Origin of the sequence: Gilliamella sp. wkB7 (assembly GCF_001693435.1) — a bacterium.
GTDB lineage: Bacteria > Pseudomonadota > Gammaproteobacteria > Enterobacterales > Orbaceae > Gilliamella > Gilliamella apicola_N.
In genome coordinates this window covers 2,133,843-2,191,513 of record NZ_CM004509.1, presented here as the reverse complement: position 1 = coordinate 2,191,513, position 57,671 = coordinate 2,133,843, and the positions used below count along the sequence as shown (strand labels likewise).

General features: G+C 33.8%; 45 protein-coding genes, 1 tRNA gene, 1 other RNA gene and 1 pseudogene (1 of these 48 only partly in view). 27 read left to right on the top strand and 21 right to left on the bottom strand.

The genetic code is table 11. From position 1 onward, the window contains the following. Positions 1-127 precede the first annotated feature (127 nt). The gene (mprF, locus tag A9G17_RS09660; RefSeq protein WP_218059722.1) at positions 128-2,728 is read left to right on the top strand and encodes a bifunctional lysylphosphatidylglycerol flippase/synthetase MprF; all 2,601 of its coding nucleotides are present in this window, start codon (positions 128-130) and stop codon (positions 2,726-2,728) included. 4 nt (positions 2,729-2,732) lie between these two features. Beyond that, a complete protein-coding gene (locus A9G17_RS09655; protein ID WP_065738517.1) occupies positions 2,733-4,013 on the top strand; it encodes a virulence factor family protein in 1,281 nt (426 codons plus the stop codon). 58 nt (positions 4,014-4,071) lie between these two features. On the opposite strand, the gene A9G17_RS09650 is transcribed toward A9G17_RS09655, so the two are convergent. Both A9G17_RS09650 and A9G17_RS09645 read right to left on the bottom strand, forming a co-directional pair. Continuing rightward, positions 4,072-4,926: a DMT family transporter gene (locus A9G17_RS09650; protein WP_218059721.1), complete on the bottom strand. Its 855-nt coding sequence runs from the start codon at positions 4,924-4,926 to the stop codon at positions 4,072-4,074. 672 nt (positions 4,927-5,598) lie between these two features. Further along, positions 5,599-6,591, bottom strand: a complete 993-nt coding sequence (locus A9G17_RS09645; protein ID WP_065738515.1) for a LacI family DNA-binding transcriptional regulator — start codon at positions 6,589-6,591, stop codon at positions 5,599-5,601. Between the two features lie 284 nt (positions 6,592-6,875). Between A9G17_RS09645 and A9G17_RS09640 the strand changes: the two genes are divergently transcribed. The 10 genes from A9G17_RS09640 to A9G17_RS13090 all read left to right on the top strand — a co-directional run bounded on the left by A9G17_RS09640 (position 6,876) and on the right by A9G17_RS13090 (position 17,081). Next, entirely contained in the window at positions 6,876-8,279 is a 1,404-nt protein-coding gene (locus A9G17_RS09640; RefSeq protein WP_065738514.1) for a glycoside hydrolase family protein, read from the top strand. A gap of 143 nt (positions 8,280-8,422) precedes the next feature. Further along, positions 8,423-9,814, top strand: a complete 1,392-nt coding sequence (locus tag A9G17_RS09635) for an MFS transporter (RefSeq protein ID WP_081301730.1) — start codon at positions 8,423-8,425, stop codon at positions 9,812-9,814. A 293-nt stretch (positions 9,815-10,107) separates the two neighbouring features. Continuing rightward, positions 10,108-10,473, top strand: a transfer-messenger RNA (tmRNA) gene (gene ssrA, locus A9G17_RS09630). 183 nt (positions 10,474-10,656) lie between these two features. Then, complete coding sequence (locus A9G17_RS09625; protein WP_065738513.1) at positions 10,657-11,907, top strand: integrase domain-containing protein; 1,251 nt, start codon at positions 10,657-10,659, stop codon at positions 11,905-11,907. 925 nt (positions 11,908-12,832) lie between these two features. Then, positions 12,833-14,077, top strand: a complete 1,245-nt coding sequence (locus A9G17_RS09620) for a PAAR domain-containing protein (RefSeq protein WP_065738512.1) — start codon at positions 12,833-12,835, stop codon at positions 14,075-14,077. A gap of 15 nt (positions 14,078-14,092) precedes the next feature. Continuing rightward, positions 14,093-14,401, top strand: coding sequence for a hypothetical protein (locus A9G17_RS09615; RefSeq protein WP_065738511.1), 309 nt, complete (start codon positions 14,093-14,095; stop codon positions 14,399-14,401). Positions 14,402-14,840: 439 nt separating this feature from the next. After that, positions 14,841-15,701 (top strand): DUF6387 family protein, encoded by an 861-nt coding sequence (locus A9G17_RS09610; protein ID WP_065738510.1) that lies wholly within the window; start codon positions 14,841-14,843, stop codon positions 15,699-15,701. Between the two features lie 127 nt (positions 15,702-15,828). Next, on the top strand, positions 15,829-16,029 hold the full coding sequence (locus A9G17_RS09605) for a helix-turn-helix transcriptional regulator (protein ID WP_065738509.1): 201 nt from the start codon (positions 15,829-15,831) through the stop codon (positions 16,027-16,029). 216 nt (positions 16,030-16,245) lie between these two features. Further along, on the top strand, positions 16,246-16,899 hold the full coding sequence (locus A9G17_RS09600) for a Rha family transcriptional regulator (protein ID WP_025316359.1): 654 nt from the start codon (positions 16,246-16,248) through the stop codon (positions 16,897-16,899). An 11-nt stretch (positions 16,900-16,910) separates the two neighbouring features. Beyond that, positions 16,911-17,081 (top strand): hypothetical protein, encoded by a 171-nt coding sequence (locus tag A9G17_RS13090; RefSeq protein WP_176714266.1) that lies wholly within the window; start codon positions 16,911-16,913, stop codon positions 17,079-17,081. Positions 17,082-17,331: 250 nt separating this feature from the next. Here A9G17_RS13090 and A9G17_RS09595 read toward each other — a convergent pair whose 3' ends face one another. Further along, the gene (locus tag A9G17_RS09595; protein ID WP_065738508.1) at positions 17,332-17,499 is read right to left on the bottom strand and encodes a YlcI/YnfO family protein; all 168 of its coding nucleotides are present in this window, start codon (positions 17,497-17,499) and stop codon (positions 17,332-17,334) included. 139 nt (positions 17,500-17,638) lie between these two features. Here A9G17_RS09595 and A9G17_RS09590 point away from each other — a divergent pair, with 139 nt between their 5' ends. From A9G17_RS09590 to A9G17_RS09580, 3 genes are read left to right on the top strand one after another with little or no spacing between them, the layout of a single operon-like run. After that, the gene (locus tag A9G17_RS09590) at positions 17,639-17,989 is read left to right on the top strand and encodes a hypothetical protein (protein WP_065738507.1); all 351 of its coding nucleotides are present in this window, start codon (positions 17,639-17,641) and stop codon (positions 17,987-17,989) included. After that, entirely contained in the window at positions 17,982-18,356 is a 375-nt protein-coding gene (locus A9G17_RS09585) for a hypothetical protein (protein ID WP_065738506.1), read from the top strand. The genes A9G17_RS09590 and A9G17_RS09585 overlap by 8 nt, the downstream gene beginning before the upstream one ends. Positions 18,357-18,366: 10 nt before the next feature. Beyond that, the gene (locus A9G17_RS09580; RefSeq protein ID WP_065738505.1) at positions 18,367-20,712 is read left to right on the top strand and encodes a primase-helicase zinc-binding domain-containing protein; all 2,346 of its coding nucleotides are present in this window, start codon (positions 18,367-18,369) and stop codon (positions 20,710-20,712) included. A 107-nt stretch (positions 20,713-20,819) separates the two neighbouring features. Here A9G17_RS09580 and A9G17_RS09575 read toward each other — a convergent pair whose 3' ends face one another. Next, positions 20,820-21,179: an MmcQ/YjbR family DNA-binding protein gene (locus A9G17_RS09575; RefSeq protein ID WP_037489287.1), complete on the bottom strand. Its 360-nt coding sequence runs from the start codon at positions 21,177-21,179 to the stop codon at positions 20,820-20,822. A gap of 692 nt (positions 21,180-21,871) precedes the next feature. On the opposite strand from A9G17_RS09575, the pseudogene A9G17_RS13490 reads away from it, so the two are divergent. Further along, a pseudogene (locus A9G17_RS13490) lies at positions 21,872-22,961 on the top strand (tyrosine-type recombinase/integrase). 113 nt (positions 22,962-23,074) lie between these two features. On the opposite strand, the gene A9G17_RS13255 reads toward A9G17_RS13490, so the two are convergent. Further along, on the bottom strand, positions 23,075-23,206 hold the full coding sequence (locus A9G17_RS13255; RefSeq protein ID WP_256114198.1) for a hypothetical protein: 132 nt from the start codon (positions 23,204-23,206) through the stop codon (positions 23,075-23,077). A 445-nt stretch (positions 23,207-23,651) separates the two neighbouring features. On the opposite strand from A9G17_RS13255, the gene A9G17_RS09560 reads away from it, so the two are divergent. From A9G17_RS09560 to qatD, 4 genes are read left to right on the top strand one after another with little or no spacing between them, the layout of a single operon-like run. Then, a complete protein-coding gene (locus A9G17_RS09560; protein ID WP_065738503.1) occupies positions 23,652-25,436 on the top strand; it encodes a KAP family P-loop NTPase fold protein in 1,785 nt (594 codons plus the stop codon). Next, positions 25,437-26,183 carry a hypothetical protein gene (locus tag A9G17_RS09555; protein ID WP_065738502.1) on the top strand — a complete coding sequence of 249 codons (747 nt, stop codon included), beginning with the start codon at positions 25,437-25,439 and terminating at the stop codon, positions 26,181-26,183. It begins immediately after the preceding gene. Then, positions 26,165-27,520 (top strand): Qat anti-phage system QueC-like protein QatC, encoded by a 1,356-nt coding sequence (gene qatC, locus A9G17_RS09550; protein ID WP_065738501.1) that lies wholly within the window; start codon positions 26,165-26,167, stop codon positions 27,518-27,520. The genes A9G17_RS09555 and qatC overlap by 19 nt, the downstream gene beginning before the upstream one ends. Further along, positions 27,510-28,238 carry a Qat anti-phage system TatD family nuclease QatD gene (qatD, locus tag A9G17_RS09545; protein ID WP_218059718.1) on the top strand — a complete coding sequence of 243 codons (729 nt, stop codon included), beginning with the start codon at positions 27,510-27,512 and terminating at the stop codon, positions 28,236-28,238. Before qatC ends, qatD begins: the two co-directional genes overlap by 11 nt. A gap of 351 nt (positions 28,239-28,589) precedes the next feature. On the opposite strand, the gene A9G17_RS09540 is transcribed toward qatD, so the two are convergent. Then, the gene (locus tag A9G17_RS09540) at positions 28,590-29,273 is read right to left on the bottom strand and encodes a hypothetical protein (RefSeq protein ID WP_065738500.1); all 684 of its coding nucleotides are present in this window, start codon (positions 29,271-29,273) and stop codon (positions 28,590-28,592) included. A 1,210-nt stretch (positions 29,274-30,483) separates the two neighbouring features. Here A9G17_RS09540 and A9G17_RS09535 point away from each other — a divergent pair. Then, entirely contained in the window at positions 30,484-34,002 is a 3,519-nt protein-coding gene (locus A9G17_RS09535) for an AAA domain-containing protein (protein ID WP_065738499.1), read from the top strand. 1,259 nt (positions 34,003-35,261) lie between these two features. Here A9G17_RS09535 and A9G17_RS09530 read toward each other — a convergent pair. The 3 genes from A9G17_RS09530 to A9G17_RS09520 form a co-directional block, all read right to left on the bottom strand. After that, a complete protein-coding gene (locus A9G17_RS09530; RefSeq protein WP_065738498.1) occupies positions 35,262-35,996 on the bottom strand; it encodes a carbonic anhydrase in 735 nt (244 codons plus the stop codon). 400 nt (positions 35,997-36,396) lie between these two features. Continuing rightward, positions 36,397-37,125 carry an outer membrane protein gene (locus A9G17_RS09525; RefSeq protein WP_065738497.1) on the bottom strand — a complete coding sequence of 243 codons (729 nt, stop codon included), beginning with the start codon at positions 37,123-37,125 and terminating at the stop codon, positions 36,397-36,399. A 273-nt stretch (positions 37,126-37,398) separates the two neighbouring features. Next, positions 37,399-37,474: transfer RNA gene (locus A9G17_RS09520), tRNA-Asn, on the bottom strand. Positions 37,475-37,619: 145 nt separating this feature from the next. On the opposite strand from A9G17_RS09520, the gene A9G17_RS09515 reads away from it, so the two are divergent. Further along, complete coding sequence (locus A9G17_RS09515) at positions 37,620-38,195, top strand: LOG family protein (protein ID WP_065738496.1); 576 nt, start codon at positions 37,620-37,622, stop codon at positions 38,193-38,195. A gap of 55 nt (positions 38,196-38,250) precedes the next feature. Here A9G17_RS09515 and fruA read toward each other — a convergent pair whose 3' ends face one another. The 11 genes from fruA to glnA form a co-directional block, all read right to left on the bottom strand. After that, positions 38,251-39,948: a PTS fructose transporter subunit IIBC gene (gene fruA, locus A9G17_RS09510; protein WP_065738495.1), complete on the bottom strand. Its 1,698-nt coding sequence runs from the start codon at positions 39,946-39,948 to the stop codon at positions 38,251-38,253. Between the two features lie 8 nt (positions 39,949-39,956). Then, complete coding sequence (fruK, locus tag A9G17_RS09505) at positions 39,957-40,892, bottom strand: 1-phosphofructokinase (RefSeq protein WP_065738494.1); 936 nt, start codon at positions 40,890-40,892, stop codon at positions 39,957-39,959. Beyond that, positions 40,892-42,091: a fused PTS fructose transporter subunit IIA/HPr protein gene (fruB, locus tag A9G17_RS09500; protein WP_065738493.1), complete on the bottom strand. Its 1,200-nt coding sequence runs from the start codon at positions 42,089-42,091 to the stop codon at positions 40,892-40,894. Before fruB ends, fruK begins: the two co-directional genes overlap by 1 nt. A gap of 207 nt (positions 42,092-42,298) precedes the next feature. Further along, complete coding sequence (gene cra, locus A9G17_RS09495; protein ID WP_065738492.1) at positions 42,299-43,330, bottom strand: catabolite repressor/activator; 1,032 nt, start codon at positions 43,328-43,330, stop codon at positions 42,299-42,301. A 122-nt stretch (positions 43,331-43,452) separates the two neighbouring features. Beyond that, complete coding sequence (locus A9G17_RS09490) at positions 43,453-44,208, bottom strand: iron ABC transporter ATP-binding protein (protein ID WP_065738491.1); 756 nt, start codon at positions 44,206-44,208, stop codon at positions 43,453-43,455. Beyond that, a complete protein-coding gene (locus A9G17_RS09485) occupies positions 44,205-45,176 on the bottom strand; it encodes an iron chelate uptake ABC transporter family permease subunit (RefSeq protein ID WP_065738490.1) in 972 nt (323 codons plus the stop codon). The genes A9G17_RS09490 and A9G17_RS09485 overlap by 4 nt, the downstream gene beginning before the upstream one ends. Then, positions 45,166-46,125 carry an ABC transporter permease gene (locus A9G17_RS09480; RefSeq protein ID WP_065738489.1) on the bottom strand — a complete coding sequence of 320 codons (960 nt, stop codon included), beginning with the start codon at positions 46,123-46,125 and terminating at the stop codon, positions 45,166-45,168. Before A9G17_RS09480 ends, A9G17_RS09485 begins: the two co-directional genes overlap by 11 nt. 7 nt (positions 46,126-46,132) lie before the next feature. Further along, complete coding sequence (locus A9G17_RS09475) at positions 46,133-47,089, bottom strand: siderophore ABC transporter substrate-binding protein (RefSeq protein ID WP_141677581.1); 957 nt, start codon at positions 47,087-47,089, stop codon at positions 46,133-46,135. A 212-nt stretch (positions 47,090-47,301) separates the two neighbouring features. Continuing rightward, a complete protein-coding gene (gene glnG, locus A9G17_RS09470) occupies positions 47,302-48,741 on the bottom strand; it encodes a nitrogen regulation protein NR(I) (RefSeq protein ID WP_065738488.1) in 1,440 nt (479 codons plus the stop codon). 11 nt (positions 48,742-48,752) lie between these two features. Further along, positions 48,753-49,802 carry a nitrogen regulation protein NR(II) gene (gene glnL, locus A9G17_RS09465; RefSeq protein ID WP_065738487.1) on the bottom strand — a complete coding sequence of 350 codons (1,050 nt, stop codon included), beginning with the start codon at positions 49,800-49,802 and terminating at the stop codon, positions 48,753-48,755. Positions 49,803-49,868: 66 nt separating this feature from the next. Then, positions 49,869-51,278, bottom strand: a complete 1,410-nt coding sequence (gene glnA / locus A9G17_RS09460; RefSeq protein WP_065738486.1) for a glutamate--ammonia ligase — start codon at positions 51,276-51,278, stop codon at positions 49,869-49,871. 573 nt (positions 51,279-51,851) lie between these two features. On the opposite strand from glnA, the gene A9G17_RS09455 reads away from it, so the two are divergent. From A9G17_RS09455 to gpsA, 3 genes are read left to right on the top strand one after another with little or no spacing between them, the layout of a single operon-like run. Next, entirely contained in the window at positions 51,852-52,292 is a 441-nt protein-coding gene (locus tag A9G17_RS09455) for a rhodanese-like domain-containing protein (RefSeq protein WP_065738485.1), read from the top strand. Positions 52,293-52,317: 25 nt separating this feature from the next. After that, on the top strand, positions 52,318-52,791 hold the full coding sequence (gene secB, locus A9G17_RS09450) for a protein-export chaperone SecB (protein WP_065738484.1): 474 nt from the start codon (positions 52,318-52,320) through the stop codon (positions 52,789-52,791). A gap of 37 nt (positions 52,792-52,828) precedes the next feature. Next, positions 52,829-53,842 carry an NAD(P)H-dependent glycerol-3-phosphate dehydrogenase gene (gpsA, locus tag A9G17_RS09445; protein WP_065738483.1) on the top strand — a complete coding sequence of 338 codons (1,014 nt, stop codon included), beginning with the start codon at positions 52,829-52,831 and terminating at the stop codon, positions 53,840-53,842. Between the two features lie 61 nt (positions 53,843-53,903). Here gpsA and A9G17_RS09440 read toward each other — a convergent pair whose 3' ends face one another. Further along, on the bottom strand, positions 53,904-54,878 hold the full coding sequence (locus tag A9G17_RS09440) for an ornithine cyclodeaminase family protein (protein ID WP_065738482.1): 975 nt from the start codon (positions 54,876-54,878) through the stop codon (positions 53,904-53,906). 197 nt (positions 54,879-55,075) lie between these two features. On the opposite strand from A9G17_RS09440, the gene aas reads away from it, so the two are divergent. Both aas and lplT read left to right on the top strand, forming a co-directional pair. Beyond that, complete coding sequence (gene aas, locus A9G17_RS09435; protein ID WP_065738481.1) at positions 55,076-57,217, top strand: bifunctional acyl-ACP--phospholipid O-acyltransferase/long-chain-fatty-acid--ACP ligase; 2,142 nt, start codon at positions 55,076-55,078, stop codon at positions 57,215-57,217. Positions 57,218-57,231: 14 nt separating this feature from the next. Further along, positions 57,232-57,671 carry the beginning of a lysophospholipid transporter LplT gene (gene lplT, locus A9G17_RS09430; protein WP_065738480.1) on the top strand. The gene runs 748 nt beyond the window's last position, so the window shows 440 of its 1,188 coding nt (coding positions 1-440); the start codon lies at positions 57,232-57,234; its stop codon lies off the right edge, out of view.

The following is a 57,671-nucleotide window of genomic DNA, read 5'->3' as shown; positions in this document are numbered from 1 at the left end:
AAAAAAATTCTAATGATTAATATTTTTTTTAAATTTCCTTTAGTTTCTCACGATTGTTTTCATTAGTTTGCAACGGTAGAATGCGCCAATCTGAAATCCTATTGAAGCACGTATTGGAGTTGCTCACGTGAAAATATTAGCGCGTAAAGTTCTACCTTGGCAATTGATAGAATACTTCACTCGCTATCGTCAATTTATAACGTTACTGTTTGGATTATCCATCTTCTTTGTTGCACTTATTTTATGCTGGCATCTACTTAAAGATATTAATCTATGCGATTTAAAAAATGCGGCTGACACACTTTCAATTAAAGCTATTTTATTTTCTTGTTTATCTGCTATAGGCAGTTATTTGATGCTTATTGGCTGCGAATGGTCTGCAACACGATATGCAGGTGTAAAATTAAAGCCATCGGTTATAACGCTTGGTGGTATTTGTGCTTCAGCCATTGGCAATGCGATCGGTTTATCAGCATTATCTGGTGGTGCAATTCGCTGCCGATTATATTTCAAACAAGGATTAACGACTATCGACATAGCCAGAATGTCGATATTTGTTACGTTATCATTAGGACTTACCCTACCCCTACTGGCCACGCTAGCAGCCTTAATCAATACTAAAAATACTATGCTGGCATTGCATTTATCAAAAAACTGGATATGGTTAATTTCGAGTGGCATAATTTGTCTTTATGTCGTCATGCTAATCTTTTTATATTGCAATCGATTAGAAACAAAACCGAATAAAGACACTCAATTATTCCAACTATTTCACTGGTCGATACGTTTACCTAATTTACGCCTTGCATTTTACCAATTTGTAATTACTTTAATTGATACTGTTTTAGCTGGAGCCATTCTTTACTTTTTATTACCAGTACAACCCCATTTTATTACCTTTATTATGATCTATATTTTGGCTTTAGTTGCTGGAGTGCTAAGTCATATTCCTGGGGGTGTAGGGGTATTTGAAGCAGTAATGTTGGCTGCATTTTCATCTGAAATTGGAGCTGCGTCGTTAACTGTTGCGTTAATTATTTATCGTATTATTTATATTTTAATACCACTTTTTATAGCGAGTTTTCTACTTTTAATAAATGAAAGCAAGCATCTTTTTACTATGCCTGAAGTTAAAGAAACAGAAACCGGTATTGCAGCTATTATTATGGCTGCTGCTGTATTTTTTGCGGGTGTAGTAATGATGTTTTCAAGTGTTCTTCCCGGATTTAATCACTACTTAGTCAGTACATTTATTCCCAATAAAATAATTAATACTGCTCATCTAGTCGCGAGTTTAATCGGTGTTTTATGTTTACTTTTAGCAGTGGGTCTACGCCGAAGACTTTATTCAGCTTGGGGTGCTTCGGTCATTTTATTGTTTTTAGGTAGCATCTGCTCACTTTTAAGGGGGTTACATTGGATAGAAGCTGGTACTTTATTAACGATTGCAATGTTATTAATCTATTTTAGACACGCTTTTTATCGCAAAAGTCGATTAAATGTATTACCTTTTCCGATTAAATCCTTTGCTGTCTGTTTTTGCTTAATTGCGGTTCTTGTATGGTTAATATTATTTATTTATCAAGATGTACCTTACAACCATTCATTATGGTGGCAATTTGAATTAGATACCCGAGTGCCGCGTGCATTAAGAGCAACCTTGGGTAGTTTTATTTTATTAATTTGTATTATGCTCTATTGGCTATTTCATCCTGCTTTGCCAATTTTAAATAGTCCAAAACGCGAAGAGTTAATCAAAGCTCATCAAATTATTTTAGATTCAGCTCAGCCAGAAGGTGGACTGGCCATGACTGGCGATAAATCACTGTTATTCAATGAATCACACACTGCTTTCATCATGTATGCTAAACGTGGCAGAAGCATGGTAGCACTGTATGATCCGATTGGCGATAATACTAAACGTGCTGATTTAATATGGGCTTTTCGAGATTTATGTGATGCCCATCATCTTCGCCCAGTTTTTTATCAAGTTAAAGCCACCAATTTACCTTTTTATATGGATATTGGTTTACGAACCATAAAATTAGGCGAAGAGGCTTTAGTTGATTTAGAAGAGTTTAATCTTTCATCTAAAGGATATAAAGATCTTCGTTATACATGGAACAGATGCCAACGCGACGGACTTAGTCTTGAATTTTATGCGCCAGGTTCTGCACCACTTGATGAGTTAAAAGTTATATCTGATGCATGGCTAAAAAACAAACACTCCAAAGAAAAACAATTTTCATTGGGATCTTTTTCAAAACCATATTTAGATAATTTCACTATTGCTACTATCAAATTTGAAGGTCGCATTATTGCTTTTGTCAATTTACTTGAAACAAATCAACATTACTCAGCTAGCATCGATCTAATGAGGTTTGCTCAAAATATTCCTAAACTAACCATGGAATTTTTAATGATTGGCTTAATACTGCATTATAAAGAAAAAGGATTTAAATACTTTAGTTTAGGTATGGTACCTCTATCAGGCATGCAAAGAAGACGTGGAGCCCCATTAATTCAAAGGCTAGGTGCGTTAGTATTTAGGCGCGGTGGTCGGTTTTATAATTTTCAAGGATTACGTCGTTTTAAAGACAAATTTGCAACTCATTGGGAACCGCGTTATATGGCTGTTCCTTCAGGACTTGATCCATTTGTTGCTTTAATTGATACCACTATGCTGATTTCGGGTGGATTAACTGGCTTAAAAAAGAAAAAGATCTGATCTTATGAAAAATTTCATACGCTATTTTTTGGTATTAATTGTCATATTACTGATTATCTTGCTTGTGTTTATTGGCGGGTATTATATAAAAAATAGTAGCAGTGCAACTGTAAAAACCATCACCATAAATAATGATTTTTCAGTAATATTAGCTAACCCCAAAAATTCAGCAGAAGCAGCTGCGATTATTGTTGCTACGCAAAAAGATTTTTTTACTGAACAACAATTATTAGATTTATCTGAAAAGATGGGTACTAAATTGGTTCAATTTGAATTAAAACCTCAGGCAAGTTGTGATGAACAACAAAATCGTTTTAATCAAGCAACCAAAATATTAAATGAGCATAAATTTGTAGTTGCAGGTTTGGAAGAAGGTGCAGCTTTTGCTTACCGTTGGCTCTCTAAACAACAAGATGATAGCGCTAAAGCATTATCAATAGAGTTCACTTTAAATCATAAAGATTGTGAGGCACCTTTACCAGATCAAGCTACACATGGAACATGGCGAGTTATTTGGAACAATCCCCCTGATGAACAAGTTGCGATTTTTCCTCGCCAACAAAAACTGATTAAAGTAACAACTGAAATTGGTGAATATCAAGCATCACCAACCGAGCTTTTAAGTTCACATTTATCATCCATTTTATTTGATGAGCATAAACCATTACCCGTCATTGAGTTACCCGCGAAAAACAAACAACAACATCCTAATAGCGTAACTTTTTATTATTCGGGTGATGGTGGATGGCGAGATTTAGATAAAGTTTCAGCTGAATATATGGCCTCACATGGTTACTCGGTGGTTGGTGTCGATGCATTAAAACTGTTTTGGCAACATCGCTCGGTTGAACGTAGTGCTAAAGATTTAACTTATTTAATGCAACAGTATCGTGAAAAGTGGGGAACAACTAAGTTTATATTAGCTGGCTATTCGTTCGGTGGTGATATTTTACCTGCACTATACAATCGTTTATCTAAAGAAGATCAAAATAGTATTCAAGCATTAATCATGATAGCTTTTTCCAAAGACGCTAATTTTGAAATAGAAGTCAGCGGGTGGCTTGGGCAATCTGGTGATGAAATGAAAACCGCACCTGAGGTTGCGCAGATCCCAGAAAAGAAATTATTCTGTATTTATGGAGAAGAAGAAAAAGAGGATACTGGCTGCCTACAGTCAGAGATGAAAGGTGAGGCTTTTAAATTACCAGGTGGGCATCATTTTGATGAAAATTATGAGCACTTAGGGCAAATTATTATGCAAGCTATCGATAAACGTATGCAATAAATGTAGCGCTTTGGGTAATATTTTTTAAATCAAAGCATTAATAAAACATGCTAGAATATTAATGTTTTTTAAGTTTAATTTTACCTTCGGACAACAGCACGCCACCAAGTGTAAATAATGTACCAATTGCCGCAATCCATGTAAAAGGTTCATCTAAAATTAACACTGCATTAATAATTGTCAAAATTGGTACCAAATAAATATAGATGCTAATTTTAACTGCACCAACTAATTTCACTGCATAATTCCAAGAAGCAAAACAGATTGCAGATGCGCCCACACCTAAAAATAAGATATTTAATAGGTTGACTGGTTGATTAAACCTTGAAAAATCCCATTCAAAATCAAATAAATAAAGTGCTGGCAACATAAACATTAGACCATAAAAAAAGAATCTTCGTGTCAATAAAATAATATTGTATCCATAGTTACTACTTCTTTTCGTTAAAATTGAATAACATGCCCAAAATAGACATGCAAACACCGCCAGTAAATCGCCTAGGGGATTAACCGATAAAACAAATTTTCCATTTAAGGTAATTAACACAATACCAATCATCGAAAATAGACAACCGATATAAAAGCTTTTAGCTGGTTTTTCAGTTTTGAGGAAAAATATCGCCAATATCGCGGTAAACACTGGTGCTAATGTGGTAATCACCCCAACATTTGACGCGGTGGTATATGTTAATGCAATATTTTCACAGAGAAAATAACACGTTACTCCACAAAAACCAGCACCAAGGAACATCAGTTCTTGTTTAATTCCCTGCCAAGCAAAAAAGCGAGGAGATAATAACCAAAGTGTGGCATAACCTAAGGTAAATCGAAAAAAGAGAATTTCAATGGGTTTAAATTCTGTTAGTAAAACTTTGGTTACAACATAAGTTATTCCCCAAACAAACACTGTCATCAGCGCTATCAGGTGCCCTTTTGTCCTTGATGAAAATAACATGAAAATTCTCTCTGTTTACTTATTATTTGTATGTCATTCATTACCCTGCTACTTCTTTGCCAATTTAGACATAGAAACTAAACAAAAGAGAAAAGCCTTGATAACAGTAAAAATGACTCTATTTTATTAGAAAGTTAAAAATCATTGAATCTTAACTTACTGTTGATCATTGTTCAATAAGTTTTGATATATCATTGACTTTCATGAATGATATGACGATATAAAACGATGCGAATGTAGAAAAGTGAGTTACAAGTAAAATCGTAGATAAAAAAAATCCACTCGAATATTCGAGTGGAGGGCAAAAAATGAAAAAACGTAATCTGTTAATATAGACAAACTAAATCATAAAAAGTTCAATTTAAATTGAAATATTTTTGATATTTTTATAAAAAAAGATTTAATGCATTGATTAATAATAATTTAATTTTTTAATTTTTTAATTTTTTTTGAAATTTAAGCATTTATTATTCTATTTAGTATTTTTAAATTATTTTTAACTCATTACCAAATACTAAAAAACTCATACTATTACACAGTATTCTCAAAATCACTTTTCTGAACTTGATTATGATTAATTTAATTTTGAGTCTTTAATGACAAAATAGCATTTTTCTTTTAATAAAACTTTTATAACAGGTTATTTTCATTCTGGCCTTGATACAAAGTTATTGGTAAGTTAGTTATACTGTGATATGGTTCGCCATTAATCATGGCGAGCAATACAGAAACCGCATTTTGTGCAATTTGCGCAATCGGTTGACGAATCGTAGTCAAAAATGGCATATGTTGCAAAGTTAATTCAGCACCATCAAATCCAACAACTTTTAATTGATTAGATAAAGACAATTTGCAGTCTCTAGCAGCATTAATAGTGGCAATTGCTGATGAATCGTCAGCTAAAACTCCATCAATGAGTTGGGTCTGTAAACGCTCCTTAATCAATTGATACTTTTCCCGATAACTAATTGAAAAATCCATATCAAGAGTAATTGGTTTAATTCCTGCGAGTTTAATACTATCTTTATAAGCTTGATAACGTTTATTAGCATCCATATCAACATGTTTGTCATTTGTAATAGAACCAATATAAAGAATATCTTTACAACCTTGATTGATTAGATATTGACTGGCCAGATAACCACCAGCATAGTTATCACATGAAATAACCGGTATTGTTTCATTAATTTTGCGATCAATGGAAACAATATTCAGATCAGGTATTAGGTAATCAGCTAAATTTTCATTCATAGAGTTTACAATTACCCCTTCAACCTGATGGCGTCTTAACATAGTTAAAAAATTCTTTTCCTCTTCTTGGTTATGATGGCTATTGCAAATTAATATTTTGTAACCTTTTCGAGATAATATTCTTTCTAAATAACTGATTAATTCCATTTGAAAGGGGTTGGTTAAACTTGGAAAAATTAAACCAATCAAATTACTTTTATTATTCGATAATGAACGTGCTAATTCATTAGGGTAGTAACCCAACGTTTCCATAGCATCTTGAACTCGCTGTCGAGTTGTTGCACTGATGTACCCACGATTGTTTAATACTCTTGATACAGTGGTTGCGGAAACCCCTGCCAACTTAGCAACATCATCTCTGCTTAATTTCATAATCATCCTTTAATTAAAATTTATATTATATCCAATAATTATAATGCTTTTTGCTATGGCGTAAATCATTGTAATTGAATTGATTTAAACCTTGGCCTTCCTCTTTTTTAGTGATATCCATCACAAAACTACTTTCTAATAAGTGATGTCTCTCACAAAATTATCATTTTAGCTGTGGTCTCGGTTGACATATGAACGCGGTTGACATGAAATGAAATAAAAAATTATCAAAGTAAATGACAATGTAATGTCATTTGTCCATGTTAAAAAAGAAGGAGTAAAAAATGCAAAAATTACATTATCAACCAAAAGGGTTCTGGGTTGGCGATATAATGCCATTTGGTAAAGATGGTACTTTTTATCTTTACGATCAACGTGATAATCGAAATCCATGCCCATTTGGAGAACCATTCGGTTGGTCGCTTGCGACTACAACTGATTTTGTTAATTACCAAAATCTTGGTGATTCAATAAAAAAAGGTGGGGAACAAGATGTCGATCAGTTTATTTATGCTGGTTGTGTGTTTGAGGCAGAAGGTAAGGGACATGCTTTTTATACTGGTTACAACCGTAATTGGGAAAAAGAAGGAAAAACATCACAAGTCTTATTACATGCTTGGAGTGATGATTTTAAAACATGGCATAAATCCTCTGAACTTATAACATTAACACCTCAAGCAGGTTATGATATCAGTGATTGGCGAGATCCTTGGGTTATTTGGAACGATGAAAAACAAGAGTATCTATTAATTTTAGGTGCAAGATTACAAGGTCCTAAAACTGAACAATCAGGTCGAGTTGTTGCTTTCACTTCGAAAGATTTAAAAAATTGGCAATTCCAAGGTGATTTTTGGGTGGCAGGTAAATATACCATGATTGAAATGCCAGACTTATTTAAAATCGGTAATTGGTGGTATTTGGTTTATACCGAATACAGTGATCAAAGTAAAACACGCTACGTAATGAGCCAATCTTTAGAAGGACCATGGATTACACCTGCTGACGATGCTTTTGATGGTCGAGCATACTATGCAGCAAGAACTGCATTTGATGGTAAACGTCGTATTCTTTTTGGTTGGGTACCAACAAAAGAAGATAACGATGATTTAAAAAATTTCCAATGGGCAGGTACTTTTGTTCCTCATGAAGTTTATCAAAAACCCGATCATACTTTAGGAGTGAAAGTCGTTGATAGTTTATGGAACTGTTTTACTCATCCTAAAAAACTTGATGATTTTTCGATTAATTCACCTTTCGCACGTCAAGAACAATTATTAATTGAAAATACAGGCAAAACATTCCGTTTTTCAACTACAGTGAAATTCAGTAAAGGTACTCGTGATTTTTCAATACGTTTAATGAAAGATAAACAAACTGGGGAATCATATGACTTTATTTTTTCACTTGTCGATAACCGATTAACTTTTGATAAGACCCCTTGTTACCCTTGGTATCGTGTGATGAATAAAGGTTTAGAGCGCCCTATTCATCTTGAGGCTGATCGAGAATATAACGTACAGATCATTGCTGATGATACGCTATTTACTTTGTACATTGATGGTACTGCACTTAATGTCCGAGGTTATGATCAATTAGGAAGTGGATTAGCAATTGCTGTAAGTGATGGAACATTAAGTTGTAAAAATAATACTTTTTCAAATGAAGGATGTTTTCCAGAAAAATGGTAATAGCGCTTATTAGACCGTTTAACTAACAAGTTAGATGATCATCATTATCAAGGCTTTCGTCATTGAATAGGCTAAAAGCCTTGGTTTAGATAGGCGACTATCACCAGTAATCTGAACTTGGAAACTTCTCTGGAGATATCATAATGAACACAACAGTAACGGATAATAATGGTCAAATGTCTGACCATGACATCTCATTTAAAGAAAAACTTGCCTATGGATTAGGAGATTTTGCAACAGGGTTCTCGGGAGTTACCGTTGGAACTTTCGCACTTTACTACTATACCGATATTGTGGGGGTTTCGGCGACTTTATTAGGTGCAGTGCTACTATTTTCACGCGTTTTTGATGCTGTGATTAATGTGGTTATGGGCTATATTGTTGATAGAACTAAAAGTAAACATGGTAAAGCTCGAGCATGGATTTTATGGTCAACCATTCCATTCGGTCTATCATTGATAATGGTATTTAGTGCACCAGAAAATTGGAGTGAATTTGCATTATTAATTTTTGCCGCCATTACGCTCAACATACATTGGATTATTTATACTTCGAGTAATATACCCTATGGTACGCTTGCAGCATTAATGACTCAAAATTCTTACCAACGTAGTCGCTTGAATACATATCGTATGCTTTGCTATTTTGCTAGCATGCTAATTATTCCTTATATTACCTTACCTTTGGTCAATTTTTTTGGAGGAGGTGAACGCGGTTGGCAGTTTACTATGATAATTTATGCTGCAATTTTAATTATTACTTTCTTCTATACTTTTTTTAATACTAAAGAACGTATTAAACCAATTAACCAATTTAATTACAATGCACCATCTATTGGTGTTTCATTAAAAACTCTTCTTGCTAATAAATATTGGGTAACTATGTTTTTTACCATGCTAGTGAGTTTTAGTATCCTAGGACTTATCAATGGAGTTGGTGTTTACTATGCAAAATATCTATTAGCCGATAGTCAACTTATCGGTTTAATCAATATGGCTTTTGCTTTACCGTTAGTTGTTGTATTGATGTGTTCAGCTTATATTCTAAAAATCATGAGCCGATTAACATTTATCATTGTCGGTATGGCCACAATTATCTTAGGAAGCACCATCATGGCCGTTGCCCCTCAAGATACGAATGTTGCAATAATAGGAACAATATTACGTGGTGCTGGTTTTGCGCCAATTATGGGAAATGCATATTCCATGTTAGCCAACACAATAGATTATGGTGAATGGAAATTTGGTATTAGAAATGATGGATTAGTCTATAGTGGCGGAAGTTTCAGTGCCATATTAGGAAGTGGTATCGCTTCCGGAGGCATTGGTTGGGTATTAGGTATGGCGGGTTACATTGCTACCGATGATGTTGCAAATCAACCAGAAAGCGTACTAACGACCTTACAAATATTATTTATTTATTCACCTTTAATATTAAGTGCTATCACTATTATATTATTACGCTTTTATACTTTAGAAAAAATTTATCCTGACATTATCAAAGAACTAGCGCAAAGAACGCATAACGTCTATTAATCTACCGAAACGAGGGATGGATATCGTCATTATTATTCCCTCGCTACCACTAAATAACAACTTATATGGATCACTGATTCAGTACAAACTAAAGTTTTAATATTACTACATGTTGGATCAGTAGGTGTTAAATACTGTTATAAAATCGCAAAAGGGAACAATTGATAATCTTACTACATTGAAAGACGAAAAAAACAATAAAAACAGGATTAATCACAAGGCAGGTTAACTTGTATTACATCTTGAATTCACATATAATGCCCTGATATTGTATTAAGTTACATATCACAATTGGGGCTGATTCTGGATTCGACGGGATTTGCGAAACCCAAGGTGCATGCCGAGGTGCGGTAGGCCTCGTAAATAAACCGCAAAAAAATAGTCGCAAACGACGAAAACTACGCACTAGCAGCTTAATAACCTGCATAGAGCCTTCTCTCCCTAGCCTCCGCTCGTAGGACGGGGATCAAGAGGAGTCAAACCCAAAACGAGATCGTGTGGAAGCCTTGCTTGGGGCGGAAGCATTAAATTTAATCAAGCTAGTTTATCAGTGGCGTGTTTGTCCGCAGCGGGTAAGCGAAACTCAAAGACAAACTACGCATGTAGTACCAAGGATGTAGAGATTTCGGACGCGGGTTCAACTCCCGCCAGCTCCACCAATTCACTATTCAGTAACATTCTTTTAAATCCTTTAAAACACATCAAAAGCAATAAACACAAGGCTTAAAGCCTATTTTATTATTCATTAAGCACCAGTAAGATACATTTACAACCAGAATTTTTAGGTATATGCTTAAGTATACGAATGCAATATACCTAAAACCCGTATACCTAAAATCATTATGGCAAGAAAGACTCTACCATTAACCGACACACAAATAAAAGCAGCCAAACCAAGAGATAAGGATTATTCTTTATTTGATGGTGGCGGTATGTATCTTTTAATCAAAGCGAATAACTCTAAGATTTGGCGTTTTAAGTATACGCGCCCGTATACCAAAAAAGGGGCATTACTTAGCTTTGGTAGTTATCCCGAAGTTTCACTACAACAAGCGCGAAAACAACGAGACGAAGCTCGCGAATTAATTAAACAAGGCATAGATCCTCAAGAACATAAAGCAGAATTAGAACGGCGCAAGCAAGATGAAATAACCAGTACATTTAAAAAGGTAGCTACTGACTGGTTCAAAGTTAAGAGCAGTAAAGGACTAACTGAAGTTACATTAAAAGGTACTTGGAACTCATTAGAGTTACATATTTTTCCTTACATCGGGAATAGTTCCATCTTCAAATTAAAGGCAAAGGACTTCATAAAAGTTATGGAGCCATTAAGAGCAAATGGCAAATTAGAAACGATTAAAAGGCTTTGCCAACGTATTAATGAAATCATGTTTTATGCTGTCAATATAGGCTTAATTGAGGCTAACCCAGCCATCAAGATAAAAGATGCATTTGAAAGCCCAACAAAAGGACAGATGCCAACAATCAAAGCACAAGAACTGCCCGAATTTATGCAGGCTCTTGCTATGGCTAGAATTGAATTACAGACGCGTTGCTTAATTGAATGGCAACTATTAACAATGACCCGACCTAATGAAGCTGTAGGGGTGAAATGGCAGGAAATTGACCTTAATAATTGCTTATGGGTTATTCCTGCTGAAAAAATGAAGATGAGAAGAGAGCACACTATAACTCTTAATAAGCAAGCTATGGCGCTTCTATCAATCATGAAACCTATTAGCGGTCACAGGGAACACATTTTCCCAAGTCTAAAACCTCCCTTTTCCACTCCCATGAATAGCCAAACAGCGAATATGGCAATAAAGCGCATGGGATATAAAAATAAATTAGTAGCGCATGGATTGAGAGCTTTAGCGAGTACAATATTGAACGAGCAAGGCTTTGACCCTAATGTTATTGAGGCAGCCCTTGCTCATGTTGATAGTAATAGCGTTAGACGGGCTTATAACAGAGCCACTTATTTGGAACAACGAAGGATAATGTTAGACTGGTGGGGCGACTTTGTCGAGCAAGCCAGTAAAGGAAATGTCTCATTGTCAGGTAACCGCAATTTAAAGCTAGTTAATCATTAACCCTATCTAATTGTCGTAACCCATATTTGGGTTACGCTCTCACCGTTGATAAAATCCGTCACTCAAATTTGATTTACTTAACAAATCAACATGTTAGCTGTAACCCTATTTGAGTTATTCACTTCAATAACTTCATATTAAGCCTCCTCATATCTGAGGGCGCTTTTTCAAATGTTACCCTTTACCTATACATAATCTTAAACTTTTAAAATAAATCACATAACTATACATACTATACATAAATACAAAAAACTTGATATATATTAATATATTATATTATGTATACTTATTTTTTAAGTGTTCATAAGTATTCATTACTATACATACATATATGCTTTTTCGATCACATATATAACAATATGATTTATATTAATATTATAAATAACCTTAATGTTTAACTTGTTAATAATAAATATGTTATTATTTTGCTTGATCATAATAAAATATTTAATCTAACTATAATGATTTATACCATGTTCAAGGTTAATTGTTACTGAAAGGGGAACATTAAAAAACTAAAAAAATCGGGTTAGCGCTGGAATGAATGGGTACGGGTGATTTTTAGGATGCTTCGTTATGAACTTTTGACCCTCCCTCCCAGCTATAAGGATTGTCACTGTGTGAAAAGAAACCAATATTTATAAGCTGTAAAGATTTTATTGATATCACTATGGGTACAAAAAGCACCAAAAAGCCCTGTTGTAAAGATATTTTTAAAATTCTTCTTTTGGCTAGGTTATAGTTTCTTGAGTCCATAAAAACAGCGCTCAATTTTGAGCTTTGTTATTTTGTTGGCAAAAATACAATAGATATCTTAGCTGTAATTGCTTACATTCATTTACACAAAAAATCAGACTAACACAGCTATATTGTATAAACTACATACATATTCACAATGGATATAACGACAATGTGAGGACGTAGCATGAGCAAGCAAATAGCTGTTTTAGGAGATATGACTAATTATGGCGGTAGGATTATTACAGCTTCAGGGCAAGGTTATTGCGGTATGGATGGCGTTGCTCTATTAGGTGATTTGGCTTCCTGTCCTAAATGCAATAGCACAGGCAGAATTATAGAGGGAGCAGACAACTTTATTATCGATGGTAAACCCGTTGCCTATGATGGCTGTATTGTTGCGTGTAAATGCTCGCCTGTTGGAGGACATCGAATCTTAGCGTTAAACAGTACTATGTATGTTGGGGTTGGTGGTGGTTCTGTTCAATCGAATTCGTTTGCAGGTAATCAAAAACAATTGAGTTCCGCAAATGATGACGAAAACAATTTAATTAGAATTGATGCACGCCGTCTCTTACAATGCGCAGATGAGTTATGTGAAAAGCACTTATATCATGATGATATTAAACAGGCGTTCAAGCAGGACGTTGAAGCGTTTGCTAATGATATAGTTGAACAAGTAGACAGTGGCGCTATGTCGTATGAGCAAGGCGCGGAAAAAATCAAGAAAGAAGAAAAAAGCCTGAAAGAACAAGCACTTAAGTGGCTAAAATATGGGCTGTCTATTTTTGGTGGAGCGGGATTAACTGAGGCAGGAGTCGCCCTTTGTTATACGGGATTGGGATGCATTATCGGCGCACCAATGATAGCTCATGGATTAAACGGCATTTATGAGGGTAGTGCAGGCGTTGTTAATAGTGTAATGAATGAAATTGATGGTGGGGATCGTAGTGAAGAAGTAGATGGTCCACTAAGAGAATTATATAAATCTGGCGCTGAGGCACTGGGATTTGATGCATCAGTAGGTAGCATAGCCTATGATATAGCTGATTTGAGTGGATCATTGTATAGTAAATTAAAATTAGTGCCAAAAATAACAGAAATTGGAACGCCAATAAAAAAATTATGGTACTACGGACGTCAGGATTTAGTTAGATATTATACAACAATGAAAAAAGCAGCTTTGGGCGCTGAGATAGTCTCTGATACAATTTCATTGGGGACAATTATTACTAATGTTGTAAATACTTTCATTTATGATAAAGAGAATGATCAGCCAGCGTTAGTGGTTCCTGAACCAGAGAAAGTCACAAATGTAGGTGAATTAGCGGATAGCTGTCAAATAGTTATAGTTATCACATTTGCTGATGAAGAGCCACCGCACTATTATTTGTGCACGCGCCCTAATGGGGAACAATATAAAATTGAATAATATAAGGGATTATCGATGCTAATTATTTTTTATTATTTTTTATCTATAGCAACTTTATTAGCGTGTTATTATTTTCGTCGCGCTCGTTTTACAAAACAGGATTATAAATATAACAAACCGTTAAGATGGAAGCGACGAATTCTGATAATTTGGACATACTTGTTTGCAGCAATTCACGGTAGCATTTGTTTTAGGGAAAATCTTTTCACTAATATAGATAATTATTATATTAGGGCATCAGCAGGATTTTTTATGGTTGTATATATATTTGCAGTGCTGTGGGCAGAAGAAATTACCCACCCTTTCGATAAAAAGAAAAAATAGTATAACGTTCTATACATTTAAAGGTCGAAAACAGAACTATTTAAAAATATTTAATCGGGAACTGCAAAAATTATGTAGTTTCGTTAAATTAAAACAGTTATCTTCATAATAAAGACAGCTTACAAATCCCTTTCATAGGGTTGAATTTAAAAAGCCCATCAAAGGGCTTACAACTATCATGCTACCGTACGAGCCTGAAATTTTGATGTAGCGCGACGGCTCAAATATTTATTATTATCTTTTATTAAATCTCTCATTCACCTACCCTTAAAATATTCTTTTGCCCTCTAATTTTATCATAGTTATTTTTATGTATATAGATACAGTGTTATAATGCATCTAACTGTATGTTAGAGTATTATTTGCGTCTAGGCTGATCCCCGAACATTCGCAACCCTAGCGAACTGGCGCAAATATCTATTAGGGGCGTGAGGGGTGTATGGTTAAAATATGCAAAAAGACAGGTTTATTTAAAGCAGAATCTAATGATTTAAAATGGTTTAAATTAGAACATTATGATTTTATTTCTTCGATAACAATAGAACAGTTATTAAGAGAATTTGAAACTCGTCTATTTTGTTATGATCTATATGATAATGAAGAATACGCCGAATCAACCATTTACTCTGTATTATATAGTGATCCATATATACATAGAAATGATAATGATAGTTCTTTGGATGATAACAATTCTTATACACCTCTCTCTAAAGTAATGCCTTATCCTGATGATTGCAGTCTAGTCCCATTAAACTTACATGGCTTAGTAAAATTAGTTCAACTTTTTTTTGATGAGAAAATTTTAACCTTGAATAATAATAAATTCCATTATGGTAAGCATGAAACTTTTACCCAGATATCTAAACTAACACAAGGTGACGACATTTCTGTTTTTCCTTTAATTATTGGATGTAATATAAAAACGTATTCTGATGAAGAAATATTAAAAAGTATGGAAAAATTTTTACCAATATGGCGAAAGTCATTACAAATAAAAGAACCCGAAATACCAAAAGTCAATATTGGCATTCAATCACTGAAAAAAATCATATCTTACCGAGCATTACCGATAATAGATATTCTTTTATGGTGTAGACTTAACTCATATACTATCAGTGACACTTTGTTATCATTTTTAGTTTTTAAAGATGAATTCAAAGATAGTTATGTAATTAAAGACACTATAAAACCATTCGCAGAGAATCTCTTTACGGTTGAATATTTACGATTATATAAATTATTTGTTGAAAAAAACGAGCATTTAAAAAATATTACAACATCTGTTCTACTAGATATATAATTATTAGTAGAGAATTTTGTATCTTGTAAAATTCTCAGAAAAACAAAATAACTGTTTTTCCATACAGTATCTCTTGTCTTTTTGATACAGTTACCCCGTTTTAATCACTTTTATAACGAGGTAACAAATGACAAATACAATCCTATCTAAAAAAGAAGTTAAAAATTTACTTCACTTCAAATCTGACACTAGTCTTTATACGCTAGAACTGAAAGACAAAACCTTCCCACAAAAGATAAGAATTGGCTTGCGTCGCGTTGGGTATCGTGCTGATGAAATTTACTCTTGGCTAGAATCTCGCAGAGTAGAACGCCGTGATGTGGCTTAATGGTGATAAAGCAAAACCCTTTATATCGCGAAATGATAAAGGGCTAACACTGGAATAATGACGCTTCCAATGATAGCCAATATCGCGTTAAGTGTCTAGCTAAAACACCAAATTAACTAATTGATTTTAAAGCAAATCTCAAAATTGAGCCACGTTATCTTATTACCTAAATTTAAATTAAAGGGTAATTTTCTGACACGTTAAGAGAGAAGGAATATGACAGATTTAATTATTAAAAATAACGATATTGAATTGACGCAATCCAAAGAACCAAGAATTGACAGCCGTTTAGTAGCTAAAGAAATGGGAATTACTCATAAAAGTTTAATGAATTTGATCCGTTCGAATAAGAATGATTTAAAAGAATTTGGCTCACTGCCTTTTCAAAAGGCATCGAGAAAAAGAGGCGTTGGAGCTGTGACAATTACTTATGCGCTACTCAATGAGAATCAATTCGATTTAATTAGTCGAATTGCAAGAGGTAAAAATCATAAACAAATTATTGATTTTAAAGTGCGAGTAACCAAAGCCTTCGCTAATAGCCGAGAACGCGAAAAAGTAAAACGCGAATACTTACCTTTCTATCATCAGAGCCGTTACGCTTTATCAATGATGCAAGGTGTCAAAAAGTACCATTATATTAATCTCGCCAAAGCTGAAAACAGATTTACAGGGTTATACTCAGGAGAGAGGCAAATAGCTAATGAACAGCAATTAGGGGCGCTAATCATCTTACAACAAATCGAATCAGCGGTATTTAATGAGATAGACTCACCCACAGAAGCGATAAGGGAAGTTAAACGAAGAATAAGCGCGTTGTCTGATTTAATTACCTCTAATAAAACGATTAATAATTTAAGGACACGTTAGAGGGTTTGATCATGACTAATTTTATAAATCTAGCACCAGTAAAAGAAACAACAATTAAAGGTGATGTTTTTTTAATCTTTGATTCATTAGAATTCAGGAATCAAAGTGCAAATAATGAACAAATTACCGAATGGACGACTAATCAAGCTATCACAAAGCTACTAATCGGCAAAGAGGCTTAAAAATGACTACAAGCTTATATAACAATTTAGCTATACATCTGTATACCCAGCCCTTAAATAATCGCCCTGTGAATCTCTGCGATGTAATTTTTCGACACGTTAGAGAAGATTTTATTGATATCACTACACGCGCGCATATGTGTCGGGAAACTCATTACATAGGGTTGAATTTAAAATGTTGGTTTTGTCAGTCCATAAAAAGAAAAACAAGAAAACAAATACCACTTTTTGGTGGTATTAAAATAGTAAATTATTCCACTAATCTCATTTTACAAGCAATTTTAACCCAGCCAGAAAAAGATTCATTATCTTTCTTTGCTTGTTGGTTAATTTGCTCTAATAGATCATCTTCAAAACGAATATGCTTCATAGTGCTGTTTGAACGGTCGAAATCTTTTTTTTCTTTTTTCTCTTGCATTGGTAATTACCAGTGTGATAGATTAGATTATAGTGGTAGTTACCATTATATACGTAATTATCTTAAAAAAGCAATCCCTCAAAGTACTGATCCTACTTTGAGGGATCTAACCACAATAACATTAATCGAGGTAATGATTATGGCTAGTAGTAATGATACCGTATGTTCTAAAAATGGACAATATGACCTACCTAACCTTTTATCTGTCTTGAATTTATATCGGGCTGATATCCAACCACAAAACTTATTACACGCAAAAGCACACTTAGAGGAACTCAGACAATCAATTCTATGGGGAATCGGTGCTATTGGTAATTTGTTATTTTGGGCTTCTGAATGTGAAGAATATGAGGAACAACAATTTAAAGACGATACACGCGACATTGGTTACTTGTTAGCACAATTAAAAAACGTTGCTTGCTTTGCTTCCAATCAAATTAATTTACTTGACGATAAACTTAATCATAAGGAAGTTAACAATAATGAATAATAACCAAAAAATAACCGCAATTCACCATATCATCGTTGATTCAGTTATGGCAATAGTAGCAAGTTTGTTTTTAATTGAGCAGATTAACAAAAATGATAGTCAAGTATTTATTCATGAGGGTACTAAAATTGATATTAATAAAGATTTAATTGTACTAGGGTTAAAAATCAACCTTAAGCAATACCTGATTGAGAATTTCGGCGAAAGCGAGGGATTAAATCGCACTTATGGCGCGTTAAAAGACATGTACACAGAAAACGCAGATAAACCTATTTCATTAACTCCGTTCGGGCAAAAATTGCTTTCAACATTGTTTATTGGTTTAGTCGAAGATATCAAAGCTGAATCTAACGCGACAATTCACTAAGGTGGCGGTAATGAAAATAAACGAAATTACAGCCGAAGCGGTGGGTAAATGGCAATCAATCTTTAGTTCATTAGGCATTGAGGTGGGTAATGGAAAGCATTGTCCTTGCCCTGTCTGCGGTGGTAAAGATAGATTTAGGTTTGATAATAAAAATGGGCGCGGTACTTATATCTGCAATCAATGCGGTAGCGGTGACGGCTTAGAACTTATCAAAAACTATTATCATTGTGATTCTAAAAAAGCTAGTAGTAAGGTAGCTGAATGCTTAAATTTAAATAATCATAAAGCCACAAGCTCGGATTTGAAATCCGACCTACAGAGTAAGACCATATTTAAAAAGGTTGAATATTTACTATCTAAAGCAATATTAGGGCAGTCGGATTACCTCACTGAAAAAGGGTTAACGTTCGATTTAACCTTGCTAGATGATGGGCGTATCTTTGTACCTTTGATTAATATCAACAGTGAATATACAGGCGGTCAATTTATCGAGCCAAACGGAAATAAGCGCTTAATGAGAGGCTCAAATAAGAAAGGTGCTTTTATATGGGTTAGCCCAAATTTGGGCAAGCCTGACGAGGTAAAAAAAGAATTACTCACAGCTACCGAGATTATTATTTGCGAGGGATTAGCCACAGGTATATCGATAGCGGAATTCCGCCATCGGTCAATGGTGATATCTGCTATTGATGCAGGCAACCTTATTCATGTGGCTAACGCTATTCGTGAGGTTAATACTACCGTAAATATTATTATTGCGGGTGATAATGATATAGGTAATCATAAAAACACAGGTAAAGAAAAAGCGATAGAAGCGGCTAAAGCGGTAAATGGTTATTACACAATCCCTGACACTGATTATAAATGTGATTGGGATGATTATAGACAACAATTCGGACTTCAGAAAACTTCAGCTTTATTCGATAAAAACTTATCAAAAATTAACGTTCAAACCTTAACAAATACGAACAACCAAAACTTGAAAAAACTTGAAACCCAAAACATGAATTTATCGCAAATGGCATCAAATCAGCGCGCCGAACTGCTTAATCAATATTATGATAATAACCTTGCTATTAATCTTACTACCGATGAAATTTATTACTATCAAGCTAATGCATGGCAACCCATTAGCGATAAAGTTTTGATGCGAACATTAGCCGATTTATTTAATCAATCAGGTGAGCCATTTAACCCTATGCGCATAAGTTCTGCGGTTGAAACCCTCAGACTATCTTTACCTGCAATGGGAAGCTCTCAAAAGGATTTAATTTGTTTTAAAAATGGTGTTTATGAGCTGAAGACACAAACTTTCAGACCACACAATAAGCAAGATTGGTTATTGGTAAGTAATGATATTGATTATTACCCTGCCAAAGAAAATGAATCTTTCGAAACTCACGCACCGAACTTTGCTAAATGGCTAAAAAGAGCATCAGGCAATCAAGATAAGGCTAAAAATATCTTAGCTGCGCTATATATGATATTGGCTAATCGTCATGACTGGCAATTATTCTTAGAGGTTACAGGCGCAGGCGGTAGCGGTAAAAGTGTTTTTGCTGAAATTTCGACGATGTTATCAGGTAAAAACAATACTGTAATAGGCACTATGGACGCATTAGAAAAGGCAAGGGACAGAGCCTTAATCGTGGGTTACTCATTAGTCATATTACCAGACCAACCGCGATATATGGGCAGTGGTGCAGGATTAAAAGCGATTACTGGCGGTGATGAAGTCGCAATTGACCCTAAACACAAGCAGCCCTATTCCTGTAAGATTCCAGCAGTAGTGTTAGTAATCAACAACGAAGCCATGCGATTTAATGAGCGCAACGGGGGCATATCAAGGCGAAGAGTAATATTTCACTTTGGCGAGGTTATACCTGAAACAGAGCGAGATTTAAACTTGGTTAGCAAAATAGAGCAAGAGCTGCCCTCAATTGTGAGGTTGCTACTTAATGAGTTCACTAACCCTAATGATGCTAAAGAACGATTACATAAACAGCAACAATCAGAAGAAGCAAAGGCTATTAAAAGAGAATCTGACCATTTAGTCGATTTCTGTAGCTATTTTGACGCGTTAGACTGCCCTAATGGTATGTCAGTAGGTAATCTAGGAATTGTTCCATTCAATCCAAGAAAGTATGTTTACCATGCTTATATCGAATACATTCGTAACACAGGGCTAAATAATCCCTTATCCTTAACTCAGTTCGGCACATCTTTAAGTTACGCATTAAACGAGAACGGCAAGCAATACATGAAGAAGCGCTATACAGCAGGAATTAAAACCAACTTAGAGCTTAATTCAAACGCCGATAAAGACTGGTTACCTAAAGCAGAAGATCCTACCTAAAGCTAATTGTTTTTTAATGTTTAAACCGCCTTGATTGGCGGTTTTTTTGTATTATACAAAATAGATACTTAAGGAAATAAACAAATATATTAAAGCTAAGGCTAAAATTACTTTGAAGTTAAGTGATAACTTTCGGTAAGTAAATCGAATATTTCTTTATCTGATAAATGTCCAGAAAGAATAATGCTGATCCAATGCTCTTTATTCATATGATATGCTGGCAAAATACCTTCTTTTTTCCTTAAAGAACCTATATGTTCAGGTCTTGCTTTAATATCCAGAACATCAATCTCTTTATCATCTTTTAGACCAAGTTTTGAGCCAGATACATTCATAACAATAGCATACCATTTATCGCCATCCTGATGATGGCGCAATACTGCATAGTTAGGTAAATTTTCCCAAAGATAGTTAGGTTCTGAATGAAAATGTTTTTTGGCATAGTTAAATAATGTTTCTCTATTCATTATAATCTCCTAAAGATGTTGGATATAGAAAATACAAATTAACTGCATGTGGGTTTACTTACATAAGTATAACATTATAGTTGACTTGGAATAATCAAAATCATAAAAAATAAACAGTCCATTATTTAGCTAATCTAGTAATAAATTTTTACATCACTGAATTATGTATAGTAAAAATGTAGAGTTATGTAGGGTTAAAATGTAGTTATACATAGCGCGAACCCTTATACAATAAGGCTTACAAGAAATCATGTATAGTATGCATAGATTTTTATAAAATTTTATTTTAATGGGGGTGAGTTAATTTCTTTAACAATCAAATTTGGGTACCGCCTCTTCAGACAGATTTTTACATCCGCGAAAAATCAACTTTAAATCAAAAATAAGTGAGTACTAAAAATACACAATTTGAGGGGCACTTTTCTTTTTAGGTATACGTTTAGGTATACAATTCAGTTTATTGAAATAAAACACCCTGTATTGACAAGTGTTTTTATGGCTCAGTTAAGATTCCGCCAGCCCATTAAGGCATGTAATTCATTGAAAAATAAATAATTGCCGGCTTTTTGTTTCCAACCCTATCCAAACTAATCCGAGGGAGTCCAACTCAAATTGGTACATTTTTAGGTACACAATTCTATTTTACACTATTCCGTGTACCAATTTTCTTATGACCTATAGGAAGTGTACTAATGGGAAGAGTAACCAAGCCCCTAAGCAATACCGAGATCCAAAAGAAACGCGACATTGGTAAAGAAATCACCCTGCATGATGGTGACGGATTATTTCTCTTGATCAAACTGTAGGGTAAAAAATTATGGCATTTTCGCTATCAACGTCCAAATACCAAATTACACACCAATATCAGCCTTGACATTTATCCTTATCTGAGTTTAGACGATGCCAGAAATTACGTGACGAATACCTGTCCTTATTAGTCAAAGGGATCAATCCACAAGCCAAAGTCGCGCAGCAAGAAGAGCAAGCTAAAATTGCCGAAGAGAGCCGTTTTATCAATGTCGCCAAAAAATGGTTTGAGTTTAAGCAAAAGAGCATTACCGCCTATTATGCAAAAGATATCTGGCGCGCGCTCGAAACCATTCGGCGATTAAGCCAGCGTATTAATGAGATTATGATCTATCCATCAATACTGATTTGCTAGAAGAGAATCCTGCCTCTACCATTAGTCTGGCGTTTGAAAAGCTGAAAAAGTAAAACTTACCCACGGTAAGGCCAGAAATATTGCTGCAACTGATGCGCGTGATATCAGCATGTCTAACTTACAAGTCACCACACGCGCTTTACAGCTTTGGCAACTGCTCACCTTAGTCAGATCGTCGGAAGCGGCAGGAACAAAATGGGTTGAAATCGATTTTGAAAACAAACTATGGCACATCCCTGCCGAACGCATGAAAGTCAAAAAAGCCCACACCGTACCGATATCCAATGAAGCGTTAGGTTTATTAGCACAATTAAAATCACTCAGTAGCGGTAGCCAATATGTGTTCCCTAGCCGTATCAATCGCGACGAACCTCTCAATCCGCAAACCGCCAATGCCGCGTTAAAGCGTATCAGTTATGGCGGTCAACTGATGGCGCATGGCTTGCTCGATCGCAAGTACCGCCATGAACGAAGCAGAATTTAATCCCAATGTGATTGAAACCGCCCTAGCGCATAACGACAAAAACGAATTCAAGTGTGCCTATAATCGTTCTACTTACCTTGAACAGCGCAAGGAATTAATGGCTTGGTGGAAAAAACGAGTTTATGAAAAAGCGTGATAAGATGGTAGTCATGCTACTCAAGCTGAACAGCTAAGCACGATAACTATTTAGTTGCACAGTGGCAAGCCCAAGATTGATCGATTAACACCATTAAAAACCGCATGGCACACCTACGTTGGTGGGCGGAAAAAGTCGGAAAAATAGCGTGATCCCCAAAGATAATATTCAACTTGGCATCGAGCATCGGCAATATGTAACGCAAGAAAATAAAGTGACACACCTTGACGGGCAGACTCTGACACAAATTAGCGATCCTTATGTGCAAATGAGTTTACGCTTACAACAAACATTCGGCTTACGGCACGCTTATGCACAGATAAGATATGAAGCGCTAACTGGCTGACAGTCACCGAAAGCAGTGGGGTAAGCAGTAAAGAACTCACACCAGAGCAGCAAATCAAAGATCAATGGGCTCGGCAAGTAATCGGGAACTTGGGCATGAGCGGATTGAGGTGGTTAGGATTTATTTGGCGGTGTGAACAAAAGATAAGCTACCATTTCTAATAAAATGTGACATAGGTATACTTTTACGCAAAAGTAGGTAAAATTATATTTACAAAAAATTTAATAAAATTTATCTTATTTAAATAAAATTGATTATATTTCATTAGGCCAATCATATCCCATTAAATTGGATTTAATTGAAGTCTAGTAGCATATAAATCTGATTATTATAAGGAATAAGTTATGTGGTCAGATATCGAGTCAAATGATGATTACTTAAATTTCGGTGAAGTTTCAAGTATTGTAACCAACATATTAAATTCACCATCAATGCTTCCTGTCTCTATTGGTATTTTTGGTAATTGGGGTGCTGGTAAGTCAACCTTATTAAGGTTAATTGAAAAAGAAGTAACAGTCAATAATACTGACAAGAAAAAACTAGTGATTAATTTTGATGCATGGTTGTATCAAGGATATGACGATGCAAGGGCTGCATTACTAGAAACGATAGCTACTAAATTACACGAAGCTGCAAAAGGTAATGAAAGGTTAATAGATAAAACATTAAATCTTTTAAAGAGAGTCGATGCAGTTAGAAGTTTAGGCTTGCTTGTTGAGGGTGGATTACTTGCTGCAGGAATCCCTACTTTTGGATTGGTATCCAAATCTTTAAATGTAGTCAATAATGTATTTGATGGAATACAGAATGAGAATGAATATAAAGCGATGACTGAGGTTGGTACCGACCTCGTAAAAACAGGAAAGTCATTACTCAAACCAGAAAAGAAGCACACTCCGCCACAACAAATTAATGCTTTTAGGAAAGAATATAGTGCAATACTACAAGAATTGAATATTACATTAATAGTAAATATTGATAACTTAGATAGATGTCTACCTGTTAATGCGATTCATACATTAGAATCTATCAGGTTATTTCTTTTTTTACCTAATACTGCTTTTATTATTGCCGCTGATGAAGGAATGATCAGAGCGGCGGTAGCTGAGCATTTTAAAGGGGCATCTGAAAGACATCATGTTGATTATCTTGATAAACTGATTCAAGTTCCAATCAGAGTACCAACTGTTGGTTTATTAGAAATCCGTTCCTACTTATTTATGTTATATGCTCAAGAATATAATTTGAATGAAAATAAATTAGAACTTCTACGAAAGACCCTAGAAAAAAACTTACAAGAGTCTTGGCGTTCTAAAGCTATTTCAAAAGAAGACGTGTTAGAGTTGTTAGAACAAAATTTGAACTCTGATATAGCTAGATCTTATGATCTAGTTGATAGAATATCTCCACTTCTTGTTAATTCACCAATCATTCATGGTAATCCTCGTATTGTAAAACGTTTATTAAACGTGGTAAAAATGCGAGTTCAAATTGCTAAACGTAGAGGTATTCCGCTAGATGAAAATATTATCACTAAGTTAGTTATTTTTGAAAGATGCGTAAATGAAGATGCAACTAATGATTTATATAATTTGATCAATTCAGTCGAAAAATCTAAACTGGTTTTTCAATCTTTAGAAGTTACTAATAAAAAAGAATTTCATCCAGATACTCCTCAATCATGGAGTAAAGATGAATCAACTAAAGACTTTATCGAAAGTTGGTCTAAGTTAGAACCTTCTTTATATGACAAAGATTTGACTGCAGCAACTTACCTTTCAAGAGAGACGATTTTAACATCTATATATAATAATAATTTATCACCTAAAGCTCGTGAAGCCTTAGATATATTATTAAGTACAGATAAAACTAGTTCTCTAGCGGCTAAAAAAGCCTTAGATACTCTATCATTTGATGAGCATGTTCCAATAATGGAGGCTCTTGTTAATTCATTAAGAAAAATCACAGAGTGGAATAAACGCCCACGAGGTTATGCTGGAGCATGCTTGTTAGCAGAAAGATCATCAAGTGCAGCTAATATATTATGTCGTTTTATTGATGGTTTAGTTGAAAAAGCTAAATGGATGGAAACAGACCTAAAAAATCGAGAATGGTATAAGGGGATATAAATGGGGACATCGCAATCGAGTAAAGGGCCTAAAAATGGAGCACCATTAGTCCCTCCATGGGCCGATAATACAAATCCTATGACAGGTGGTGAAGGAGCACAATTAAAAGACTTTAGAACGTCAATGGGAAAATATGTAAAAAATAGAGATAGAAATAACTTAAGAAAAGCTTTAGGGCAATATTCAAAGAAAGCTACAGGTGGGGGACAAACTGCTAGTAAGAGAATGAGTTCAGTTATTCAAGCTGGTGGTAATCTGTTTGGTTTATTGGATAGTGGAACTATAACTAGTGAGGGGGAAGTTTTCACACTATCCGACTTTATAGGGCGTACTTGCGAAGAAGTCATAGCGAGAATATCTCATTTTCTCGCTGGAAATGATGGTGATTCCGAAAAAATTAATAGTGCAATAAACCAAGCTCTTTCAGAAGCTTTTGAAGGTAGTGATAATTTTAAAGCTGATATAATTACAGATGATCTTATAATTGCCACTATGATTAATTATTTATCTGAAAGTATATTTTTACAAATCACAGGTGATACAGGTCAAAGCTGGAATAATGCTGATACAACTAAACAATTACAGGATGCAGAAACCGATTTAAGGGAAGTGATTAACGTTATTGTAGATAACTACATGAGGCCTAAAATAGACAAAAAAGATTATCATTTCTCTGTAAAAGAAATCAATAAAATCCAAAAAGAAGTTATTGTTGATATTTGGAATGAATGGGAGAATTATCTATAATGAAAATGTATATAAACCACGATTATAAACAATTACCCCTATCATCTGATGATGTAATTCCTGTTCAAATTTATAACCGAGATGCTGTTATAAAAAAAGATGGAGTAGTTCCACGTAGCGATGTGGCAACTATAGGTAGTCCTATCATTAATAAAATACAGAGATTAGGTGTTCCTCTATCTGAAGAAGTAATGGATTTTTTGACTATCGCTCTATCTGTTATTGCTGCAGATACATTTATTGATAGAGGCTCAACTTGTGATGGCTGGACAAGGAATATTGAACTATACATCCCTGTGAATAACCATGTTCAGTGGAATTCAATAAAACCAATCTTAACTAAAGCGCTACACTTTTTAAGTGGAGATATATGGTATTTGAATTTCTCTACAGGCGGTTATCTTCCTCCTAAGCCCTTTGGTAATAGTCGTCATACATTAGTAAACTTAAATGGCTTAGATTCTGTGTCTCTCTTTTCCGGAGGATTAGATAGTGCTATTGGCGTTATTGATCTTTTAGAGGAAAAATATAAGCCATTACTTGTCAGCTATTCTTATAAAGGGGATAAAAAGAAACAAAATTCTATTGCCCATCATCTTAAAGGAAGGCTCTCTCACTTTGCCGCGTTTGCTAATCCTCGTTCTAGTGGTAGAAAAACTGATATAAGTATGAGAACGAGAAGTATAATTTTTTTAGCATTAGCAGTGATTGGGTGTGACGCAGTCAAAAAAACTAATAATCTTCAAAATATCAATTTGTTTGTTCCTGAGAATGGTTTTATTTCATTAAATGCGCCTTTAACAAACAGAAGAATTGGTTCGTTAAGTACAAGAACAACTCATCCATATTTTATAGGATTAATTCAAAATATTTTAGATCAAATTGGTTTTAATATTTCAATTAAAAACCCTTATCAATTCAAAACAAAAGGAGAGATGGTTCTTTCATGTCGTAACTTAACATTATTAAAGAAAATTGTTGATGACACAGTATCCTGTAGTCATTGGAAAAGAAAAAATCAACAATGTGGCTATTGTGTTCCTTGTTTAATAAGGCAAGCTTCGCTAAATACAGGGCATATCACAGAATCTGTTCTTTATAATTATGGTGAAAATGATACATTGGCAAAATTTGTAAAGAATAACCAAAATGGTAGGGATGATTTATTTTCACTGATTAGAGCTATAAAACAATTGGATAATGTTAATGTAAAAAATTGGGTTAGTAAGAGCGGGCCTCTTGAACATCAATTATTACCTCAATATGAAGATATTTTTAAAAGAGGCCTAAAAGAAGTGGAAGAATTATTAAAAAGAGAGAATTGTTTTGCTTATTGATATGCATTGCCACTTAGATCTATACTCTGATCCTAAAAATATAGTTGAATCTTGTAAACAAAAAGGGCTTTATGCCCTTTCTGTTACAACAACTCCGAAAGCTTGGCTAGGAACTCAACGATTAGCATTAGGTTACCCAAAGATAAAAACTGCTCTTGGATTACATCCAGAACTTGCTCATTTAAGGATTAATGAGCTTGATATTTTTGATATGCTTTTCCCCCAATCTAAGTATATTGGAGAGATTGGTTTAGATGGAAGCAATGAATATAAATCGTTTTATAAAGAACAATTAAAAGTTTTTCACCACATATTATCAAGAGTTAATCGTGATGGTGGAAGACTGATGTCCATTCACTCGCGAAAAGCTGTATTAGAAATTTTATCTGAGCTAAAAAGAATAGATGGAATTCCAATTTTACATTGGTTTTCTGGAAGTAAAAATGAGCTACAACAGGCAATTCAGCAAGGCTGTTGGTTTTCTGTTGGACCCGCTATGATTAAAGGACAAAATGGCAGAGAAGTAATTTCAATAATACCACGAGATAAAATTCTCACAGAAACCGATGGCCCATTTGGAACATATAACAAAAAGAGCCTTATGCCTTGGGATGTAAATAAGTTATACCCTTTTTTATCAGGGTTATGGAATATCAGTATTTTAGAGGTTGAAAAAATAATCGAAATGAATTTTAGAAAAATAATATCATTATTATGATTTCTTAACTAAAATACCAAGTATTAATTGGGCATTCTAGATGGTTCATTTAAATAAACGTTATTTAATGAAAAAATTAGGAAACCTGAAAAATCATTTAACATTAAAATAAAAATTTTTATTTAACAAGTAATCGATTTTGAATAAAAAAAACACTACTCAATTGTAGCGTGAATCTTGTACCATAAGTTGCCAATTTCATTAATTTTTGAAAAACAATTTCCAGAAAAATTAAGATCTTTCATATAAGTGATGCAACATTAATTGGGTTATTACTTTATTCTGGCTTCTTCTTGTTCAATTATTTTAAGTATTTTCTTTATATCAAGTAATGGACTACCAGTTGTAAAACTAATTACAACTACGTTTTTTCTTTGATAAATTTAAGTGAATATGATCAGGACCATAATTAATATTATGGTAATTAGCCGAATCTATACGAGCAACCTCCTTACCGGCTAAATTAATAATCATATAGGCATAATTAGTTAATGAATCAAGGCGAAATATTACATTTATACCTGAAGATCTAATTAATGTAATTGTATTATTATTAATATTTTCAATATAACAATTTAATTCTTTAGGTAACCATTCTACAATAAGAGCAATATGTTCTTTAATATCTAATGGTAAGGATTTAAAAGGTAATTTTTGTTTAGAAATAGTCGCTAAATATTCAATGAAACTATCTTCATTTTGAGCCGTTTTCAGATGAAGATTGCAAAGATTAAATCCAATCATAAAGCTTTTTTCTACATTAATTGTTGATGTTACAGTGTAATAATCTTTATCACCGCAAAGTAAACATCCAGTAGAGTTAATGAATATTGAACTTGCAACTGTCGTTGATTCCACTCTTACTTTTGATAACTCATTAAATATACTCATTTCGTTTTTCCAACGAGTTTTAAATTTCTTAATTCTATCTTCAAAGCCATTCAACTTTATCTTTTCATGTAATTCAAGATATGAAACCATTGGGAGGATTAAGCCTTTTAGTTGTAAAAAATGAAATAATTTTGCAACTTTCATTAAATCAGATTCTTTTATAAAATAATTTCTTCCAACAGAAAATCTATCATCATGAAAATAGTAAGCTGAAAAATAAAAAAATTATTTTATCCATAAACATGAGCAAAATCAGCATCTTTCATCGTAGTAAAAAAGTGATCAATACTTTCTATTTTTATTGCTTGGAAAGGCTTTGAATCATCTATGAAATTACACAAAAATGACTTTACGCAGATATCTGTTCTTTTGCCACTATGAGTTTTCTTTAGTGAATAATTAATTCTTTTAGTTTCATTATCATCACCTTATACAAAATAAATATTCAGCATAACGGCATGTCATTATTTTTTATGATGCCGATATGAAGGATAATTTTATATATTAAAAGTTAATTTTTCTTAGATAGTTTACTTTTGCGAGAGTGACGATTTAACACTTATATATTAACGGAATTAATTATTTTGCCACTAGTTTTGAGGAGATAATTTAAGAGCAACCTTTTTTCTTAAAGCATATTTGTCAGTAATTTTCTGTAATGTGAAAATAGATATTTTAGTTGGTGACAGACCTAGTGTAAATAAAATTCCCCATTGGCCCCCAAATTGGACTACGAAAAAAATTAAAATATTTTATATCAATTAATAAATTAGTTATTAAATAATTCAACTCCCGCCAGCCCAATTAACTATTCAGTAACATTCTTTTAAATCCTTTAAAACACATCAAAACAAATAACTATTAGATATTAAACATGATTTATTTTTCATTAATCACCAATAGTGATACATTTATAACTAAAATTTTTAGATATATACTTAGAAATATAAATACAATATACATAAAAACTGTATACCTAAAGTGCGAATAATCATGAGCAGAAGTTTCAATCAGTTTATAGTATGCATAACTTCGCTATTTATGTGAAAGAGCTTTAAAATTTAGTTAAAACTTGTCCAGTAAATATTTATCTTTTGAATTATCAAATGAGTTAGACCTTGATCTATGTTTTTCAGATCTCGCTAATCCATAGGCTGATGTGTACTCTCTGTGCCCTACCAAAATTTTTTAGCATGAGTCTTGATTAATTTAATGGATTAACAAAAATCACTGATAATCGGAAATAGTTACAAATTTCTTTAATAGATTTTGAGATTATTCATAGATTTGATTATACTTAATATCGGTTATCTAAAGTGCTTAAAGATTTATTAGGTTATTTGTAGGAATAGAAATGGACGATGATTATTTAAAATTTGCCTCTTATTGGCGGAATTCATTAGCAGATGCTGAATCAGGAAAAGGTGCACTTGAAGATCAAAATATTAAAAATTTTAGTATATGGAATGATGTTTCATCGGGTCGCCTTGATAATACCACTACGGAGTATTTTTTTAAAGATGAACAACGTGATACCAATACCGTAGATGTTGTTTTACGTCCTACCGTTTTTAATCGCTTAATAAAACATGGTAAAGATCGTATTGCAGGTAGTCCATACTGTGTTACGCCATTAGTAATAATTGCAAAAATAAATCGTGAGGGATTTTTATTTCCAATTTCAGCTACAATCCCTAGAGATCTGCTTGAACCTCTCGCCTATGGCTCCTTTTCTATTGGAGAAATATCAGAATATGATAAATACAAAACTAAAAACGCTAATATCTCATCATCTATGTATTATGACGAGTCCCACCTAGAAAAAAATGAAACTAAAGAAGAAAAACAAAAAAGATATGAAGAATATCAACGACAGTGGAAATTGTATTTAGAAGATTCAGTGAATCTATTAAATAGCATTGCTGACTCATGGATCAACACGCAAAAAGATTACGAACTTGCAGAATATGCATATATCATAAAAAAAACAAAGTTTATTGGTGCAAGTAAACATATCCTTGCTCTTTACGATCATCTATTGGTCAATAAAACAGAAGTTCCATTATTCAAGCGTTTTGCTAACTTAACCGAAAGTGATATAGAACCGTTAATTGCAACTAAAGATACATTTAATGAAAGATTAGGTCATTCAGGAGATCAATTCCCTTTAGCGTTAGCTCAGCGAGATGCATTAAGTCATTTTCTCAGAACAAATAATGGCGATATTTTAGCGGTAAATGGTCCACCTGGAACCGGAAAAACGACTTTAATTTTATCTATTATTGCAACGCTATGGGCTAAAGCTGCGCTAGCTGAAGAAATAAATCCACCTATTGTGCTTGCTACCTCTACTAATAACCAAGCCGTTACCAACATCATTGAAGCATTTGGAAAAGATTTTTCCAAAGGGACAGATCCAAAAATGTCAGGTCGCTGGTTACCTGATATAAATAGTTTTGGTGCTTATTTCCCTTCAAATACTAAGAAAGATGAAGATCTAAATAAATATCATACCCAAAAATTTTTTAGTGACGTAGAATCGAAAGAGTATATTAAAAAAGCTCTATCTTCTTATTTAGATAAAGCAAAAATAGCTTTCCCCAATGACGATTGTTCATCTCCTAAAAAAATCACGTCGTTACTACATAAAAAGCTTGTTGAACAGTCACACAGATTAATTGACATAAAACAAACTTGGGATAACTTACTTAAAATTCGTGAAAAAAGTAAGTTAGTATCTGATGATGATATCGATATTCATCTTAATGATCTTAACCTAAAACTGTCTAATGCAACATCGGAAATAGATAAATTAAGCTTTGCCTTAAATGAATGGGAAAAGTATTTAGCCAATGAATCTCTGTTTATTTCATTATTTTCATGGCTTCCTGCAGTTCGCAAAAAACGTTATTACCAAATTAAACTTCTCCTTGCGGAAAAATTAAAGGGTTTTGATATTGAAAAAGAATCAATCAATATTGATAATATTAGCCATTTAATCAATGAATTACTAAATAAAGAGAAATTAAAACAGAAAGATTATAAACAACAAATTAATAACGTAAATCAAATTATCCAACAAGAACAAGAGATTTTAACAAAATGGCTAAACATTGCTTCTGAACTTGGTTATAAAAATGATAAAGAACCCAATTTATCACAAATTGATGATCTAGCGGATACACAAATTAGATTTGACATTTTTCTATTAACCACTCACTACTGGGAAGGACGTTGGTTGATGACTATAGATGAAATTGCTAATCTTGATGAAGAGAAAAAGAAAACAGGAATTAAAGCAGTAGAACCGCGTTGGCATCGTAGAATGATGTTAACACCATGTGTCGTTATGACCTGTTATATGCTTCCTTCACATATGTGTATATCAAAACATAATGGATCAAAATTCGAGGATAACTATGCTTATAACTTTGCTGATTTACTTATCATCGATGAGGCAGGACAAGTACTGCCTGAAGTTGCTGCCGCTTCTTTTGCGTTAGCCAAAAAAGCACTCGTTATTGGAGATACTGCGCAAATTCCTCCAATATGGAACATCACTTCGTCGATTGACATTGGCAATATGTTAGAAGAAAAAATTTTGACAGGAGATACACAAGAAAAAATCACCGCAGAATATGATCTAATTGCTGAAATGGGAAAATGTTCAGCTTCAGGCAGCGTAATGAAAATTGCACAATTTTCTTCACGTTATCATTATGACACTGATTTAGCCAGAGGTATGTATCTTTACGAACACCGTCGTTGTTATGATAAAATTATAGGGTTTTGTAATGAGCTTAGTTATCAAGGGAAATTACAGCCTAAAAGAGGCTATAGTGATAATAATTTATTTCCATTCATGGGCTATCTCCATATTGATGGAAGAGTCGAGAAAAAAAATACCGGAAGCCGATTCAATCTTTTAGAAGCGGAAACAATTTCGGCCTGGTTAGTTGAAAATCGACAACGTATTGAAGATCATTATGGCAAACCTATCGAGCAAATAGTAGCGATAGTATCACCATTTAGCGCTCAAGTTTCAATCGTCAAAAATATACTGAATAATAAGGGTATTAACACTGGATATAATGACGAATCTATCACTGTCGGTACGGTGCACTCACTTCAAGGAGCCGAAAGAGCAATTATCATATTTTCGCCCGTATATTCAAAACATGAAGATGGTAGTTTTATTGATAATGATCTTAGTATGTTAAATGTTGCTGTTTCACGGGCTAAGGATAGTTTTCTTGTTTTTGGTGATATGGACCTATTTGAAATTCAACCATCGTCATCACCAAGAGGATTACTTGCCAAATACTTATTTGCATATGAAGAAAATGCATTATATTTCGAATATAAACAAAGAAAAGATTTAAATCAACTTAATACCCAAATATATACTCTGAATGGTGTAAAAGAACATGATAAATTTTTAAATGAAACAATAGCGAGTACTGTAAAACATATCACTATTATTTCCCCATGGATTAATATGGAAAAACTTAAACAAACCGGATTCATTGATTCTATGACCAAAGCAATAGCCAAAGGTATCCAAGTAAACGTAATCACTGATGAAAATTTCAATATCCAACACATTAATCCTATGAAACGAGAAAAGAAAAAAGAAAACTTAGATATTGCTATAAAGCTATTAAACGAAAAAGGAATCACTACCAAGTTAGTTCGACGAGTTCATAGTAAAATCGTTATAAGCGATGATAATTTACTGTGTATTGGTTCATTTAATTGGTTTAGTGCATCTCGTGAACCCCAATATGAAAATTACGATACTTCTATGGTTTATTGTGGTGAAAGTCTGAAAGAAGAAGTTAAAGTTATCTTTAACAATCTTAATAAGCGATAATATTACTAACTTTTACAGTATCGTCAAATTAGCTTTTTATGACCTATGTTAATTTGGCGATCATCTTTAATTACTTAAATTTACTATTTTAGCAGTCTCAATAATTCCATATTGATAAGATTATCAACTAGCATACTCTGCTTATTTAATTGTAGTCTTATTCAGTTCGAACAAAATATTGTTCAATATTATTCAGTTTATAACATTAATCATATGTTTTTTTAAAAACATAATTGTTGATGTGATGTTTTTTAATTTTTAAGCATTTAACCTATTAAGTTGAGCTTTTTAATTATTACAAATTATAATTTATTATTTTATAACATAATGAATTAAATTGTTCTTTGTTGTAGTATCATCATTAAAATGAACATAAAATTAAAACTATCTTTGTTCAATATTTGATAAATGTAATGAATATCAGTCTATATGTTATAAGGTGATTAAAATGGGAAATAGGAGAAGGGTAAACATATCTTTAGTAAAAAATAATTATTTCGATGCTCGAGTCTAGACGTAACTGAGCCTTATACTAGTGCTTTTGTAGTTATTTTTCGACGAGATACTAATGAGACATATAAAACACTTGGTATAAATTTATTAGAACAAAATCAATGTGTTATTGAAGATAAAAAATTTATGATGCAACTGAATAAACCTATTGATTGGAAAAGACCTCATCGCTATTGTATAGCAATATTTGCTAAACGAGTAATAATAGAAAACTCTTTCTTGGTTAATATAAACAGGAAAAAGTGATACGCGACAAATTCCTCATGGCATAGCTGTTTCGCGATGTGTACTAATTAAAAAAGCAAATAAACTTTCATTTGAAGAAAAAGTTCAATTATTTACATTAAAAGATTGGGAAAAAAAGCAATATTCTTATGAAGATATTTATCATGGCCTTTACGCCAGAAAATATTTATATAAAAGGCTTTATCATAAAGAAAAATTTAAAAAGTATTATCTGGAATTTGATCAACAATTACAAGCTCTCCTTGATCGTGATTTAGGAAATAAGGAAATGTCTGATATATTTTACTCAGAGCTAATATTTTCAGATTAATAATGAGGTTAATACTCTAAATAAATGTATGTAACAATCAATTAACATAGTTATGATTAAATTATAAACTACTTTTGTTGTAAAAATATTTGTATTTCACTTTTAAATTTAATAAATTAATCAATTTTAAAATTTATTATAACTGGCTTTATAAATATTTATTTTAAAGCCAGTCAAATAAATAAATTAATCAATCAACAATAACTCTACCATTCAATGACTGAACTGGGCGGTTATTGTTATGATGCATAATTGAATGGAATTTTTGAATTTGTTCATCTGAAGCAGTTACTGCTTGTTCTAATACAATCCATCTTACACCTTCACTACACGGTGGTGTTGTTAATGATCCACTAAAGCGGTAATAATCTAATTTTTTAGGAAATAATGTTTTGATATCAACAGTTTTTTCTAAAATTGTTTTATTATCTATTTCTGCTGGCATTTGTTGCCAAGCCTTTGCAATTTCAGGATTTGCTTCACCATTATTAAACATTAAGGCAACGACAGTAAGTTCTCCATCTTTATTTTTGTAAACAAAGTGTGCTTCCATAGGATAACTTTTACCTTTAATAGTATTTTCGCTTGGTGTATGAAAATGAAATTGTTGTAATGTGAAAATTTGATCATCCAATATTAACTGGTTATCTCCAGAAACATTAACCTGTACAGTGTGTCCATTATTAATAATTTCTTGTTTGCTTGGTTTGAAAGAAAACTTTAAGTTTTCATGTTCTGTTTTTAATGCATGATCAATATTGATTGGTGACTGATTTTTACCGTTTTCACATGTCGAATATTCAGGCGATAATTTACCCCAATTTTCTGGTTTTTCTTGTCCTTCATATCCCCAATGTGAAGTATGATCTGCTGCACAAGATAGACTCGTTAACATGAGTGCTGCAATTATTATGTTTCGTTTCATTTTAAATTTACATTAAAATATTAAATAAAAGGGAATTAAATTATACGCCACAAAAAATTACCTTACTACAAACAGTTAACATATTTTTTTCTTTTTTTTACTACTTTTTTGTTATTGCATAATAGTAATTTCAAACCAATAAATTATCAATTTAGTTACTCTGTTTACTTCTATACTTTATGATATTGATAACCAATCAATAATTTGGCGGTTTCATAATGATAGAAATAAGTTTATAAACCAAAACTCAAGGAGAAAAATTCTTCTGGAAACATTAAAAAAATAATGTTATGTAACTAAAGATATGGATAATGATTTTGTAATATAATTTACATTGAGTTTAGAAAAACACACAGAAAAATAAAAAGGGCAAAAGCCCTTTTATAGTTAAAATATAATATTAGAAAGTGTAACGAATACCTGCTAATAAATCAATCGAACTTAATTTTACATTACCTTTTACGTTCATTCCTTGAATATTTGTTTTTATAGAAGTTTTACCTGCATTAACATAACGTGCAGTAAAATCTATATCAATATTTTCATCAATATTATAAGTTGCACCAGCTGCTACGTTCCAAGCGAATCTTGTTTTTGTATCTGACATACCAATTGAACCAGAAGCGTCCAAAGAACCGTTTTTATAATGTGCTGAATATTTCTGATCTAACTTAGTAAAAGCAACACCTAATCCTGCTCCAACAAAAGGAGTAATTGAACGATTAGTTTCAATATCATAATATGCATTTACCATTAAAGTATGCATACGAACTTTGTGACTGTCACTAGTTTTAAGATGATCGTCAGGCCAGACAACATCACTATAGCTGTGACTATATTTCTTATTTGAATTACCACGCATCGTATAAGATAACTCAGTACGTAGAGGAAGGTCAAAATCATACTTGAAGTTATAACCAATATTTAATGCCCCTGCGATTTTACCTTTGTTAAAAGATCCTATTTTAAAAGTGTCAGATCCATAATCATCATAGAATGTATCTTTAATACTGTTTGCTTTTAAAATACTCGCACCTAATTGACCACCTAAATAAAATCCTGTTGTATCAGTTTGAGCAAAAACTGGGAAACAGGCGATAGTTGCCAAAGCAACAAGTGTTTTTTTCATATTTGATTTCCTTTCCTTTTAAATTACTTTTATGTCATTCAATTAACTTAGCAAGTGTAAACCAGCGAATAGCAGAAATCAATAAAAACCATCTATATTTTTTAATTAACTTATTGATATTAAGTAGATAATTATATAATAACTATTTTAAAATGAATTTTGATTCGAAATCAAAAAATGAAATATTTACTAAAGTCAGAGATAACAATTGATGTATTTATACAAATATATTCGAAAGCAAAAATAATAAAAAGGAAGGGATTAGGTGAAAGTTGGCTCCTCCAACAGGACTTGAACCTGTGACATACGGATTAACAGTCCGCCGTTCTACCGACTGAACTATGGAGGAACACTTGGGGTAAGATAGTAACGATCTATAATGATTATGTCAATGTGAAAAACATTAATTAAACTTAATTGCTCAGCTTGTAATCAAATTCGATAATAACATGCTAGAATAGATAAAATTATATAGTTAAGGTAAATAAATAGTTATGAAAAAAAATATTTGTGTTTTTTGTGGTGCCAGTGAAGGTAATCGTCCAGAATATCGCCTAGCTGCAGAACAATTAGGCGTGTTAATTGCAAACCAGAATAGACGATTAATTTATGGTGGTGGAAATAAAGGTTTAATGGGTATTATCGCTAATTCTGTTTTAGATCATGGTGGTGAAGTTATTGGAATTATTCCTGAGCGGCTAGTCAAAGCCGAAACAGCACACCATAACATTACACGGTTAGAAATTGTTGAAAATATGCATCAACGTAAAGCGCGACTTTCTGAATTAGCTGATGGCTTTATCGCTATGCCAGGAGGAACAGGTACTTTAGAAGAAGTCTTTGAAGTTTGGACTGGCATGCAAATTGGTTATCATGAAAAACCAGTTGCATTGTATAATGCAGCCAAATTTTGGCAACCTATGCTTGATTTTTTACAACATGCTGTCGATGAAGGATTTGTTAGAGACAGTTTTTATAAAACTTTAATTGTGTCTGATGAGCCACAATCGATTCTACAAAAAATGGATGATTTTATCCCTAAAGATTTGCAACGTTGGGTAAAAAAATAATTCAAAAATAAAAAATGCCATCAATTGATGGCATTTTGCATTTAAATAAGTGATTTTAATTAGAAGCCATTTCTGCAGTTGATTCTGGCTGTTTTAGAACTGCATAACCAACACCAGCCACAAGAGAACCAATTAAAATAGATAATAAATAACCACCAACAGGTTTAACAACGCCTGGGATAGCTAAAGCGAATAATCCACCATGTGGCGTCATAAGTTGTGAACCAAATGCTAACGCTAAACCACCGCTAATTGCACCACCAATAATACAGCAAGGAATAACACGTAATGGATCACGCGCAGCAAAAGGAATAGCCCCTTCAGAGATAAAGCATAAACCTAATACTAATGAAGCCTTACCGCTTTCTTGTTCAGCTTTAGCAAATTTTTTACGAGCAATTAATGTAGCAATACCCATAGCCAAAGGAGGAACCATTCCGCCAGCCATAACCGCTGCCATTGGTGCGTATACTTGGGCCGAAATTAAGCCTGTACCAAATGCATAAGCAACTTTATTGATTGGTCCACCCATATCAGTGCACATCATACCACCTAAAACTGCACCTAACAGAACTGCATTGGCAGTTCCCATTGATTTCAACCACACAGTTAAAGCGCCCATTAGCCATGCGATCGGCGTACCAACAATAAACTGCATAACTAAGCCTGTAGCTAATGTAGCAAGTAATGGCACAATAAGAATTGGTTTTAATGCTTCAAGTGTTTTCGGTAATGGTAAATACTTAGTAATTAACATTGCTAAATAACCAGCAAAATAACCAATGACAATACCTCCTAAGAATCCAGCACCAGTAGAAACAGCAAGTAAACCACCTACAAGCCCTGGAGCTAAACCTGGTCTATCAGCAATAGAATAAGCAATATAACCAGCAAGTAAAGGTACCATGAGTGAGAATGCAAGCCCACCAATTTGTGCTAAATGAGATTCACCTACCAGTTTTTGTACGCCATCAACCATTTCAAATGAACCAAAAGCAAATGATAACGCGATGATTAATCCACCTGCAACAACCATTGGTAACATGTAAGAGACACCAGTTAATAGATGTTGATAGACACCTTTCTTCTCGTTACTTGATTTAGCTGTTGAAGCAGAACTAGCTGGTTGATAGATTGTAGCCTCTTCAAAAGCTCTATCTAATTCTTGTGCAGTCTTTTTAAGAGCTGGACCGGTTTTAGTTCGGTACATCTTTTTACCAGCAAACTTACTTAAATTGACATCTATATCACATGCTACAATCACTACATCAGCAGAAGCCACCTCTTCTGGCGTTAATTCATTACCAACACCAACCGAACCACGCGTTTCAACTTTACACCACCATCCACGTTTTTTCGCTTCTTCTTCAATCGCTTCGGCTGCCATAAATGTATGAGCAACACCCGTTGGACAAGCGGTAACCGCAACAATACGTTTTACACCATTGCCTGATACAGAGCTTGTATTACTTTGTGTCGATTGTTCGAAAATAGAAGCTTTACTTTGTGCATCAATGAGTACTTGTTTAGGATCGGCAAAAATATCATTAAGATCACTAACAACATAAACCTTTTTACCGATAACTGTTTTATCACTGACATCACCTGAGCCGATAGCAACAGTTACGTCTGCAGATGCTACACTATCGACTATATTTAAATTTAATGAAGTAGCAGCTAAAACCAATTCGGCTTTAGCCAAACGTCCATTAACAGGGCCTGCATTGCTACCCTCAATTATGTAAATATTCATGAATACTCCTATCCAGCAATGATTTCAATTTTATCCAACATATTGGTTACAGCCTGACGATCAGCAATACCAACTCCGGCTTGTCCAACAGATAACGCAGCAACACTTGACGCGAAAACTAAAGTGTCTTTAATTGATTGATTGGTCATAAGTCCATACATTAATCCACCAACCATTGAATCACCTGCACCAACAGTACTTACTACCTGACATTTTGGTGGTTTTGCTAACCATGCTTCATGTTTAGTTACCCACAAAGCGCCTTTGCTACCGAGTGAAATGACAACGTTTTCTATACCTTCATCAATAAGTTCCATAGCCGCCGCTTTTATTTCAGCTAACGTTGATAATTTGCGTCCTACAAACATTTCAAGCTCTTTATCATTAGGTTTTATTAACCATGGCTTAGCTTTCAATCCTGCAACTAATGCATCGCGACTACTATCAAAGACAACTTTTGGACAAATTGTTTTAACTTGTTCCATCCAGTTGGTGAATTTGTCGAGTGACACTCCTGCTGGTAAACTACCACTAATGGCGATCATATCAAAATCTTTTAACCATTCGAGAGAATCTGTAACAAAACTTTGCCAATCTTGTTCAGTAATAGTAAAACCAGAAAAATTTAGATCCGTTACTTCGCTATTTTCTTCGGTTAATTTAACATTAATGCGGGTACGACCTTCTACAGTTTGAAATTTATCTTCAACATTAAGTGAATTAAATAATAAATTAAAACCATCACGGTTTTCTTTACCTAAAAATCCGCCTAGTGTTAATTTAACATCTAAATCTGATAATACTTTGGCGACATTAATTCCCTTGCCAGCAGGTAGTAAAGCATTAGTTTGAACTAAGTTAACATCACCAAGCTCTACTTTGGGGCAAAATCCTAAAAGGTCATAAGCAGGATTTAAAGTAATAGTTGCAACGCGATAATTCATTATTCAGTTCCCTCACCTAAGCCACTTTCAATCGCTTTTCCAATTGCATCTAGTGCTTGAGCTGCATCATCACCGACTGCTGTAAACTGTAATCGACTGCCTTTTTTAGCACCAAGGGCAACAATTTTCATTAAACTTGTTGCACTAACTGGTTCTGCTTTACCATCAAGATTTGCAACAGTGACTTTACTTTTAAATTCTTTCACTAATTTAACTAATACCGATGATGGGCGAGTATGTAGACCATTTGCATTCGGAACAATAAATTCACGAGTTAATACTTGATTATTTGTATCTGAAGTTTGATTTGTAGCGGACAATTCAGTCTCAGGCTGATTTGAATCTGTAGATGGATGGTTAGAAACCAATAAATCAATAATTTTATCGATATTGGCTGACAATAAAAGATCTAATTTTTTATTAAATGCTAAAGAGGCCAAATTATTTACAACGTCGGCAATAGCGTCATTTATCATCGACATGGTGATAAGCAATTTAACTGGTTTACCATCTTCATTTAAATCACTTATTGTACGACTGATCGCTATCGCATTTTTTAAATTACCTTCTTTACTATCATTAAACCAAACTCCACTACCCAAATAGTTTGGTTTATTCTCCAGCACACAAGTAATAAAATTAGTATTTACAGCATTTTGTTGTTTTAAACGTGAAGCATTTAATGCTTGTAATGTTCCTAAACTATCAGCTGGAATATCCAACAACAATGAAGATTCATTTACAAGAAATTGGCTATCTTCTATGCTTGGTTTACCAGTTAAAATAGCAATTGCTTCATCTGCTGATTTAATGTTTTTAATGCGTTCTTCAACACCATCAGCGCTAAGTACATGCGTTAATTGACGAAGTAACTCCAAATGCTCATCAGAGCTAGCTGCAATACCGATGGCTAGATAAGCCTTTTCACCATCATCGCCCCATTCAACTCCATTAGGAAAGCAAAAAACTTGCACACCTGTCTTTTTAACTAAATGGCGAGTTTTAGTTGTACCATGAGGGATAGCAAGACCAATACCCAGATAAGTTGCTGCTTGCTCTTCGCGTTCAAGCATTCCATCTACATATCCTTCCTCAACAAATCCTGCACTGGTTAAAGCAGCAGCTACTTTTTTTATCGCCTCAGTTTTGTTAGGGGCTTGTTCATTTAAATGGATATCTTCTTTTACTAAATGAAACATATAATAAATACCTCTGGGTTGCTATATTAAATCATCTAACATAATTCATATTATTTGCTTAAATAACGTTATTGAATCGTTTCAGCAATAATGACGAGAATTATATTAATTATCAAATAAATTATCTCTATTAATAGAAAATATGTGATCTGGATCTTCTTTTTGTATAAAATTTAACTAAATATTTTGTAAAAAAAATAATCTGTTTTACAAAGTTCGATTACGACTTAAACTACCACGGTAAATTAGTCGCCTAGGAATAACGGTGATTCCTGGCTGATAGCTTTCATTTTGCAAACAATTTAATAACATTTTTATTGTCATTTTAGCAACTTCTTTATGATCTTGACAAAGAGATATAACTTTACAAGGTAAGAAATCCAATAATTCATTATCACCAAACGTAGCAATAGTTAATGTTTCAGGTAAATGACCGAACTTTCTTAAAATTGCGTCAATAGCTCCTTGAAGCAAAGAAAAAGATGTAGTAAAAATACCGTCTGGCAATTCATGATTTTCTAACCATTGACTAAAAGCGATATCAGCGTCATGACGACTATAATTAGTTGCATATAAAAAATCAACTTTATTACTATTATCATGGTGATAATTATCAAGTCTAATATCGTTAAATCCATCTAGACGAAGTTGACTGACTGATAAATTAGGTGAGGCACCAAGATAAACCATAGCCCCCTGAACAACATCATTAAATGCTTGAGCCAAGGTTTTAGAATCTTGTTTATCCGCCCCCACTATATTCCTAAATTTAGAAATGGGTAAAATTCTATCAAGAGCGAATAATGGAATTTTGGAGTTTTGCCAATCATCATAAAAAACATAATCGTCGACAGAAACAAATGATGAGGAAATCACTAACGCATCAACTCGCCGTTGTTGAAGATGCTTAACGCACTCTTTTTCGATTTGGGGATCATCTTCTGAACATGAAAGTAGCACTTGATAACCTTCTTTTCTTATCAATTGCTCTAAGTAATTGGCAATCCGAGTATAACTAATATTTTCTAAATCAGGAATAATAATGCCAATAGTATGGGTTTTACCCGCTCTTAATCCTGCAGCAACCGCATTGGGCTGATAATCATGCTCTTTAACAACTGACATTACTTTTTCAATTGTTTGATCACTAACGCGATATTTTTTTGCTTTTCCATTTATAACATAACTAGCCGTTGTTTTTGAAACGCCAGCTATCAGTGCGATTTCCTCTAATTTCATTATTATTATCTCGGCAAAAGTATTGTCATTTATTTAACATTAATCAGAGAAAATAGTAAACAAAAGTTTCTATATTTGATTGAATATTTTTAATATTTTTATTATTAATAGTTAAATATCTATCAATAATAGATTGCAATATTTTGATCATAAACTTTTTCTATCTGAACAGGAGTATCGAAAATATCTTCTAAAATAGCGGAGTCCATTATCTGCTCTGGATTTCCTTGATAAATTAATTCTCCATTTTTCATTGCTAGAATATAGTTGGAATAGACCGAAGCAAAATTAATATCGTGAATGACAATAACAATCGTTTTACCCAATTCATCAGCAGCACGACGTAACTGTTTCATCATTGCAACAGCATGCTTCATATCAAGGTTATTTAATGGTTCATCAAGTAATACGTATTCTGTGTCTTGACAAAGTACCATTGCGACATAAGCACGTTGACGTTGCCCACCAGAAAGCTCATCTAAAAATCGATCTTTATATTCAGTCAAATTCAAAAATTCAAGAGCCCGATTAATATGTACTAAATCATCTTTATTTAATCGCCCTTTGCTATAAGGATAACGGCCAAATCCAACTAACTCAAAAACAGTAAGTCTGCTGGTAAAACGATTTTCTTGCCTTAATACTGAAAGATAAGTTGCAAGTTTATCGCTTGGCGTATTAACAACATCCATATTTTGAATCTTTACTAGCCCCTCATCAGCAAGCAATAAACGACTAATAATTGATAATAGTGTCGATTTACCTGCACCATTTGGACCAATAATCGCTGTAATACCACCTTGTGATATTGTTGCACTCACATTTTTTAATACCTGTATAGTTTGATATTTTTTACTAATATTATCAATTTCTATCACATTGAAACCTTTTTCAATAATAAGAAGATAAACAATGAACCACCAATAAATTCAATTACAATAGATAATGCACCTACCATGTTTAAGACATGTTCTAAAAACATCTGTCCACCAACAAGAAAAATTACACCTAATAAAAAAGCTGTTGGTAATAAAAAACGATGCTGGCTTGAACCACTAATGCTATAAGCTAAATTGGCAATAAGCAGACCAAGAAAAGTAAAAGGACCCACTAGTGCCGTTGATATTGCAACTAATACCGAAACAAGTAATAAAATAATGGTGACACTTTTTTGATAATCGACGCCCAAATTAATGGCATTATCACGCCCTAACGCTAATACATCGAACCTAAACCGCATCCGCCATAAAAAAAGCCCTATAATTGTGGCAATAATTAATGAAAAGATAATTAACATAGGTTCAGCTCGAGTAAATGTTGCAAAAATTCGGCTTTGCAATACAGCAAATTCAGTTGGTGTCATTAACCTCTGTAACAAATTAGAAAAACTACGAAATAGCGTGCCTAAAATGATCCCAATTAATAAAACTAAATGAAGATTCTGTTTGAGCTTGGTAAATAATCCTCGATACAAAAATAGAGAAAATAAAATTAATAACAATGATTCAAAAATAAATTTACCAATAATTCCAATATAAGGAATACCTTGAGCATCAATAAAAAAGACGACCACCGTTTGAATCAATACAAACAAAGATTCAAATCCCATTATAGAGGGTGTCAAAATTCGATTATTAGTAACAGTTTGGAAAAGCAGAGTCGAAGTTGCTGCAGAAAAAGCCACTAAAATCATGGTTAAGACAATCCAAGTCCGATGACCTAAAATATAACTAATATTACCTTTTAAATTAAATGTCATAAAAAAAACAACACAAAAAACGGCAATACCTAGTAATAATAATATTGTTTTTCGACTTGAAATAAGGCGTTTTTGATTAACTAGCATGACGTTTTTTACTCAACAACACTAAAAAAATAATAGCCCCTACCACACCAAGAATAACACTAACGGGAATTTCAAACGGATAGCGAATAACTCGCCCGATAATATCGCAAAATAAAACCAATCCACTTCCGAATAAACATATCCAAGGTATGGTTTTACGAACGTTATCACCAAATATCAAACTGACAATGTTAGGTACAATTAATCCTAAAAATGGCAATACTCCAACAACGACAACGACGATGCCACCAATAAGAGCTATAACAATAAGTCCAGTTAGCATGACTTGGTTATAATTAAGTCCGACATTGACAGAAAAATCACGTCCTAATCCCACAACGGTAAAACGATCTGCGCTCCAACATGCAAGTAAGGTAATGCCCCCAACTAGCCACAATAGCTCGTAGCGACCTTGTAAAATACCTGAAAAATCACCTGATTCCCAGCCTCCAAGTGATTGCAGTAAATCAAAATACATAGCAAAAAAAGTACAAATTGCACTAATCACTGCACCAAGCATTATCCCAACAAGAGGTACCATAAGTGCAGATTTAAAAATAATTTTGCGAGAAATAAACATGAATAATACAGTGCCAGCCATAGCAAATAAACTTGCTACCACCATTTTCATCATAACACTTGCGCCTGGAGCAAGTACCATCATCACTAATAATCCTAAACTAGCTGATTGAGTAGTACCTACTAGAGAAGGTTCGACAAATCGATTTTGAGTAAGTAGTTGCATAATTAAACCTGCAACACTCATCGCGCTACCCGCTAAGAGTAAAGCCACCGTTCTAGGAACACGGCTAACAAAAAAGATTTGTCGCATATTACTGTCAGACCAAAGATCGACTAACGTTACATGCCCTGCACCAATAAACAAACTTAATGCAGTCATTGCTAATAAAAAAACAATGCCTGCAATAAAATAAACTGTTTTAGTCATGGTTTATTTAGTTTGCTGATGTTTTTTGTAAAACATCACTTATTTGGTCCATTAAACGACTATAAGTTTGGATACCACCAGAAATATACATTGATGTAGAATCTAAATAAACAATATGGTTTTGTTGCCATGCATCTGTTTTCTGAATTAATTCATTATTCAAAACTTGCTGTGCTGATTGAGCTTCTTTATTACCAATTGCATTGTCTCTATCTAGGACAAATAACCATTGAGGATTAACGCTTAATACAAATTCAGAAGTTACTGCATTACCATGACGTCCCGCTTCTTGGAATATTGTTGCAGGTTTAAAACCTAGTACATCGAAAATAAATCCAAAACGCGATTTTGGTCCATAAGCAGACATTTTGCCACCATTAATCATAATAACTAAAGCGGTTCCTGCTGTACTTGCTTTTGGGTTTAACTGTTCAATTTTTTGATTAAAATCAGCAAGTAATTTTTTTGCTTGCTCTTGTTTACCAAAAATGGTACCTAACTGTTCAGTACGCTGCGTTAAACTAGCTAAGAAATTATTAGGATCTAGATCAAGCGAGATTGTTGGTGCAATATCACTTAATTTTTTATAGACATCATTTGCACGTCCACCAGCAATAATTACATCAGGTTGAAGTGTACTTAGCACTTCATAATTTGGCTCAAATAGAGTGCCAACATTAGTATAGGTTTTATCTGCATATTTTGATAAGAAGTCTGGGAAATGTACATCTGATTGAGGAACGGCCGTAACAGGAATATTTAATGCATCGATAATATCTAATGTTGCGGTATTAAATACTACTACTTTTTTTGGATTTTCAGGTACCTCGGTTTTACCTTGGGCATGTTCAACAACAATTGATGTTTTATTAGCGGCAGGTGCATCTTTTTTATCATCACAACCAACCAATGCAAATAAAGCGGCTAGTAATACTAAAAATTTAACTTTGATAGATGAATACATTGTAACTCCTAATTATTAGCTTAGTTCAAAAGCGCATAAATGATAAATAAAATAATAATAATTATCATTTACACCGAATTGTAACTAAAAATAAATAAGTGTTCAATGAACTTTAAACAAACAGCAAAATAATACCAAAAAAATTGATAAAAACAGTAATTTTTAAAGTTGAAACAATGAGTTTTTATAAAAACCGCATATATTTTTAATAATTACTTATCATCAGATAATTCTTTAAGCTTTCTCGTCAACGTATTACGTCCCCAACCTAATAAATGTGCAGCATCTTGTTTATGTCCACGAGTAAAATTCAAAGCACAATTTAATAAAATACGCTCAACATCAGTAACCGCCTCTGTTAAAATGCCAACCTTGCCAGCAATTAAGGCTTCTTTAGCCCAATGTTCCAGCTGATATTGCCAATCAATATTTTTTTGTACTTGATTACTCTGTTGAATGCTAACTTCCTGACTTGTGACGTTTTTAGGTATAGTTAATTGCAATAACTCTGGAGGTAAATCTTGTACAAGTATTTCTTTACTTGAAGACATAACTGTAACCCAACGGCAAGTGTTCTCAAGCTGACGAACATTACCTGGCCAATTAAACTTACATAATACATCTAAGGCTTCAACACTGAATACTTTACTTTCTACCCCTAATTCTTTTGCTGTAGTATTTAAAAAATGTGCTGCCAGTTTTGGAATATCTTGAGCCCTATCGCGTAGTGGGGGTAATAAAATACGAATTACATTTAGACGATGAAACAGATCATCTCTAAATTTTCCTTCTCTGACTCTTGCTTCTAAATCTTGGTGAGTTGCAGCGATAATACGTACATCGACTTTGACGGGTGAATATCCCCCAATACGATAAAACTGCCCATCAGCTAACACTCTTAATAATCTGGTTTGCACATCAAGAGGCATATCACCAATTTCATCTAAAAATAACGTTCCACCATTAGCTTGTTCAAATCGTCCATGACGAATTTGTGCTGCCCCAGTAAAAGCCCCTTTTTCATGCCCAAATAGTTCTGATTCAATGAGGTCTTTAGGGATAGCGGCCATATTAAGTGCAATAAATGGCGATTGTGATCGAGGACTATGAGTATGCAGAGCTTTGGCGACCAGTTCTTTACCCGTTCCAGACTCTCCATTAATCAAAACACTTATTGATGATTTAGATAAACGACCAATAATACGAAACACTTCTTGCATAGAAGGCGCTTCACCAATAATACCAGTGGACGCTTTAGCGGTGGTATTACTACTGTTTTTTTTACTTTGAGTTTGTAGTATAGCTCGCTCTACGAGTTGAATAACTTCATCAACATCAAAAGGTTTAGGGATATAATCATAAGCTCCCCGTTGATATGCATTCACTGCTGCATCAAGATCTGAATGAGCTGTCATAATAATAACAGGTAAGTCAGGATATTGTTCTTTAACATGGTGAAGTAATGTAAAGCCATCTAGCCCGGGCATTTTTATATCTGAGATTAAAACTGCCGGTTTTTGTGGATTAGTAACTAAAGCATCTATCGCTTCTTGACCACTTGAAAAAGTAATACAATTAAAATGAGCATTGGTTAATGCTTTTTCTAATACCCAACGAATAGAACTATCATCATCAACTATCCAAACATTCATTTTAATTTACCTCACTGCTTAATTGGCAGATAGACAGAAAATTCTGTATGCCCAGGCCAACTATTAAATTCAATTTTACCGTGATGTTGATCGACAATATTATGTGCAATCGAAAGTCCAATTCCAGTACCGCCTTCATAACCACTTACCATTGGATAAAACAGTGTATCTTGTATATGAACAGGAACACCTGGTCCATTGTCTTCAATATCTATACGCGCGCATAGACGATAACGCTGACCATGTAAAGTAACTTGAAACGCTGTTCTTGTTCTAATTGTTATCGTTCCACTTTTAGTACCAATAGCTTGTAAAGCATTACGAGCAATATTTAAAATCACTTGCTCAATCTGCTCTGAATCATGAATGAATTCAGGCAAACTGGGGTCATAATCACGTAAAATTACAACATTGATTGGCTTTTCCAGACAAAGGAGTGCATATATTCGTTCAATTGCTTTATGAATATTCTGTTCTTTTTGCTGCAATCGCTGTTGAGGGCCAAGTAACCTATCGACAAGATTCCTTAATCTATCTGCTTGTTCAATAATTATTTGCGTATAATCTTGCAATTCATTTTTAGGTAGTTCGCGTGATAATAACTGAGCGGCGCCTCTAAGACCTCCAAGTGGATTTTTAATTTCATGAGCAAGCCCCCTAACTAATTCACGAGCTGCACTTTGTTGGGCTTGTTGTAATTGCTCTTGACTTAACCGCTTATGATTATTTAACGGCGCCATTTCGATCAATACATGACCGTTTGTTAGTAATTGTGCCGTTAACGATAAGATATGTAATTCATTGTTAACAACTAAATTAACTTCGTTATCCGTAAAACCCTGATTTTTTTCTAATGCACTCAGCATTAATTCAATATCTAAAGAAAAATAGCTCAATAAATCTGGGAAACAACTTTCTAATAATTTTTTGGAACTTTGCGCCAATAATTGTTGCGCAGCAGTATTAGCATAAAGAATATTGAGTTTTTTATCTAATAACAAAATACTTGTGATCATCGAATCGAGAACAAGATTAGCATCAGATTCATTATCAAATGTCATCGTTGGATTTCCGTCCCCTTTAGAAACCACCACTAAATAGTGATGGTTAAGGCATAAAGTTTTTACTTATAGGCTATAGTACAATTCAAATTCAACTGGATGTGGCGTCATACGAACACGATCAACATCTTGACGTTTTAAATCGATATAGGCATCAATGGTATCATTAGTAAATACGTTGCCACGAGTTAAGAATTCACGATCTGAATTTAATGCTTCTAATGCCTCTTCAAGTGAGCCTGCTACTTGTGGAATTAATTTAGATTCTTCTGGCGGTAAATCATACAAGTTCTTATCCATTGCATCACCTGGATGAATTTTATTGATAATACCATCTAAACCAGCCATTAGCTGCGCTGCAAATGCTAAGTATGGATTCGCTGCCGGATCTGGAAAACGAACTTCAATACGACGAGCTTTAGGGCTTGTAACAACAGGAATACGAATTGATGCAGAACGGTTACGTGCTGAATAAGCAAGCATAACAGGAGCTTCATAACCTGGTACTAAACGTTTATAAGAGTTAGTGGCTGGGTTAGTAAATGCATTAATCGCTTTAGCATGTTTAATAATTCCACCAATATAAAACAGTGCCATTTCAGATAGACCCGCATATTTATCACCCGCAAAAAGATTTACGCCGTCTTTAGCAAGTGATTGGTGACAGTGCATACCTGAACCATTATCACCAAATATTGGTTTTGGCATAAATGTTGCTGTTTTACCATAGGCGTGAGCAACATTTTGAACTACATATTTATAAATTTGAACTTCATCAGCTTTTTTAGTTAATGTGTTAAAACGGCAAGCAATTTCGTTCTGACCAGCTGTAGCTACTTCATGGTGATGAGCTTCAACAACTAAACCAAGTTGTTCCATAATTAAGCACATTTCAGAGCGAATATCTTGTGATGAATCAACTGGTGGAAGTGGAAAATAACCACCTTTTACACCGGGACGATGCCCTTTGTTACCTTCTTCATATTTAGTACCCGAATTCCAAGCTGCTTCAATATCATCGATATGAACAAAACTGCCTGACATCGGCGAACCAAAACGTACATCATCAAATAAAAAGAACTCTGGTTCTGGTCCAAAAATAACGGTGTCAGCAATACCAGATGATTTTAAGAAGTCTTCTGCACGTTTAGCTATTGAACGAGGATCACGATCATAGCCTTGCAATGTAGCTGGTTCTAAGACATCACAACGTATATTTAATGTCGTGTCTTCAAAAAATGGGTCAATAACAGCGCTTGATGCATCTGGCATTAATACCATATCTGATTCATTAATACCTTTCCAACCTGCAATTGATGAGCCATCAAACATCTTACCATCTTCAAAAAAATCAGTATCAATTTGACTAACAGGAATAGTAACATGTTGTTCTTTACCTTTAGTATCAGTAAAACGTAAATCAACAAATTTCACATCATTATCTTTAATTAGCGTTAAAACTCTTTGTATAGACATGTATCTTCTCCATTGAGGACAAATAATTGTTCAGTTTAAAAGGCATTCTTGCCGAGTTGTATATTATTATGCAAATATGATGCCATTTTTTGACCATACTATTTTAGTGGATTTATCTTCAATAATAGTAACATAAATATACGAATTGCACTAAATTAAAGCAACAAGCACCAAATCAATGCACCAAAATTACTCATCGAACTAAAAATGATCGTTTGTAATGCCCTAAAATAGATAAATTTTACTATATTAATCATTATTCAAGATTTATTTCTGATTTTTAAATTGACGTTTTTCTTAGTTTATTTAGTTTATATCCATCTAATCACCAAACATCATGAATTATAAAAATAATACGGAAATTAGATTTTGGACCAAATTACACAAATAAAATAGCCTCATAAAAAAACATAAAATTAAAATAACCTATTTAAACTATGTATCACTCTAATCGAAAAATTAAATTAACATGGTTGCATGTAAATTAAGTTTTCTCTTTTAAGCACTGTATTTCAATGCATAATACCGTTATAATCTTGTCTTATTATTAAAAAATTAGGTAATTATATAAGTATGGACTTTATTACACTCGAAATTCTACCTTTTGTAAAAAATCATCTTTTGCTTTCATTAGGTTGGATTGCGCTATTTATCACAATTATCGTATTAACAATTAAAGGTAAATTATCAAAGGTTAAAATTATTGATAATGCTCAGGCGATCCATATGATTAACAAAGAAAATGCAGTTATTATTGATATTAGATCTGCAGATAGTTTTAAAAAGGGGCATATCACTGACGCTCATAATATTTTGCCTATCGATATTAAAAATTCCAGTTCAAAATTAATTGAAAAATTTAAAGAAAACACCATAATTCTGATCGACGAAAATGGTTTATCGTCTGCTAGCATTGGTGAAACACTTATCAAACAAGGCTTTTTAAATGTGTCTGTGTTAAAAGATGGCATTGCTGGCTGGAATGGCGAAAATTTACCACTTGTAAAAAAATAATATTATTCAAAAATAAGGTTTTATCATGACAGAACAAAATAATACCCAACAACCTGAAACACAATTCGCAATTCAGCGTATTTACACTAAAGATGTTTCATTTGAAACTAACAATGTACCTGAAATCTTTACTAAACAGTGGCAACCAGACATGAATTTAGAATTAAATTCATCTTCGCAAATATTAAATAAAGGCGTCTATGAAGTTGCACTACGGGTTACTGTAACGGTAAAACAGCAAGAAGAAATTGTATATATTTGTGAAGTGACTCAAGCAGGTATTTTTTCACTTATCGGATTTGATGAAGGCCAAGTTCAACATTGTGTCGGCTCTTATTGTCCAAATATTTTGTTCCCTTACGCACGTGAAGTGATTTCAAGTTTAGTAAATAAAGGTTCATTCCCACAAGTGAATCTAGAACCAGTAAATTTTGAAGCGTTGTATATGAATTATATTCAGCAACAAGCTGAAGCTGAATCAACTGAAACATTGCAATAGTTATATTATTTGAATTAATAAAAAGTTTTGGATTATTATGAAAAAAAATGCTGCTGTGACAGTTATTGGAGCGGGTTCTTATGGAACGTCTTTAGCTATCTTATTAGCACGAAATGGTCACCCTACGTTATTGTGGGGACATAACCCAGATAAAATGACTGTTTTGCAGCATGACAGGCAAAATAAGCAGTTTTTGCCAGATATACCTTTTCCTGATCTGTTACAAATTGAAAGCAATTTACAAACAGCCGTATTAGCTGCACCTATTTTACTAATTGTCGTACCAAGTCATGCTTTTGCCAGCATCCTAAAACAAATTAAACCTTTCTTACGTAAAGATAGCAAAATTGTTTGGGCAACAAAAGGGCTTGAAGTTGATACAGGCAGATTGTTACAAGATGTAGCTAAAGAAATTCTAGGTGATAAAATTCCATTAGCGGTTATTTCTGGACCAACGTTTGCCAAAGAGGTAGCTTCTGGTTCACCAACAGCAGTAACTGTCGCATCAACCAATGAGCAATTTTTAACCGAATTACAAAATCTATTTCACTGTAGTAAAAGTTTTCGTGTTTACAGCAGTAAAGACTTTATTGGAGTACAACTTGGCGGGGCAATAAAAAATGTTATTGCTATTGGTGCAGGTCTGTCAGACGGTTTAGGCTTTGGTGCTAATGCCAGAACAGCGTTAATCACCCGAGGTCTTGCCGAAATGATGCGTTTAGGTGCAGTATTAGGCGCTGATCCTGCAACTTTTATGGGAATGGCAGGACTTGGTGATCTAGTTTTAACTTGTACAGACAATCAATCTCGTAACCGTCGCTTTGGAATATTACTTGGTCAAAATAAATCTATTCAAGAGGCTCAAGATATTATTGCCCAAGTTGTCGAAGGTTGTAAAAATACCAAAGAAGTTTGGTCACTTGCACAAAAATACCATGTTGATATGCCTATCACTGAACAGATTTATAAAATTTTATATGAAAATAAAGATCCTAAACAAGCAGCGATGGCATTGCTTGGACGTTCTCAAAAAGAAGAGTTAAAAAGTTAGTTTTTTACTTAAACGTATAGTTAACCTGAAACTTTTTTACAAATTTCAGGTTGTTACTTTATTAGATATTTATGCCAATACCTTTTTCTTTTGCTTTAAGGTAAATATCATAACCAACATAAACATCAAGTACTGCTGTTCCAACTGTTTTAAATAAAGTAATTTGCTGCTCATTTTGGCGGCAAAGCTGTGGATTTAAAACTAAATCACCTAATTCTAAAAAATCATCTTTTGATACGAGTTTTTGTTCAATAGGATCAATGATATCACCAGCTTCGGCAAATACACCGTCTTTCGTATCAAGCACTCGAATATCGGCTTTTTCTACAATATTACTTGGGATCTCGTGCATCTTTGGCATATATGCCCCTACTCCATTGATATGAGTTCCAGGCTTAACTAGATCACCATTAAAAGTCACTTCTTTTGATGTGGTGACAGAGGTAATGATATCCGCTTGATGAATATCTTCATCAAAATTTTCAGAAAAATACAGATTAGCAGAAAAATGTTCAAACCGTTTCTTCATTAACTCGGTAAATTGCTTACCTTTATTAGCATCCAGCCCAAAGATTGCCACATCGGTTAATGGACGAACGGTTAACATGGCCTCTAATTGTGAAGCAGCTTGCCCACCTGTACCTATCAACACGGCTCGCTTAGAATCTTTACGAGCTAAAAGATCGGTTGCAGCACCTTGCACTGCGCCTGTTCTAAGTTGGGTTACAAAAGTACCATCCAACATAGCGCAAACTTCACCTGTTTGTGGGTCTATCATCATGACTTGAGCCGGTACAGATGGTTTACCCAATTTAGGATTATCTGGAAATACCGAAACTATTTTAATTCCTACAATATCGTTATCTTTTATATGAGCAGGCATAAACAAGCATTGTCCTTTTTGCATATCGAAATTGATACGTAATGGCACATCACTATTTCCTTGAGTATAAATTTTTAAGGCTTGTTTATCTGCAGCTATTGCCTCTGGCATGGTGTAGAATTTTTCAATATCTTTAGCTGTCAAAATTAGCATTTTGATTCCTTATTAATCTTTTCTATTTATTTACCTTTTTAGTATCTATAATCTATTTTTAAAATCAAGCGACATTATCTTAACATATAACAATTTGTTTTATTTTATTTATTTTTTAGCTTTTACATTTCTTGTATATTTTAATTATTTTCACTATTATTACACGGTGTAATTTTACACGATACTTGAGAAATCAGATGTTATTTAAAATATTAAAATTTTTTTTAAAGATGTTATTCCATGTAAAAGTTCATGGGAATCTTAACAATTTAAAACAAGACAGATTGCTTATCACACCGAATCACGTTTCTTTTCTTGATGGTATTCTAATCGGCGTTTTTTTACCAGTAAGACCTGTTTTTGCTATCTACGCAGGTTATATCAACCATTGGTTAGTACGCCTAGCCAAACATTATGTAGATTTTGTGCCAATGGATCCAATTAGTCCTATGGCCATTAAACGTTTAGTTCGCGAAATTGAAAAAGGTCGTCCAATTGTTATTTTTCCAGAAGGAAGAATTACAGTAACAGGTTCCTTAATGAAAGTTTATGATGGCGCTGCTTTTGTCGCAGCTCGATCACAAGCAACCATTGTACCTGTCTGGATTGAAGGCGCTGAGTTTACCATAACCAGTCGCTTGAAAGGATTATTTAAACGTCACTTATTCCCTAAAATAACGATTCATGTGCTTGAACCAACATCCATTCCTATGCCAGATGCACCTAAAGCTAGTGAAAGACGCTATATTGCCGGTGAAAAACTTCATCAAATAATGATGAATGCTCGCATGGGAAGTCGTCCTAAATTAACTCTTTTTGAAGCACTGCTTGAAGCTCAAGTACGCTACGGCGTAAAATCACGGATGGTACAAGATCCCACAACTAATGAAGCAACTTATCGCAATTTAATTAAACAAATTATTGGTATTAGCTGCATTCTTTCTAAATTTACTCAGAAAAAAGAACGTGTTGGAGTTCTATTACCTAATGCAACGATTACCGTTGCTACCATTTTTGGTTTATCGGTTAAAAACCGCATTCCAGCAATGCTCAACTATACCGCAGGAACAAAAGGTTTAACCTGCGCAATTACAGCTGCTGAAATCAAAACCATTATAACTTCACGTAAATTTATCCAAAAAGGAAAACTCGACTATTTACTTGAAGAAATCAAAGATGTTAAATGGTGTTTCTTAGAAGATTTACGCAGTAGTTTAACATTTACCGACAAACTTTACATTGCCGTTCACCAGTTTATACCACGTTTAGTTAAACAAGCTCAAACCAGTGATGACGAAGCGTTGGTATTATTTACATCCGGATCTGAAGGTAATCCTAAAGGTGTTGTGCATAGCCATGCTAGCTTACTTGCTAATGTCGAGCAAATTCGAACCGTTATTGACCCAACACCCGCTGACCGCTTTATGTCTGCATTACCGCTATTCCACGCTTTTGGTATCACCGCTGGGCTATTTTTACCAATATTTTCCGGTAGCCGTACTTTCTTATATCCAAATCCTTTACATTATCGTATGGTGCCTGAAATAATTTATGACCAAAACTGTACCGTTTTATTTGGTACACCTACTTTCTTAGCCAATTATGCTCGTTATGCACACCCTTATGATTTCATGCGCCTACGTTATGTGGTCGCTGGTGCGGAAAAACTATCTGACGCAGTACGTGAGCAATGGAAAGATAAATATGGTATTCGTATTCTAGAGGGTTATGGTGTTACAGAATGCGGACCGGTTGTGTCACTGAATGTTCCAATGGCATTTAAAGCTGGCACGGTAGGCCGATTATTACCGGGTATGACCTCAAAATTAATTCCAATTCCAGGTATTTCTGATGGTGGAGAATTACTCGTTAAGGGGCCTAATGTAATGAAAGGTTACTTACGAGTAGAAAACCCAGGTAAATTGGAAGAACCAATCGCAACCAATGAACAAGGTCAACCCGAAAAAGGTTGGTATGATACCGGCGACATTGTTTCTATTGATAAGCAAGGTTTTTTAACAATCAAAGGACGGTTAAAACGATTCGCTAAAATTGCTGGTGAAATGGTTTCATTAGAAAGTGTTGAAGCTCTTGCTAAAAAAGTCGATTCTGAAGCTATGCACGGTGCAACAGTAAAAAGTGATGCAGCAAAAGGGGAAGCAATTGTATTATTTACTACATCGCCTGAGTTAAATCGCGAACAACTTAATCAAGCAGCCCAAGAACTGGGCATTCCAGCATTAGCTATACCGCGTGATATTCGTGTTGTTAAAGAGTTACCACTTCTTGGTACAGGTAAAATTGATTTTATTACCTTGAGAAAAATGGCTGACCAATAACTTAAGGATATCATATGAAACAACTGTCACTATTAAGTAAAGGCATGGTTGCGACCATGCTAGCGCAGTTTTTTTCAGCTTTTGCTGATAATGCAATCTTCTTTGCCATATTGGCATTCATTAAAAATTTACATTATCCAGAATGGAGCCAGTCAGCATTACAGATTGGTTTTGTTGTGCCTTTTATTATACTTTCCCCTTTTGTCGGTCAATTTGCTGATAGCATGTCCAAAGGAAAAGTTATGATGATTTCAAACGGTATAAAGTTATTAGGTGCCGGTTGTATCTGTTTAAACTTAAGTCCATTTGTAGGCTATTTTTTAGTTGGTATTGGTGCTGCAGCATATTCTCCAGCAAAATATGGAATTTTGGGAGAACTCACCAGTGGTGATAATTTAGTAAAAGCTAATGGATTAATTGAGGCATCAACGATTGCTGCTATTTTGCTTGGGTC

What these genes read in the sequence shown, in the direction of transcription:
- A9G17_RS09655 (WP_065738517.1), top strand. Translation starts at nt 2,733, where the DNA reads ATGAAAAATTTCATACGCTATTTTTTGGTATTAATTGTCATATTACTG.
- A9G17_RS09650 (WP_218059721.1), bottom strand. Translation starts at nt 4,926, where the DNA reads ATGACAGTGTTTGTTTGGGGAATAACTTATGTTGTAACCAAAGTTTTA.
- A9G17_RS09645 (WP_065738515.1), bottom strand. Translation starts at nt 6,591, where the DNA reads ATGAAATTAAGCAGAGATGATGTTGCTAAGTTGGCAGGGGTTTCCGCA.
- A9G17_RS09640 (WP_065738514.1), top strand. Translation starts at nt 6,876, where the DNA reads ATGCAAAAATTACATTATCAACCAAAAGGGTTCTGGGTTGGCGATATA.
- A9G17_RS09635 (WP_081301730.1), top strand. Translation starts at nt 8,423, where the DNA reads ATGAACACAACAGTAACGGATAATAATGGTCAAATGTCTGACCATGAC.
- A9G17_RS09625 (WP_065738513.1), top strand. Translation starts at nt 10,657, where the DNA reads ATGGCAAGAAAGACTCTACCATTAACCGACACACAAATAAAAGCAGCC.
- A9G17_RS09620 (WP_065738512.1), top strand. Translation starts at nt 12,833, where the DNA reads ATGAGCAAGCAAATAGCTGTTTTAGGAGATATGACTAATTATGGCGGT.
- A9G17_RS09615 (WP_065738511.1), top strand. Translation starts at nt 14,093, where the DNA reads ATGCTAATTATTTTTTATTATTTTTTATCTATAGCAACTTTATTAGCG.
- A9G17_RS09610 (WP_065738510.1), top strand. Translation starts at nt 14,841, where the DNA reads ATGGTTAAAATATGCAAAAAGACAGGTTTATTTAAAGCAGAATCTAAT.
- A9G17_RS09605 (WP_065738509.1), top strand. Translation starts at nt 15,829, where the DNA reads ATGACAAATACAATCCTATCTAAAAAAGAAGTTAAAAATTTACTTCAC.
- A9G17_RS09600 (WP_025316359.1), top strand. Translation starts at nt 16,246, where the DNA reads ATGACAGATTTAATTATTAAAAATAACGATATTGAATTGACGCAATCC.
- A9G17_RS13090 (WP_176714266.1), top strand. Translation starts at nt 16,911, where the DNA reads ATGACTAATTTTATAAATCTAGCACCAGTAAAAGAAACAACAATTAAA.
- A9G17_RS09595 (WP_065738508.1), bottom strand. Translation starts at nt 17,499, where the DNA reads ATGCAAGAGAAAAAAGAAAAAAAAGATTTCGACCGTTCAAACAGCACT.
- A9G17_RS09590 (WP_065738507.1), top strand. Translation starts at nt 17,639, where the DNA reads ATGGCTAGTAGTAATGATACCGTATGTTCTAAAAATGGACAATATGAC.
- A9G17_RS09585 (WP_065738506.1), top strand. Translation starts at nt 17,982, where the DNA reads ATGAATAATAACCAAAAAATAACCGCAATTCACCATATCATCGTTGAT.
- A9G17_RS09580 (WP_065738505.1), top strand. Translation starts at nt 18,367, where the DNA reads ATGAAAATAAACGAAATTACAGCCGAAGCGGTGGGTAAATGGCAATCA.
- A9G17_RS09575 (WP_037489287.1), bottom strand. Translation starts at nt 21,179, where the DNA reads ATGAATAGAGAAACATTATTTAACTATGCCAAAAAACATTTTCATTCA.
- A9G17_RS09560 (WP_065738503.1), top strand. Translation starts at nt 23,652, where the DNA reads ATGTGGTCAGATATCGAGTCAAATGATGATTACTTAAATTTCGGTGAA.
- A9G17_RS09555 (WP_065738502.1), top strand. Translation starts at nt 25,437, where the DNA reads ATGGGGACATCGCAATCGAGTAAAGGGCCTAAAAATGGAGCACCATTA.
- qatC (WP_065738501.1), top strand. Translation starts at nt 26,165, where the DNA reads ATGGGAGAATTATCTATAATGAAAATGTATATAAACCACGATTATAAA.
- A9G17_RS09540 (WP_065738500.1), bottom strand. Translation starts at nt 29,273, where the DNA reads ATGAAAGTTGCAAAATTATTTCATTTTTTACAACTAAAAGGCTTAATC.
- A9G17_RS09535 (WP_065738499.1), top strand. Translation starts at nt 30,484, where the DNA reads ATGGACGATGATTATTTAAAATTTGCCTCTTATTGGCGGAATTCATTA.
- A9G17_RS09530 (WP_065738498.1), bottom strand. Translation starts at nt 35,996, where the DNA reads ATGAAACGAAACATAATAATTGCAGCACTCATGTTAACGAGTCTATCT.
- A9G17_RS09525 (WP_065738497.1), bottom strand. Translation starts at nt 37,125, where the DNA reads ATGAAAAAAACACTTGTTGCTTTGGCAACTATCGCCTGTTTCCCAGTT.
- A9G17_RS09515 (WP_065738496.1), top strand. Translation starts at nt 37,620, where the DNA reads ATGAAAAAAAATATTTGTGTTTTTTGTGGTGCCAGTGAAGGTAATCGT.
- fruA (WP_065738495.1), bottom strand. Translation starts at nt 39,948, where the DNA reads ATGAATATTTACATAATTGAGGGTAGCAATGCAGGCCCTGTTAATGGA.
- fruK (WP_065738494.1), bottom strand. Translation starts at nt 40,892, where the DNA reads ATGAATTATCGCGTTGCAACTATTACTTTAAATCCTGCTTATGACCTT.
- fruB (WP_065738493.1), bottom strand. Translation starts at nt 42,091, where the DNA reads ATGTTTCATTTAGTAAAAGAAGATATCCATTTAAATGAACAAGCCCCT.
- cra (WP_065738492.1), bottom strand. Translation starts at nt 43,330, where the DNA reads ATGAAATTAGAGGAAATCGCACTGATAGCTGGCGTTTCAAAAACAACG.
- A9G17_RS09485 (WP_065738490.1), bottom strand. Translation starts at nt 45,176, where the DNA reads ATGCTAGTTAATCAAAAACGCCTTATTTCAAGTCGAAAAACAATATTA.
- A9G17_RS09480 (WP_065738489.1), bottom strand. Translation starts at nt 46,125, where the DNA reads ATGACTAAAACAGTTTATTTTATTGCAGGCATTGTTTTTTTATTAGCA.
- A9G17_RS09475 (WP_141677581.1), bottom strand. Translation starts at nt 47,089, where the DNA reads ATGTATTCATCTATCAAAGTTAAATTTTTAGTATTACTAGCCGCTTTA.
- glnG (WP_065738488.1), bottom strand. Translation starts at nt 48,741, where the DNA reads ATGAATGTTTGGATAGTTGATGATGATAGTTCTATTCGTTGGGTATTA.
- glnL (WP_065738487.1), bottom strand. Translation starts at nt 49,802, where the DNA reads ATGACATTTGATAATGAATCTGATGCTAATCTTGTTCTCGATTCGATG.
- glnA (WP_065738486.1), bottom strand. Translation starts at nt 51,278, where the DNA reads ATGTCTATACAAAGAGTTTTAACGCTAATTAAAGATAATGATGTGAAA.
- A9G17_RS09455 (WP_065738485.1), top strand. Translation starts at nt 51,852, where the DNA reads ATGGACTTTATTACACTCGAAATTCTACCTTTTGTAAAAAATCATCTT.
- secB (WP_065738484.1), top strand. Translation starts at nt 52,318, where the DNA reads ATGACAGAACAAAATAATACCCAACAACCTGAAACACAATTCGCAATT.
- gpsA (WP_065738483.1), top strand. Translation starts at nt 52,829, where the DNA reads ATGAAAAAAAATGCTGCTGTGACAGTTATTGGAGCGGGTTCTTATGGA.
- A9G17_RS09440 (WP_065738482.1), bottom strand. Translation starts at nt 54,878, where the DNA reads ATGCTAATTTTGACAGCTAAAGATATTGAAAAATTCTACACCATGCCA.
- aas (WP_065738481.1), top strand. Translation starts at nt 55,076, where the DNA reads ATGTTATTTAAAATATTAAAATTTTTTTTAAAGATGTTATTCCATGTA.